The organism is Enterobacter cloacae complex sp. FDA-CDC-AR_0132, from assembly GCF_003010695.1.
Lineage (GTDB): Bacteria > Pseudomonadota > Gammaproteobacteria > Enterobacterales > Enterobacteriaceae > Enterobacter > Enterobacter ludwigii.
This window is the reverse complement of the sequence record NZ_CP027618.1, coordinates 3,956,072-4,013,742: the sequence shown is the minus strand read 5'-3', so window position 1 is coordinate 4,013,742 and position 57,671 is coordinate 3,956,072. Positions and strand designations below refer to the sequence as shown.

The window sequence follows — 57,671 nt, the reverse complement described above, 5'->3', positions numbered from 1 at the left end:
GCAGAAATCGCGCAAACCAGACACGCACTTTCGGTAATTAATTACCCTTACGCTTCGGCAGGGTTTTCATTAAATCGTCCGGGCTCACGGAGGCCACAACGCTACCCGGTGACGGCATTTTGAAAATATGATTTTTCATCTTGCCAATCACATGCATTTCGCACGGACGGCAGTCAAATTTCAGGGTCAGCACTTCGTCGCCATTCACCAGCTGCATCGGTGTGGCCTTCCAGCTTTTAATATTCCCTTTCGCCTGTTTCGGGCAGAGGTTGAAGGCGAAGCGCAGACAGTGCTTGGTGATCATCACCGGCACATCGCCCTTCTCTTCATGGGCTTCATAGGCTGCGTCAATCAGCTGTACGCCGTGACGGTGATAGAATTCACGCGCTTTGTGGTTATAGACATTCGCCAGGAAGGACAAGTGCGTGTCGGGGTAAACCGGCGCAGGAACGGTTTCGGCCTTGCGGCTGCCGCGTGGATAGTTAGCCAGGCGGGCGGCATCCAGCATTTCTGCCGTCTCGCGGCGGAACTGATTCAGCAGGCTGTTCGGAACAAACAGGGCATCCGGCAGGTTAACGTCGATATGACGCGCGTAGTAAAGGGTCTGCCCCAGCTTCGCCACGCCATCCTTCAGGTTGTTAAGGGCTTTTTCCGCGTTGTTTGCCACCTCGAACAGACCATCAAGCGTGTGCGTCACGCTGATACCGTCTTCACAGGTCATGGTCAGGATCAGCTGCTCTTCCCAGCCGCCCAGTTCAATGTCCACCGCGATACGGCGTTCGCTCGAGGTTTTCAGCAGCGCCTGCTGCCAGTTGTGGTCAAGGTTACGGTTCAGTGCCGCGTTAGGGCGCGCTTTGTAGAGATCCGCAGGCATCTCGTTTGGCCATACGCGATAGCGATTTTCACCAGTTTTTTCCACCGTATTCGCACGGAAGCCCACCACTTCACGCTTGATCATCACGTTCAGGCCATCGCCATTGGCCAGCGGCTCGGTCACTTCCACGTCGAGGTGATCTTTTGCCACTTTCAGCACTTCACCCACCGGTAAACCGATAAACTTCGGTGAATCAAACGCACCGATATCCCCTTTACGGGCATTCACAAAGTAGTCAGTGCTGCCGCGGTGGAAAGTTTTGTCCGTTGACGGAATAAAGAAATGCTCGGTACGACCGGCCGACGCACGCGCCAGGTCACCGCGATCTTCAATGATGGCATCCAGCATCTGACGATAGTGAGCGGTGATATTCTTCACGTAGCTCATGTCTTTATAACGCCCTTCAATTTTGAAGGAGCGCACGCCGGCGTCAATCAGCGCACCCAGGTTGGCGGTCTGATCGTTATCTTTCATCGAGAGCAGGTGTTTTTCGAACGCCACAACGCGGCCCTGATCGTCTTTCAGGGTATACGGCAGACGGCAGGCCTGAGAGCAGTCGCCGCGGTTGGCGCTGCGCCCCGTCTGGGCGTGGGAAATATTGCACTGACCAGAATAGGCGACGCACAGCGCGCCGTGGATAAAGAATTCAATGGTTGCGTCGGTCGCCTGGTGAATATCGCGGATCTGGTTCAGGTTCAGCTCACGCGCCAGCACGATCTGGGAAAAACCCACATCAGAAAGAAACTTCGCCTTCTCTACCGTGCGGATATCGCACTGGGTACTGGCATGCAGTTCAATGGGGGGAATATCCAGCTCCAGCACGCCCATATCCTGCACAATCAGGGCATCGACGCCGGTCTGGTAGAGATCGGTAATTAAACGTTGCGCAGGCTCCAGCTCATCATCATGCAGAATGGTGTTCAGGGTCACGAACACTTTCGCCCCAAAGCGATGGGCGAACGGCACCAGTTCAGCAATATCGCTCAGGCTGTTGCTGGCGTTATGGCGGGCACCAAAGCCAGGCCCACCAATGTAGACGGCATCAGCACCATGAAGGATCGCTTCACGGGCGATAGAGGCGTCGCGGGCCGGGCTTAAGAGTTCGAGATGATGGGATTGCAGGCGCATACTTCGTCGTTATCCGTTATGGTCAAAATGGCGGCTATTGTAGTCAGAAGTATGCGGCAGCGAAACAGTTTTGCGTCGCTTCAGCGGGGATAATGGATCAGGGAGTGAAAATGCACCGGCCGGTCGCTGCTGTTGCGATAGGCGTGCGGTTTATCCCCGGCAAAACGCACCCCCGAATCGGCAGTAATGGTCTGCCACTCGCCATCGATGTTCATCTCCAGTTCGCCGCTGATCACCACCACGTGTTCAATCACGCCAGCCTCGTGGGGCGTGGATTCGCTCAGGGCACCGGCAGCGAGGGTTATCGAAAAGTGGTCGAATTTTAGCGTCTCATCCCACGGGAATAACGGTTTCACCACCATCGCCTGCTGCTCCGGGTCGAATACCGCCTGCCTGTCAGCTGCCGGCGTGATGAAGGCAGAAAAAGGGATGTTCAGCCCCGTGGCGATTTTCCACAACGTGGATACCGTCGGGCTGGATTCATTGCGCTCGATTTGCCCGAGCATGGCCTTTGAAACGCCGGTCTCTTCCGCCAGTCTGGCGAGGCTCCAGCCACGCGCCTGACGCTCGGTTTTCAGTGTGTAAGCAAGATGTTGTGTGATGTCCATGTTCCCTCCTGATGCGACCGATCATACCACTTGTACGCTATAACGCACAGTGTTACCTTAAAGTGGACGTTATAACGCACAACGGAGTTTTCATGCGCCCTTCATCCTCGCTCTTTCCTGCCGTTCTCGCCGGTTTTGTCGCCGTTCTGGTGGGATATGCCAGTTCCGCCGCCATTATCTGGCAAGCCGCTGCCGCCGCAGGCGCAAACGCGCAGCAGATCGCTGGCTGGATGACGGCCCTGGGGATAGGTATGGGGGTCAGCACGCTGGCGCTTTCCTGGTGGTATAAAGCCCCGGTGCTTACCGCCTGGTCTACACCCGGCGCGGCGCTGTTAGCCACCAGCCTGCACGGGGTAACGCTTGCCGAGACCATCGGGATTTTTATCTTTGCCAACGCGCTCATTCTGCTGTGCGGCGTAACCGGGTTGTTTGCTCGCCTGATGAAGCTTATCCCGCATTCCCTTGCCGCTGCTATGCTCGCCGGGGTGTTGCTCAGGTTTGGACTGCAGGCGTTCAGCAATCTTGAGGGGCATTTTTTACTGTGCGGCAGCATGCTGGCGGCATGGCTGTTCGCCAAAGCGCTGGCACCCCGCTACGCCATTGTCGCCACGTTGCTGGTGGGCAGTATGGTGGCCTGGGCGGGAGGTGACATTGTCACAAAAGAGTTAACCCTTTCCGTGGTGATGCCCACGTTTATCGCGCCAACCTTTACGTTAACCAGTCTGATAAGCATTGGTGTGCCCTTCTTCCTGGTCACCATGGCGTCCCAGAATGCGCCGGGCTTCGCCACGATGCAGGCTTCCGGCTATCCTCTGGCCGTATCTCCGCTGATGATCGTCACCGGAGGGCTGGCACTGGTGTTATCCCCGTTCGGCGTCTTTTCCATCTGTATCGCCGCGATCACCGCTGCGATTTGCCAGAGCCCGGATGCGCACCCGGATGCCAGCAAACGCTGGCTTGCCGCCATGGCCGCAGGCGGGTTTTATCTGCTGGCGGGCATTTTTGGCGGATCCATTTCCGGGCTGATGGCCTCCCTTCCCCTGAGCTGGATCCAGATGCTCGCCGGCCTGGCGCTGCTGGGCACCATCAGCGGGAGCTTATATCAGGCATTGAACAATGAAACGGAGCGCGACGCGGCAATAGTCACCTTTCTGATGACCGCCAGCGGCGTCACGATCCTGGGTATTGGCTCTGCGTTCTGGGGGCTGGTGTTGGGCGGCGTATGTTATACGGTCTTTTCACACCTTCGCCGCGCGTAGCTGCGAGGGCGTTATGCCCATCATGCTGCGAAAGCGGTTACTGAAATGGCTGGCGGAGTTAAACCCGCAGGCCAGCGCGATATCGGTGAGCGGTGTGGTTGTGTGCTGCACCAGCGCTTTGGCTTTCTCCATCCGACGCTGCATCACGTACTGATGCGGTGCCAGCCCCATGGACTGACGGAACATTCTGGCGAAATGATACTCGCTCAGCGCGGCCTGTTCGGCCAGTTCCGCCAGCGTCAGCGGCTGGGAAAGGTTCTCTTCGATAAACGCCAGCACGTTACGCAGCACAAACGGCGACAACCCGCCGGTCACCACCGGCAGCTTCCACTGCACGCTGGAGTAATGCTGTAACAGGTGGGTCATCAACAGCGTAGACGCGGTACTCAGGGTGAGCTGGTTAGCTTTTTGCTGCCAGTCGCAGCCGAGCAAAAACTGACGGTAAAGCGCGGTAATTTTCGGGTCGCTGCCGAAAATCTTTTCATCCAGCGTCAGGGACAGCGGGCGCTTGTCCCAGATTTTTTCCCCGACATCACGCAGATGCTCATCGGTGCAGTAGAGATGGACAAACGACAGGTCATCGCGAATATCCCACGTCGATTCACTCTCTTTTGGCATCAGACAGAAACGGTCCGGGCCGCCGCCGTTTTTCCAGCCGCCCGGCGTTTTTTGATAGCTCTCATAACCGTCCGCCACGTACAGGCTGAGGGTATGGTGATTACTTTTTACGGTTATCGTGTCGTGCTTGTTGTACCAGGCTGCCAGTTGAATACCGGAATTCAGCGCAACGGTTTCCCGCAGCACGGCGTTCTGCTGGCGTAGCGTTTCAAAGGTATCGTAAGCGCGAGACATAGCTATTAACGGGTGAGTAATCAGACTCTCAGTCTATGAAGTGTTGCGCCACGATGCCAGATCTGCAGCCACAAAAAAGCGCAAGAATATGCAAGTCCACCGCAAATCGGTGAAAGCAATGTCATGCCACTCGCGCCAGACTGCACTTTTCAGTATGTGAGAAGAGAGCAACAATGAACGCATTACTCTATGGACTGGTGGTGGTGATATGGGGAACAACCTGGATTGCCATTTTCCTGCAACAGGGGCCAGTCGCAGCCCCGGTGTCAATTTTCTGGCGCTTTGCCGTGGCCTGCGCCACGATCATGATCGTCTTAATTGCCCTGCGTCGGCTTCGTAAGCTGGCCTTGCGGGATCATCTCTTTTGCATGCTGCAGGGATGCTGCGTTTTTTGCTTCAACTTCTGGTGTTTTTATACCGCCGCCGCGCACATCAATACCGGACTGGAGTCGGTGATTTTCTCGATGGCCGTACTGTATAACGCCATCAACAGCTTTATTTTCTTCGGTCAGCGCCCACCCGCACGCTTCTGGACGGCGGCGGCCCTGGGGCTTATCGGGATCATCACCCTCTTCTGGGACGACCTGCTGGCGAGTGGCTGGAGTGCCTCCCTGCTGACGGGGGTTGGCCTTTCAGCACTGGGGACCTACGGGTTCTCGCTGGGCAATATGATCAGCATGCGCCACCAGCGAAAAGGGCTGGAGACCATGACCACCAACGCCTGGGCGATGTTTTACGGTACGGTCATTATGGGCTGCATTGCCCTGTTCCGGGGTGACAGTTTTATCCCCGAATGGACGGTGAGTTACATTGGTGCGCTGCTTTATCTCGCCATTTTTGGTTCGGTCATCGCTTTTGGCGCCTACTTCACGCTGGTGGGACGCATTGGCCCGGGCAAAGCGGCATACAGTACGCTGCTCTTCCCGCTGGTGGCGCTGTCCATCTCCACGGTCTATGAAGGTTACGTGTGGCATCTCAACGGCATCATTGGATTACTGCTGATTCTGGGCGGGAATATGGTGATGTTTACGAAACCGGAAACCTGGTTCAGACGTTTGCGTATGGCATAAAAAAAGGCCTGCATTGCTGCAGGCCGTTTTGATTATTTCGCGGTTTTCTTAACATCAAACATGGTGGCATCCGTCGCCATGTCATCCACAACCTGTTTTAACGTTGCGAAGCCCATTGGCGTGTTTTCGTTCGCCAGCTCTTTACCTTCGCCTTTACGCACGACCTTCATGACCGGCTTATTCGTCGCCGAATCAATCAGCTCGCCTTCGAAGAAGAGATGGGTATCCATGGTGCGGTGCCCCGTTGCCATCTGCGTACCTGCAACCACTAACGCGACGGGCACTACTTCATAGAACTGCAGACCTTCTTTCTGTGAACTCACACCGGTAATCGCACCGCGGAAGATCAGGCTGTGTTTACCTGGTGTCGTAACAACAGGTTTACGCTGGCTGATTGCCGCTTTCATTTTGGTGTTGGTATAAGCCAGAAGCTCATCAAGCGTTTTTTGACCAATTTGGGTCGTTGGTTTTGGCGCTGGATAATAGGTGATTGGCGTCCATAAAATACTGTCGTAATTTGCCTCGTTATACGACGGGTCGACCCAACGCAGCGTCGGTTTACCCGTTGCGGACGTTGTTTGCTGCAATCCAGAATAATCTTTTAAAAAGCCTGAATATTGTTCGGGGGCGGCGACTTTAGACGAACAGCCCGCTAACGCCAACAGACCAGAAAGCACTGCAACTTTAAAAAAAGTGTGAGTACGCATGATGGTATTCCATGTTATCTGCAAGTATGCATTTGAAGTTATAGCAAAAGTCTGGCGGGTTTGTTGTGACAAAAAATGATGTAAGCAGCACAAATTGCGAAAAGATTGCCCGACTGAACGCCGGGCAGTGAAAAACTACTGATTAATATCAACCTGCCAGAACAAATGCTTGCCGAACGGATCGATTTCATAGCCCGTGACTTCCTTGCGCACCGGTTCAAAAATCGTCGAATGGGCAATCATTACTGCCGGTATCTGGTCATGCATCATCTGCTGGGCCTCTTTATACAGCGCCACGCGTTTATCATGATCGGTTATCGATTTCGCTTCAGCGATAATTTTATCAAATGGTTTGTAGCACCATTTGGCGGAATTAGATCCACCGTTAGCCGATGTACAGGTAAATAACGGACCAAAGAAGTTATCCGGGTCGCCGGTTGCGGTCGTCCAGCCCATCAGCGCGGCCTGGTGTTCACCGCCCTTCACCCGCTTAAGATACTCACCCCATTCATAGGTGACGATTTTTGTCTGGACGCCAACCTTCGCCCAGTCGGCCTGAATCATCTCCGCCATCCGTTTTGCGTTCGGATTGTAGGGGCGCTGAACCGGCATCGCCCATAAATCGATGCTGATGCCGTTTGCAAAACCAGCCTCCTTTAACAACGCTTTCGCTTTTTCCGGATCGTAGTCGTAATCCTTCAGTTCGCTGTCGGCGCTCCAGACGCCGGGTGGCAGTAGGTTTTTCGCCGCCGTGCCGGTGCCGTGGAATACCGCGTCAATAATGGCCGGCTTATTGATGGCCATTGCCAGCGCCTGGCGGACCTTCACGTTATCCAGCGGAGGTTTTTGCGTATTGAAGGCCAGAAAACCGGTATTCAGCCCGGCTTTACTCATCAGATTAATGTCTTTATTAGCCTTCATGCGCGGCAGGTCCGCCGGGTTTGGAAACGGCATCACCTGACATTCATTCTTCTCGATTTTGGCAAAACGCACCGAGGCATCGGGCGTGATGCTAAACACCAGTCGATCCAGCTTCGATTTGCCCTGCCAGTACTCCGGAAACGCAGTGAACAGGATGCGCGAATCTTTCTGGTACTGCGCCAGCTTAAACGGCCCGGTGCCAATCGGGTCCATATCCACCTTTTCCGGCGTGCCGGCTTTCAGCATCGCGTCGGCATACTCCGCCGACAGGATCGAGGCGAAATACCACGCCAGATCGGCGACAAACGGCGCTTCCGGATGGGCGAGCGTAAAGCGCACGGTGTGGTCATCAACTTTATCAATGGCAGTGATCAGGCTACCGAACTCAAGGCTCTCGAAGTTGGAATAGCTGCCGTTAGAGACGTTGTGATAGGGATGATTCACATCCTTCTGGCGCATAAACGAGAAAATCACGTCGTCGGCGTTAAAGTCGCGCGTCGGCCTGAACGATTTATTACTCTGGAATTTCACCCCTTTACGCAGATGGAAGGTATAAACCTTGCCATCATCGCTCACCTCCCAGCGTTCCGCGAGGCTCGGGACCAGTTCCGTTGTACCCGCCCTGAAATCGACCAGCCGGTTATAGACCGGCACGGCACTGGCATCCACGCTGGTTCCCGACGTGTATAACTGAGGATTAAAATTTTCCGGCGATCCTTCAGAGCAATACACCAGCGTTTTTGCCGCGACGGTGGAATTGACCGTGAGCGCAGCAAGTGCCAGCGTTAACATTGTGAGTTTGCTTTTCATCATTTATTCCTGTCTTTTTAATTCGACGGCTAATTAATTCTTTTGCCATTTCATAAATATCATTAAAGTGATGTAGCAAACACCTGAAAAATAAATACAGAAGGAATCACTATGGGCTCGGCACTCTCCAGACATTTAACGCACCGCTTCTTCCGCTATCTCGCCATCACCAGCCAGAGCGATCCCAGAGTGAACACCCTTCCCTCTACGCCGGGCCAGCACGACATGGCGCGTGAGCTAGCCCAGGAGCTGGCGCAGCTGGGTTTAGACGATATTGTGATTGATGAATACGCGACGGTTACTGCGGTTAAAAAAGGTAATGTAGCCGGGGCGCCACGCATCGGTTTTATTACCCATATTGATACCGTCGATGTCGGTTTATCACCGGATATTCATCCACAAATATTAAAATTTACGGGTGAAGACCTCTGTTTGAATAAAGAGAAATCAATCTGGTTACGCGTAAAAGAGCATCCGGAAATTCTGGCTTACCCGGGTGAAGAGATTATTTTCAGCGACGGGACCAGCGTATTAGGTGCAGATAATAAAGCCGCCGTCACCGTGGTCATGACGCTGCTGGAAAACCTGACGCCAGAACACCAGCATGGCGACATTGTGGTCGCGTTTGTGCCGGATGAGGAGATCGGCCTGTGTGGCGCGAAGGCGCTGGATCTAAACCGTTTTGACGTTGATTTTGCCTGGACCATCGACTGCTGTGAGCTGGGTGAGATTGTTTACGAGAACTTCAACGCCGCGGCGGCAGAAATTCGCTTTACCGGCGTAACGGCTCACCCCATGTCCGCCAAAGGCGTGCTGGTTAACCCACTGCTGATGGCGACAGACTTCATCAGCCATTTTGACCGCCAGCAAACCCCGGAATGCACCGAGGGGCGTGAAGGCTATATCTGGTTTAACGGCATTCAGGCGGGGCAAAACGAGGCCGTCTTAAAAGCGAATATCCGTGATTTCGATAAAGCACAGTTTGCCGCCCGCAAGCAGCAGATTGCCGATGTCGCGGCGTTGATTGCCGGGCAGCATCCTACGGCAAAGGTGGAGTATCGCATTGAAGATACCTACAGCAATATCAGCAATGCGATTGGTGAGGATCGTCGCGCTATCGACCTGATGTTTGAAGCCATGGAATCCCTTGGGATCACGCCCAAACCGACGCCAATGCGCGGCGGTACTGACGGCGCGGCGCTCTCGGCAAAAGGCCTGCTCACGCCAAACTTCTTCACCGGCGCGCATAACTTCCACTCGAAGTTTGAGTTTTTGCCGCTGTCGTCGTTCGAGGCCTCATACAACACGGCCCTGCAGCTCTGCCTGCTGGCCGCCCGTTAAGCGGGCTTGCGCGCCAGCAGCGTGGCAAAACGCAGTTTGATGCGGTTACCGTTCTCGTCGGTGCGGTGCAGTTCGCCCACCTCTTCGTTGTACTTGAGCAACGCCCAGCCCTCGTAGTAGTTGCTCAGTTCACCGCTTTTGAACGCAAACGGGAAGCCGACGGTGCACGGGTAATCCGCCGTGTCCATCGCGGCAACAATCAGGTTATAACCGCCGGGTCTGGTGCAGCGCTGCATATTGTCGATCAGGCCCGGAATGGTTTTCGCTTCCAGGAACATCAGCACCACGGTAGAGAGAATAAAATCGTATTCGCCCTCAAAGCTCAGGTTGTTCAGATCTTTGATTGCCGTCTGCAGGTTTACGATGCCTTCTTCCGCTTTGATACGCTCAATATTATCGATACTCAGGGGATTTTTATCCCACGCGGTCACGTCGTAACCGTTGGCTGCCAGATAGAGGCTGTTACGCCCGTTACCACAGCCCAGATCCAGCGTTTTACCCGGTTTCACAATGCCCGCGCTGTACAGCACTTCTGAGTGCGTACGGGTTAAGCCATATTTCTCTGTGAAGTAATTTTCATCAACAGCCATTATTTTTCCTCAGATTGCATAAGCAGCGCTTTATCAGTGCGCACCAGAAGTTTGCCCTGTATCAGCAAGATAAACGTTCGTACCAGCAGCATCCCGATGATGACATTGGTAAAGATAAACAGTGGGACGGCAATGGCGTGGAAAAAGCCCGACGGACTGCTCTGCCCAAGATGAAGCCCCGTGGTGGCCAGGGCCGACACGCCAAACGAGAAGCTCCAGAACGAGGCGTTAAACGGCTGGGACAAATACCATGGCATCAGCCGTAACATAAACAGCAGTTGCAACAGGCCGTAGCCGAACAGCATTTTGGCAAATGTATCCGCCTCACCGCCATTGACGCTAAACCAGGCGCTGCAGGCCACCAGCGCGGGGGCCAGCTGAATACCCAGCGAGGTTCGCAGCGCGGAAGGCAACTCCCCGGCGCTACGAAGTCGTTGCAAAATTACCGGCTCAAGGCTGAGCCAGGAAAAAACGCCCGCCCCGAGAAACACCAACCCGGCATCGTTAAACCCCAGCGCGCCGCACGCCATGGCGCTGATAAAGTTGTTTGCTACCGTGGGCAGATATAACCCCGGCGTGGTGGCCTCTTGCGGATGGTTACCGCGCCATAATCCGGCGCTTTGCCAGGCAGCATAGGCCAGCTGTATCACCACCCCGACGCCAAATAACACCAGTGACACCGGGCGCAGCCAGGGCACAAAACCGATGGCGACCAGCATCGTTGTGGCGGGAAAAAGGCTGACAAAACTGCTCATCACCGGGTGGCGCATCTCGGCCAGCACACTTCGCGGGAAACGGATCGCCCGGGCGATAAACGCCACCGTCAGCAAAAACCAAATCACAATCGCAAGGGCCACCAGGCTCTCACCCGGCCAGCGCGTCACGGGCCAGAGCGTGCTGGCGTATCGCCAGGCGAACCCCATCCCAATGATGCCAAGCACCATACCGAAGTAACCCGCGGGCAGGTTAAGCACTTGTTGAGCGTTGTTATTTTTATTCATTAATTTGAATTTTTAAAATGTATTTTAAATGCCATTTTAAGGGGTTTCCGCGACGGATGCCAGCACTACGAAACGCCGAAAGTTTGCTACGTTTAGTGGAGACGCTTACCCGAGACTCCATGATGAAAAAGTACAGGCTCAGCGAGGACACCCGCCTCTGGCAATGGAAAAACGGCGAGACAACGCACACGACGTCGTTACGACAGATTATTGCCACGGCGAATTTTAACGACATCGTGAGCGGCACGAAAGGCGGCTGGGTTGAAGATGAGAGCGCCCTCGCGCACGAAGGCGACTGCTGGATCTACGATGAAAACAGCGTCGTCTTTGCCGGTGCGACGGTGTCCGGCAACGCGCGCCTTACCCTGCCTTGCATCATCAGTCATGACGCGCAGATTGGCGACAACTGCTGGCTCGACGGCGCAGAGGTCAGTCACGGCGCACGCATAAGTGACAACGTCACGATACAGCAATCCTGCGTACGCGGCGAATGCCATATTTTCGGCGAGGCGCGGGTGCTTCATAACAGCGTGGTGATTGCTGCCAAAGGGCTTACGCCGGACCATGAGCAGATCCTGAAAATTTATGACAAGGCGACGGTGAGCCAGTCCCGCATTGTGCATCAGGCGCAAATTTACGGCGAGGCAATGGTTAATTATGCCTTCGTTGAACACCGGGCGGAAGTTTTCGACAGCGCCATCCTCGAAGGCAACGATCTCAATAACGTCTGGGTATGTGACTGCGCAAAAGTGTACGGTAACGCCCGCGTCATTGCCGGTTTTGACGACGATGCCATCCCTACCGTCCGTTACAGCTCTCAGGTGGCAGAGAACGCGGTGGTGGAAGGAAATTGTGTCATTAAACACCACGTCCTGATTGGCGGTCAGGCCTGGCTGCGCGGCGGCCCTATCCTGCTTGACGATAAGGTCGTGATCCAGGGACGGGCGCGTATCAGCGGGGATGTGCTTATTGAGCATCGGGTTGAAATCACCGACGATGCGGTGATTGAGGCTTTTGCCGGTGAGAACATCCACCTGCGCGGCGAAAAGGTGATTAACGGCGACCAGCGCATCACCCGTACGCCTCTGTTAGGGGCGTTATAGCGGGTAAATTTTGCCGTAGAGATTCACATCGTCAAAACGGCCATTCAGGAACTCTGCTTCCCGCAGGCACCCTTCCAGCGTAAAACCGTTGCGCAGGGCAACGTTGTTGCTGGGTTTATTCGCCACCCGACACTTAATGACAAAACGGCGGATCTCGCCTCGCTCGACGTAATAGCGCATAAATGCCTGCAGCGCCTGCGACAGAATGCCCTGTCCCTGATGCGCCTCATCCAGCCAGTAACCGATGTATCCGGCTTTGTTGGCGGGTTCAATCGCATTAAACGACAGCACGCCGACCAGGTCCTCATCCTTGAAAATCAGAAACATTTTGGCGTAGCCGCGCTGGTGCAGCATCTGATTACTCAGCACATTACGACGGGTGTCATCTTCGGTGCCCACATGCTGCGCCCAGTCAAAGGCGGTTTGCAGCCAGGCTTTGTTTCTGATGACCATGTTGTGCAAATCGGCGGTATAGCGCTCTTCGACGGCGCGAAGCTCGAGATGGTCAGTCACCTGGATTATTTCAGATTCAGTGGCGGTCATGGTCCCTTCCCGTCACCCTCTCCCCGCCGGGGAGAGGGAATAAATGGTCAACGCATGATGCGATCGTCAACGTAGTTACGTTTGTCCGGCGCAGGCGGGAAATACTGATACAGCCAGGTCTCACTGATCGCATCCCCCTGGCAGCGCAGGAACAGGCGCATGTCCACCGGTTCGGTCGAATCCGAGGTAGGATACCAGTCGAACAGAATGCGATAGCCGTCAAACGGCTCAACGTAGAGGATCTCAACCTGCTTCGCTTCACCGCTGGAGAGGGTAATGACCGGCTCAATGCCTTTTGGCGCGGCAGCCTTCAGATCGCCCCCGACGAAGTCGATAGCAAAGCGACGGGCCCACACTTTCGGGTAGTTTTCGCCCGGCGCCCAGCCTTCCGGGAACCCACCCATACCGGTGCGGGTCGCGAAGACATTCGCCAGCGGGGAACGGACCGGCGGCATGGCGCTCCAGTAAAGACGGTATTTAAAGTCCAGCTCATCGCCCGCTTTCATCGGTTTTTCTGGCTGCCAGAAGCAGACCACGTTATCCAGTGTTTCACCCGTTGTCGGGATCTCCATCAGGCCAACCGCACCTTTACCCCAGTCGTTACGCGGCTCTACCCAGAGGCCTGGGCGTTTGTTATACCAGCCCATGACGTCCTGATAATGCGAGAAATCGCGATCGAGCTGGAGCAAGCCGAATCCTTTCGGGTTTTTGTCCACAAACGCATTAAACTGCAGCTTCTGCGGGTTGTTCAGCGGACGGCAAATCCACTCCCCGTTACCGCGCCACATGGCGAGACGGTCGGAGTCATGAATTTGCGGGTGGATGGTATCGCACATGCGGCGTTCGTTTGTACCGCAGCTGAACATACTGGTCATCGGCGCAATGCCGAGCTGTTTAATGTCTTTACGCGCATAGAGATGGTTTTCCACCTCCATGATCACCTGGCTCTTCTCGCAGTGGATCACGAACTTATATGCACCGGTGATGCTTGGGCTGTCCAGCAGCGTATAGACGGTGAAGGTAGTGTCGCCCGGTTTGACGGTTTCGAACCAGAACGCGGTGAAGTCAGGGAACTCTTCCGGCGTGTCGGTAAAGGTATCCACCGCCAGACCCCGCGCGGAAAGACCATACTGATAGGTATCATCAACCGCACGGAAATAGCTCGCCCCCAGGAATGAGACGATATCGCGACGCGCCAGTTCCGGTGCCTTGAAGGCACGGAAACCGGCAAACCCAAGATCGCTTTGCCCTTCCAGCTGCTTCGTATCAACACCGGTTTCACCGTAGCTGAACAGCTCAGGACGGAAGTGGATTTCGCGCGCCTGTGACGTTGACTGATCCAGCGAGAACATGCGCACGCGGCGACGGAAACCCATGCCCATATGGAAGAACTGCACGTCCAGCTGACGGCCTTCAATGTTATTCCACAGTGACTGTTTTTCATCGTAACGGATGGCGTTATAGGCCTGCGGCGTCATGGTCGCCAGCGTGTCCGGTAACGGTCGCGGTGCTCCGCCCCATGGGGTTTTCGCCAGGTCATGGGCCATGGATTGCAGTACGGAGAAGTCAAAACGACGGCTCTGACCGTCAGCAATGTCAGAGTCAGCAGCGTAAGCCGCTTTGGAAAACAGGGAAGCAAGGCCAGTTGTGCCGCTCAGGGCTGCCATTGCCAGCGAGCCTTTTAGAAAACGTCTGCGATTCATGCCTGGAAAAACGTCCTTATGGTCGTGTGAATGTGTTTCGCACTCGGCGAAATGACGGCAAGAAAGAACGCACAGCCTAAACAAAAATGGTTAAGAATCCAATTGTTGGGCGGCGATTATCTGTACAAAGTGCGAAATATTTTCTGTCGACCAGAACGACCCGAAAAAGGTGTAAAGAAAGGTATAAAGACGTGTATAAAAATGCCCCGGCTGGACATCGTCAGTCGGGGCAAATGAGGCGGTTATTTTACGCTGACATCGATACCTGGGAAGTACTTATCAGCGAGTTTAGCGATCGTGCCATCGGCACGCACTTTATCAATTGCGGCATCAAGTTGCTTTTTGGTGGCCTCGTCCCCTTTACGCAACCCAAAGCCGATCCCACTGCCGAGGATAGTGTCGTCCGACACCGGTTTGCCGATAAAGCCAAACCCTTTCCCCTGCGGCTTGCTGAGGAAACCTGCCTGCCCGGCCGCGGACATAACCAGCGAGGCGTCGATACGGCCATTCAGCAGATCGCCCCAGGCCATATTCTGATCTTTATAAGACACCACGGTGACACCCTGCTTTTCCCAGTGCTCTTTCGCGTAGGTTTCCTGAATGGAGCCCTGCAGGACACCGATGGTTTTGCCCTTAAGCCCCGCGGGCGTTGCCTCTACCGCGGTACCGGCCTTGCCGACGAGCTGCGACGGGATGCGGTAAATCGGCTGGGTAAAATCAATACTTTTACGTCGCTGTTCGGTGATGTTCATCGCCGAGTTAATGGCATCAAATTTCTTCGCCACCAGGCCCGGTATTAACGCATCAAAAGAGGTTTCAACCCAGGTGCATTTCAGCGCTGCGGCTTTGCAGATGGCATTGCCCAGCTCAACGTCAAACCCTTCCAGTTCGCCAGCAGCATTTCGGCTTTCAAACGGCGGATATTCCGCCTCCAGCCCGTACCGCAGTTCGGTAGCCGCGAATGACGAAAACGTACACAGCAATCCCATGCCGACAACTAACGCGCGTAATTTCATCTCCAACTCCTTAGCGTGGTTTAACCCGACACAGGGCCTGGGCACCTGCCCGTAACGTCGCCTCATCTTTCGCAAAAGAGAGACGAATCAATTTATTATCCGTACCATCCGCATAAAACGCCGACAGCGGAATGGTGGCCACTCCATACTCAACGATCAGCCGTTTCACCAGTTCACTGTCGCGCTCATCGCTAAACTGGCTGTAGTCGGCCAGCAGGAAAAACGAACCGGCGCTCGGCAAGAGTCTGAACGGTGATGCTTCCAGCAAACTTTGCAGCAGATCGCGTTTGCGCTGATAAAACGCCGCCAGCGACAGCCAGGTTTGCGGGTCAATCATGTGCTCTGCAAACGCATGCTGCATTGGCGTATCGGCCGAAAACATCAGAAATTGATGGACTTTACAAATCTCATCCATCAGTACCGCCGGAGCAACACAGTAACCCACGCGCCAGCCGGTCACGTGATAGGTTTTTCCGAAGGAAGAGATAATGACGCTACGCTCCGCCAGCTGCGGATGTGTCGCCATACCGTGGTGCGGTTCACCATCAAAGACGACGTGTTCGTACACTTCGTCAGACAAAATAATGATATCTGTATTGCGGGTCACCGCCACCAGCTGCTGCAGGTCCTCTGCTGAGAAGACCTGCCCGCTCGGGTTGTGCGGGGTATTGATGATAATCATGCGCGTACGCGGGGTGATCGCCGCACGGACTTCATCCCAGTTGACGGCAAAATCCGGCACCGTCAGTTTAATGGCAACCGGCGTGGCCCCCTGCAGGCGAACAATCGGGGCGTAACTGTCAAACGACGGTTCAAAGTAGATCACTTCGTCGCCCGAGTGCACCAGCCCGCTGATCGCCGAATAGAGTCCTTCACTGGCACTGGCAGTGACCAGCACTTCGCTGGCCGGGTCATAGCGCGTGCCGTAGAGGGTGGCAATTTTATCCGCAATACGCTCTTTAAGCGGCTGCAGGCCGGTCATTGCCGCGTACTGGTTGTGCCCTGCCTCCATCGCCCGGGTCACCCCGGCGACCAGTTTGGGATCGCAGGAAAAATTGGGTGCACCCTGAGAAAGATTGATGGCGTTATGCCGGGCGGAGAGCTGGCCGATAACGGTAAAAATCGTGGTCCCCACATCGGGTAATTTGGAACGGGTGTGCACCGGAGTGTGTAACGTCATCCTCTTTCCTTTCTCATGATGAATGCATAACTATTCAAACAACAAGTCAGTTGTCGGGACAATCGAATTGTTGTCATAATAGCCATGAGAAAAACGCATACCTGAGGTGTTTAATGTCGCGCCGTTCGCTCCCGCTTAATGCCATCGATGCCTTTTTAGTCACCGCGCGTCATCTGAATCTGACCCATGCCGCAACAGAACTCTGTCTGACGCAGGGAGCCGTAAGTCGTAAAATCGCCACCCTTGAAGCGTGGTTCGGCTTTCCGCTGTTTGAGCGCCATGCGCGCGGACTGCGCCTCTCCCCACAGGGCAGCGCCCTGCTTCCGGAATTGCAATCCACTTTTGAAACGCTGCTGACCCTGGCCGATCGGGCCCGTACCCAGCAAACCGTGATCCGACTCAAAGCACCCACCTGCGCCATGCGCTGGCTGGTGCCTCGTCTGCTGGAGGTGGAGCGTGAGCAGCCGGATCTGCAGATCGCACTGACCACTACCACCGACCATAACGTCAATTTCAAAACGGAATCTTACGACGCGGCCATTGTATTTGGCACCCATATGAGCGCGGGCGATCTGCTGTTTAAAGAGGCGTTAACCCCGGTAATGAGCCCCCTGCGAGCAGGTTGCGAACTGGGTGCGTTAACCTTCCTTCACCCGACACGGGATAAGACAGACTGGTCATTGTGGCTGGCGAAGCAGGAAGGCCCGGGGGTTGTTATGCACAAAAATCAACACTTCGACACGATGGACCTTGCCATCACGGCCGCCATTCAGGGGCTGGGGGTGGCCATTGCTGACGAAACGCTGGTGGAAGAAGATGTCCGCGCCGGGAGGCTGGCGCGGCCTTTTGCGAGCAGCATTAAAACGGGTGCGAGCTACAGACTGGTTCTGCGCGAATCGCCTGGCCAGGAAAATGGGCTGGCGGCGTTTCGCGCCTGCCTGCTCAGTCGAGGCTCACATGGTGTTTCATAACGCGCTTAAAGAGGCTCATGCGCGCGCGCATAAAGCGGTTTTCAAGCCTGAAACCTGCATGTTTATTCACGCCGATACGTAGCAGCACGTCCCTTCCTTTTCGACAGGCCGGCCAGTGCGTCGGGCCAGGAAGACTTTCCCGGTGACCGGCGTCACGCGCAAAGCTCACCCAATAATCTGCAACCTGCGCTGCGAATTGCCGGTCTCGCGCATTAACGTAGTGGCAGGAAGGCTCAATCTCACCAAGGGTGTCAAACACGTACGGCACCTCATTACCGTGCCAGGCACCGTTGATATAGGTTGCGTGCTCTGCTTCCGCCACATAGTCGAACCAGTAACGCCAGCACAAGCCGCCCACGCGCTGCTGGGCCTGCATCACCACATATCCCATGGTGGTAAAAGCCATATCCCGGCACACCTGCCTGCCAAGCTCCACATCCCCTTTCACACCCGGATAGAGCAGTTTGATCAGCCCCAGTCCAAAGCGACGTTCACGGCGAAGCTTCTGGATCTGACCGGCGAGATCGATACCAAATACCGCCATCACGCTGGCTTCGTCACTGTTCGACCCAATCATTACCGGAACAGGATGCTGACGCGCGGCAAAGAACACATCGAGCATTGATTCCGGCAGAACACAGTCTCCGACGATGGGTGCCGGGGCGATGTTCAGCGGCGCGGCCAGCGGCCAGAACGCTTCGGGGGGAATGGCACGTAACTGTTCTGCTGACGCCTTCTCAAGGCCAAAATGCGCCGCCAGCGCTTCCCCTTTTTGCAAGGCCTGTTCCCGCGGCGTATCCGGCAGGGTGTATCCGCTTTGCACAATCGCCTTGTGGAAGAGTCCCTTCGCCAGCGGAGACGCCAGCAGCGACAGCACGCTGCGCGCGCCGGCGGATTCACCAAACAGGGTGACGTTGTCAGGATCGCCACCGAAAGCGGCAATATTCTCCCGAACCCATTCAAGGGCAGCGATCTGATCCAGCAGCGCAAAGTTATGCACCACCCGGTCTTCTTCTCCCTCCAGCGCGGGATGGGCAAAAAAGCCAAGGTGACCAAGACGGTAATTGATCGTCACAACCACCACGCCGCGCGTTGCCAGCGCCTTACCGTTATAGGGCGGCAGGCCACCCGCGCCAATGGTAAACCCCCCGCCGTGCAGCCAGACCATGACGGGAAGCGGCGCCGGCCGCTCGACGGGTGACCAGACGTTAAGATACAGACAATCTTCTGAGAACCGGCCGGGATCGCCACCGCCTAACGCCTGGCAATACTCACTGTTCTGCCAGCTTGAGGGCGAAAAAGCGGTGGCCAGACGCAGCCCCTCCCAGCGTTCAGGCGGCCGTGGCGAACGCCAGCGCCAGTTGCCAACGGGAGGTGCCGCATAGGGAATACCACACCAGAGATGTACGTTTTCATCCGTTAAACCAGACAGTGCGCCCTGGCGCGTTTCAATCACAGGGGCGGAGGGATTTTGCATAACAACCTTCTGTTTCCATCACACCCCAGAAGAGTAACGATTTCAGAGCAAACCGCAACGCTGTTTGCTACGGATTTCAGCCTCCTGATAGAGCATGAACTCATCGTACACCGGGCAACCCAGCGCCGCTTCGAACGCGTCGCGACTGGCGTTACCGTGGCTACGCGCCTGGGTTTCATTGCCCAGATTCGACTGGAAAATCCCTGCGGCACTGACCGGGAGGAAATCTTCATAGGTAATCGGCTGAGCGACAACCCACCCGCGCTCAATTAACGGCTGTGGATCGTCTCCCGGACGAAACGCATGTCGATGCGCTTCCCCGGATGGCGTCAGGCGATAGCGGAAATAGGCCAGCTCCTGACGGCGCATCAACAATTCACTGTCCGGGAAGGCGCTGAAGATCTCGCGCAAATGGAGCTGGTGCGTCATGTTATCTTTACCGGTACCGGCCTCTGCAAGCAGGCTGTCATAAAGCGCACGACCTTTTGGCGTCAGCGCCACGCCGCGCTGTTCAATTTCGCCAAAGCGCGCGGTATGCGTTCCTGTATGCTCCCCGGCAAACAGCACCGGCTCTTCCAGCGCTTTAAAGCTGGTCTGGCGCAGTAATACGGGAACCTCGCGGCGCGGTGGTCCTTCAATCAGAATTTTAGGTTCAATCCCGTACTTCGGCATCAGCTCCTGCACCCGGTCAATATCCAGCGTACGTGGCGTGAGGTGGTTGATATGGCACCCCGGGAAACAGACCACATCCGCAATCAGTCGGTGCTCGTTATGCAATGCCAGATAGGTCTCCTGGTCGACCGTCGCATGACGATGCCAGCGGAAGGTTTCTAACGCCTCTTGCACAAACGCCTGCGCCTGCGCATCCGTAAAGTGCCCTTCTGCCTCATGCAGCGCGATAAGCTCCAGACAACGCGGGGTAAAGATATTGCGGTGAGACAGGATCTCCGCGGCACGCTCACGCAAGACGACGTTGTCAATCAATTCGAGGCGCAGCAGCGAGGTAAAGATACGAAACGGATTTCGGCACAGCGCCGCATCATCGACCGGGCGGAACGCCGTGGAGTGGACGGGCACGCCCGCCTGAGAGAGGTCATAATAGCTGACCGGGTACATCCCCATAATGGCAAACATACGACGCAAGGTCGAAAGCTCTTGCGCGGTACCCACGCGGATCGCCCCGTGACGCTCCACATTCAGGCGCGCCAGTTCATCCGCGTTCGCCAGTTGTTCATGTAATAGTGGGTTATTTTCCAGAACCGCCAGGTTTACGTCCGCAACCAGGTCGAGCAAGGTGCCGTACTGCGGAACTTCCTGCTGGTACATCGCCGACATAGCCTGCGAAAAGTGTTCCCGAATATCATCAGCCGTGATGGTGTTCGCCATGATGTCATGCCTCCAGTGAATATTACCTGGAGTGTAGAGAAACCCGTTCCCTCTGGGGGGAAGAATTTCCGATTTGTGATCTTAAGACAGGAGTGGTTAAAGCGTGTGCTGGCCTGCCCTGACACCCATATGACCTGGCAGATTCACCTTCTCTAAATGTAGATTCACCTTCTCTAAATAAAGCGTTTTCTGATCAAACTGTATTATTAATAACCTCATCGCTTAACCATTAAGAGGTAATAAATAGCATTATCTTAAGAGGTAATATCTCATTAAAAACAAATATTAGTGGCATATATCTTATTTCGTTAACGCAACAAGCGGATTTTCAATATTTCTCCTTAAGATTAGTCTGTAATTTTTAGACTGCCGCACGCGCTTCAGGCATAAACAATGCAAGAAAAACAGTTATCCCCTGCGGCTCGCGGATTAACTCTATGAAGACAGGCAGTTAACCGCAAGCCATCAAGGATATATTCATATTAACCGAAGCGTTAACCATCAGAAATATCTCAGCAACGAAGCGATGGTTTACAAAACATATTTGACGAATATGAAACACCGACTAAAGTTATTATTCGAACGACGAGTGATACGGAATATTTTCGTATCTTAACTGACATAACCAATATATGAGGTTTAATATGGCAGAGCATCGTGGTGGTTCCGGTAATTTCGCACAAGACCGTGAAAAAGCATCAGAAGCTGGACGTAAAGGTGGCCAGCACAGCGGCGGTAATTTTAAAAACGATCCGCAACGCGCATCTGAAGCAGGTAAGAAAGGAGGAGAAAACAGCCACGGTGGTGGCCGTAAAAACTCCTGATCTGATGTAAATCTCTTTTATTTAAAACAGAGAGCATGCTGCGGGCCTCCAGGCTCGCAGTACCCCTTCTTTATTTTACCGGAGCGTAATGATGAATATGAAAAGTGTCGAAGATGTGTTTATTCACCTCCTGTCCGATACCTACAGCGCTGAGAAGCAGCTGACCCGCGCGCTCGGCAAACTGGCTCGTGCTGCCTCCAGTGAAAAACTGAGCGCAGCGTTTAGTGCACACCTTGAAGAGACGCAGGGACAGATTGAGCGTATCGACCAGATTATCGAGCAAGAATCTGGCCTTAAGCTCAAGCGTATGAAGTGCGTAGCAATGGAAGGCCTGATTGAAGAGGCCAATGAGGTCATCGAGAGCACCGAGAAAAATGAGGTGCGTGACGCCGCATTAATTGCCGCAGCACAAAAAGTGGAGCATTACGAAATTGCCAGTTACGGCACCCTCGCCACATTGGCAGAACAACTGGGCTATAAAAAAGCCGTTAAACTTCTAGCCGAAACGCTGGAAGAAGAGAAAGAAACCGATCTTAAACTTACCGACCTGGCCGTAGGCAATATTAACCAAAAAGCGCAAAAATGACGCTATAGCAAAGGTTAAATAAAATGAGCATCAGTCCCAGGACTATTAAACGGTGCCATTTAACGGCAGCAATAATATGGTTCATACTCGCTATACCTTCCGTTTTATGGTGGAAGAGCAGCGTGCTATGGGTCATTATCATCAGTATCTACGCCAATATTGTCGGCCATTTATCTGGTTACAGTGCTGCGCGTGCCGATCAGGCTGCTGAGAGTGAGACCAAATAAGCGACACCATAATGAGGACATTATAATGAATCACGTAGAACACTACCATGACTGGCTACGCGATGCCCATGCGATGGAAAAGCAAGCCGAATCTATGCTGGAATCCATGGCCAGCCGTATCGATAATTATCCCGATGTTCGCGCCAGAATTGAGCAGCATATTAGTGAAACAAAGCGACAAATTACCTTACTGGAAGAGATCCTCGACCGTAATGATATTTCTCGTTCGGTTTTAAAAGATTCAATGAGTAAAATGGCGGCGCTCGGACAATCCATTGGCGGGATGTTCCCCTCTGATGAGATCGTCAAAGGGTCTATCAGCGGCTATGTTTTCGAACAGTTTGAAATAGCCTGCTACACCTCCCTGCTGGCCGCGGCCAAAAAAGCGGGCGACATGGCTTCCGTGCCCGCCATTGAGAGTATCCTGGCGGAAGAGCGCGAGATGGCCGACTGGCTGATTCGCCACATTCCACAGACCACCGAACAGTTCCTGCTGCGTTCAGACGCATCCGGTGTCGAAGCAAAAAAATAACCTCAGGAGAGAAGACATGTTTCGACACGTCAAACAATTACAATATACGGTTCGGGTTGCCGAACCGAATCCCGGCCTTGCCAATTTATTACTGGAACAATTCGGCGGCCCTCAGGGCGAGTTGGCCGCCGCCTGCCGTTACTTTACTCAGGGGCTGAGTGATGACGACCCGGGTCGTAAAGATATGCTAATGGATATCGCGACCGAAGAGTTAAGCCACCTTGAAATTATCGGTACCCTGGTGGGTATGCTTAATAAAGGGGCTAAAGGCGCACTGGCGGAGGGCGTGGAAAATGAAGCCGAGCTGTATCGGTCCATGACCGAAAACGGTAACGACAGCCATATCACCTCCCTGCTTTACGGTGGCGGTACTCCGTTGACCAACTCCGCCGGGGTGCCGTGGACGGCGGCTTATGTCGACACCATTGGCGAGCCGACCGCCGATCTGCGCTCAAATGTGGCTGCCGAGGCCCGAGCGAAGATCATCTATGAACGGCTGATTAACGTCACGGACGATCCGGGTGTGAAGGATGCGCTGGCGTTTCTGATGACGCGTGAGGCGGCGCATCAGCTCTCCTTTGAGAAGGCGCTTCAGTCCATTCGTAATAATTTCCCTCCGGGAAAACTGCCGCCAATCGAGGAATACACCAACAAGTACTACAATATGTCTGAAGGTGGAGAGGTTCGCGGAAGCTGGAACAGCGATAAACATTTCGACTACGTTGAATCCCCCCAACCTGCCGTTGACGGCGGAGACGGGAGTGCAAGCGTGACGCTGACGACCGAACAGGCCACGCTGGTCAAAGCGATGTCGGCCCGCACGAAGTCCGATCCACATTCCGACCCGCTGACCGGCGCCGAACTGGGTGCCGGGAAGAAAAAACCGTAACCGATTTTGCCAGGCAGCCCCGGACTGCCTGGCAATCCTCGTGCGCAACAGTTCCAGAGGTACGGACCATGTTCGAACTCGACGCATTTCATCTCGCCAGAATCCAGTTCGCTTTTACCGTCTCGTTTCATATTCTTTTCCCGGCGATCACCATCGGTCTTGCCAGCTATCTGGTGGTGCTCGAAGGGATGTGGCTTCGCACCAAAAATGAGGTGTGGCGCTCGCTGTACCATTTCTGGCTAAAGATATTTGCCGTTAACTTCGGTATGGGGGTCGTTTCCGGTCTGGTCATGGCCTATCAGTTCGGCACTAACTGGAGCGGATTCTCACAGTTTGCCGGCAGTATCACCGGTCCCCTCCTGACCTATGAAGTCTTAACCGCCTTCTTCCTCGAAGCCGGTTTTCTTGGCGTGATGCTGTTCGGCTGGAACAAGGTCGGCCCGGGCCTGCACTTCTTCTCGACCTGCATGGTCGCGCTGGGTACGCTGATGTCCACCTTCTGGATCCTCGCCTCCAACAGCTGGATGCACACGCCCCAGGGGTTCAGTATTCAGAATGGTCAGGTCATTCCGGAGGACTGGCTGGCCATCATTTTTAACCCCTCCTTCCCTTACCGTCTCATTCACATGGCTATCGCCGCGTTCCTGAGCAGCGCGCTGTTTGTGGGGGCGTCGGGCGCATGGCATCTGCTGCGCGGCAACGACACGCCCGCGATACGCACCATGTTTTCCATGGCGATGTGGATGGCCCTGCTGGTCGCGCCCATTCAGGCCGTCGTCGGTGATATGCATGGCCTGAATACCCTCGAACACCAGCCGGCCAAAATTGCCGCCATCGAAGGTCACTGGGAGAACCCGCCAGGCGAAGCGACACCGCTGCTGCTGTTTGGCCTGCCGGATATGGAGCAGGAGCGCACCCGCTACGCGCTGGAAATTCCTGCCCTTGGCAGTCTGATTCTGACCCACAGCCTGGATAAACAGGTCCCGGCACTGAAAGACTTCCCGAAAGAAGATCGCCCGAACTCACCGATTGTTTTCTGGTCATTCCGCATTATGGTCGGCATGGGTCTGCTGATGATCACGCTGGGTCTGGTCAGCGTCTGGCTACGCTATCGCCATCGACTCTACCAGTCGCGGCCCTTCCACTGGTTCGCGCTGTGCATGGGACCGGCGGGCCTACTGGCGCTGCTGGCTGGCTGGGTCACCACCGAAGTGGGTCGTCAGCCGTGGGTGGTGTATGGCTATCTGCGCACAATCGACGCGGTCTCGCTGCACAGCACGCTGCAGATGAGCATCAGCCTGCTGTCCTTCTTTGTGGTCTATTCGTCGGTGTTTGGCGTGGGCTACGTCTACCTGATTCGGCTTATCAAGAAAGGTCCGCAGCCCGTTGATACCTTGACGTCAAATACCTCGGGCACCCCTGCCCGTCCGCTGTCTGCCGCTGAGTCTGTTCCGGAACAGGAGAGAAACTGATGGGCGTCGATATCTCAGTTATCTGGTTTGCCATCATCGTATTCGCCACGCTGATGTATATCATCATGGATGGCTTTGATTTGGGCATCGGGCTGCTTTTTAACTTCGTGGGCGATGCCAGAGAGCGTGACGTAATGGTCAACAGCGTAGCGCCGGTGTGGGACGGCAACGAGACCTGGCTGGTGCTCGGCGGTGCGGGGTTATTCGGCGCGTTTCCGCTGGCCTATGCGGTGATTATCGATGCGCTGACCATCCCTCTTACCGCCATGTTAATTGGCCTTATCTTTCGCGGCGTGGCCTTTGAGTTCCGCTTTAAGGCAACGCCTTCGCACCGCAAATTCTGGGACTACGCCTTCGCCGGCGGCTCTTTGCTTGCCACCTTCAGCCAGGGGGTGGTGGTGGGAGCAGTGATTAACGGCTTTGACGTTGAGGGCCGGCGCTTTGTCGGCTCCGCCCTTGACTGGCTAACGCCCTTCAATCTTTTCTGCGGCATCGGGCTGGTAGTGGCCTACACCCTGCTCGGTACCACGTGGCTTATCATGAAAAGTGAAGGCGCGTTGCAAAACCGCATGCGTGAACTGACCCGGCACGTGCTGCTGGCGCTGGTGGTGGTGATCGCGGTGGTGAGTATCTGGACGCCGCTCGGCTGGCAGTACGTTGCCGACCGCTGGTTTACCTTCCCCAACTTCATCTGGTTCCTGCCGGTTCCCCTGCTGGTAGGCGTGTTTAGCCTGTGGATCTGGCGACTGACGCGCAACCCGGCCAGCCACTCGCGTCCCTTCCTGCTGACCCTTGGGCTGATCTTCCTCGGATTTAGCGGTCTGGGAATTAGCCTGTGGCCTAACATTATTCCGCCGCACATTACCCTGTGGGAGGCTGCGGCACCACCGGCCAGCCAGCTGTTTATGCTGGTCGGAACGTTACTGATTATTCCGGTGATTCTGGTGTACACCGCCTGGAGCTACTACGTTTTCCGGGGCAAAGTTTCCGACACGGAAGGTTATCACTGAGGTGAACTATGGCAGACTGGCATACCCGAGCCATTATTTATCAGATTGATACTGCACTCTTTTATGATTTAAACGGCGATGGTTGCGGGGACATCGCCGGGATTGGCGCAAAGCTGCGCTACATTCGCCGCATGGGGGCGACGGTTATCTGGATCACCCCTTTCTACCTCACCCCGTTTCTGGATGAAGGCTACGACGTCAGCGACCATCTGCAGGTTGATCCTCGCTTCGGAAAGCTGGCCGACATTATCGCCTTTATTGAACAGGCCCGGGAGCTGGGTATGCAGGTCATTATTGAGCTGTTGATTCAGCACACCTCGGACGCCCATCCCTGGTTTCAGCAGGCGCGCCGCAACCCAACTTCACCTTTTCGTGACTACTATATCTGGTCGGATAATAACGAGGACGATACCTCCCCGATGTTTCCCGGCGTGGAAGAGAGCGTCTGGACATGGGATGACGAGGCCGGGCAATACTACCGACATATGTTCTATCACCACGAGCCCGACCTGAATCTGACCTGCCCCGCGCTGCTCAACGAGATCGAAAATATTATCCTCTTCTGGCTCAAGCTCGGGGTGTCGGGATTTCGCCTTGATGCCGCAACGCACCTGACCGCGCAGGCAGGCGGCGGTGACGAGAAAAAGGGGTTATGGATCCTGGAGCATATGCGCCGCCTTATTGAAGCACGTAATCCGGAAGCGATCCTGCTCGGTGAGGTGGACGTCGACGTGGAGGCGTATAAAGACTATTTCGGCGAAAATAACCGTCTGAATCTGGTGCTGAATTTCTGGCTCAATAAGTATTTCTACGTCAGCCTTGCCAGGAAAAGCGCCCGACCGCTGCGCAATGCCATAAAGAAGATGATTGTCCCGCCTGACTCGTGCTGCTTTGCCAACTGGCTGCGCAACCACGATGAGTTGGATCTGGAAGGGATCGGTAAAAAAGAGAAACAGATTGTGGTCGACACCTTCGCCCCTGACGAAGAGATGAACGTCTACCAGCGCGGGATACGACGCCGTCTGGCACCGATGTTAAAGGGCGATCAAAAACGGCTGGCGTTCTGCCACGCGGTGCTCTTCTCACTCCCAGGCGTGCCGGTCATGCGCTACGGCGATGAGATTGGCATGGGTGATGATCTGACGCTGGAAGAGCGCTATGCCGTGCGTACGCCAATGCAGTGGGCGGGGTCAGAGGGCGGTGGCTTTTCAGCAGCGGATCCTGAGCGGTTTATCGCCCCAATCATCGATCGCGGTCCCTGGCGTTATCAGAAAATCAACGTGGCCGATTCCCTGCTGCACCGCAATTCCCTGCTGCACCGGATCATCGACATGGCCAATACGCGCTCTGAATTTCCGGAGATTGCTGTCGCACCGTTTCGTCTCATCAATATTGATGATGACGCGGTACTGGGCATTTATTACGAGGCCGAAGCGCGCAGTATCCTGACCTTCGTTAACTTTAGCGACAAGCCGGTCCAGTTTACCGCCCGCGGGATCCGTCACGCCACCTGGACCGCCTGCCTGGCGGATAAACGCTATGACGACGCGCTGATCTGTGGCAAAACCGTCCAGCTTACCCTCAGCGGCTACGGCTATCGCTGGTTCTGGACTAACCGTAGCGCGCTGCGCTGATTACCTTTTACGCCGGGTCATGAGCCGCGTCAGCACAACGCCCGCCACCGCGAGGGAGCCTAACAGGACTTTCCCGGGCACACCTGACGTGATCGCCGTGGCGCGGTTTTTCGCTTCCGGGGTAAAACGCCCATGGATTTTGTGCAGGTCGTTGACCGGCTGGTCGAGATAATCCTGGCGATCCCGGTCATTCAGATCGTCAGTCATCTGACCTTCCCAGGCCTTCTTCACCATCAGCCGGTCCAGGAAACCCGGGAAGAGGAATTGTCCGACGATCGACTGAATGGTACTGCTGCCCACCCACAGTTCGCGCACCGGTTTTTGCGCGACCTTAAAAATCGCGCTCGCGGCAACTTCAGGCTCAAACACTGGCGGAACCGGACGCATAGCCCAGGCGAATTTGTTTCTTGCCCAGTCAAACTGCGGTGTATTCAGCCCCGGCATCTGCACCATTGAAAGCTGCACCCGGCTGTTCTCATGCATCAGTTCCGTGCGCACCGCATCGGTGAATCCCCGAATCGCCGCTTTGGCGCCGCAGTAGGCCGATTGCAACGGGATCGAGCGGTAGGCCAGCGCGGACCCGACCTGAATAATCACGCCGCGATCGCGTGGCACCATCAATTCCAGCGCGGCGCGGGTTCCGTTTACGAAGCCAAGATAGGTCACGTCAGTGACGCGGCGAAATTCATCCGGCGTCAGGGTACGAAACGGTGCCAGCACCGCACCCATCGCATTGTTAACCCACACATCAATCGCGCCGAGACGATATTCAATCTCGTTTGCCGCGTCCACCACCGCCTGGCTGTCGGCGACATCCGCCTGTACCGCACAGGCTTTGACGCCAAAACGCGTTAACTCCTCCTGGGTCGAGTGCAGGCTTGTCTCATCGCGGGCAATAATCCCCACATCGTAGCCTGCCTTTGCGAAGTGCAGCGCCGTTGCCTTTCCCACACCCGCCGTACCGCCGGTAATGACAATCACAGCCATAGAACCTCCGCGTTAATTTACTCGTTATCCCAGCCGGATAATCTGGTCACTAATTCAGACAATGAATACTGCACCGCCTTCTCTACCACATCCTGGCAGTCGCCGGAAAACAGGACGGTACGGGTTTCCGTGTGTCCGCGAAGGTTCCAGGCGAAGCAAACGGTCCCTGCCGCCGTGCCATCGTCGCCCCCTTCTGGCCCGGCATAACCGCTGATGGCAATACTGACATCCGCCTGGGCAATCTCCAGGATCCGGGCGGCCATTTCGGTTACCGTCTGTTCACTTACGGCCGTATACCGTTCAAGGGTCTCAGGACGCACGCCCAGAATGCGCTCTTTTGCGCCGTCACTGAACACGACCAGGCCGACATCATAAAATTCGGCCGTGTTCTCTTCAGCACAAAGGGCGACGGAGAGTTTTCCGCCGGTGCAGGATTCTGCCGTGGTTAAGCGAAGCCCTAGGTCTGTCAATTTGCTCGCCACTTTTTTGGTCAGTTCGGCGACGGTATAATTGTTATCATGGTGAAGGTTGCTCATTTCGTGGCCTCTTACTTCTCAAAAGGAATGATTGAAATATGGCCATTGCGCTCAAGAATGGCATATTTAATTTCACTCAGCTGCGTAACACCATTATTCTGGCGTGCCGATACCAGAATATCATCACAGGAAACGTCGACTTTTTTGAGTTTATCTGCTAACGGCACGCCGTTCTCAACCAATATCACCGGAGTGCCATCAAGAATATTTTCTACCGGTGAGAAATATTTTTTCATTATCCCAAAGATAATATCCACTACCACCAGCGTGGTAATGGTAATCATTGCGCCGGTGACCGAAAAATCTTCCCCGAGCAGCGCCTGTTGCGTCGCCTCACTGATAATTAACAGGAGAATCAGATCAAAGCTGGTCATCTGCAGCAAAGCGCGCCGTCCGGCAACTTTAAATACCACGACGAGGAACAGGTAAATAGCCAGCGCACGAAAGACCATATCCATATCAGCCTCCTACGGGTAAATAAATTGCCAGAAAGGGATTTCCGGCTCGTTGTTTATGCGAACGACATTGTCCCATTTACCTGCGCGTGCAGGGGTCGTGAAAAGTAAGACAGAGAAGTTGTCGGACATTTTCAGGTTGTTATACACAAAAAAGAGCGTATTCCCGCGACTGAACATGCTGTCCGGTTGCGGCCAAACGCTTCCTGGCTCGTAAACATCGTTGCTCTCGCTGGTCACACTCAGGGTGTATTTCCCTTCTGTTCTGACCGGGAATGAAAGGTGGATCTTCGACTCCGTCTGGCGTCGGCCAAAGCGCTCGTAGTTGATGGTCAGCGACTTTGCCGAGTTTGTTCTTTGCGTATCACTCACCACTCCACTTGAAAAGAAGCCCGCTATCGCCGCAACGATAATGGCCAGCAGGACAATAAAACCCACCTGACGAAATCCATATTCAAACGTCAGCAATCGGTAATTCTCATCTATCCCAGGTAACTTATCACTTTGACGCTTCATGGCGGCTATCACCGTTTCGCTTATTAACCGATATTTTTGATTTCAAAAGCGAATGTTTTTAAGACTTATCACATTTGCCACATAAAGGAATAGCAACAATACTTAATAAGTCAAGACACACAAAATGAAGGATATCAGATGAAATTATCGCTTATTTCCGCTTTTTTGATATTTCTGGTACCGGCCGCATGGGCAGATAATAACGGCGGGTTACAAAAAGGTGAAGCACCGCCACCGCCGCACGCACTGGATAGCGGTTATCGTGGAACCGATGATGCACGAATTATGACCATCGATCATGCAAAAGAAATGCATGATGGTGCGACTATTTCATTACGCGGGAACCTTATTGACGGTAGCGGCGATAAGTTTGTATTCCAGGATAAAACCGGAAAAATAGACGTTATTATTCCCCAGGCAGTATTCGACGGCAGAACAGTAAAACCCGATCAGATGATCAGTATCAACGGATCGCTTGATAAGAAATCATCGCCGCCTGTCGTGCGCGTCGATCATTTGCAGAAATAATTCAGCGAAGCGTTAACGCTGCAACTATCCATCAAATCTCACCCCTTGGCTTAAGGAGTCAGCTATGAGTGATACTACACAACGTCAGAACGCTTACCCGCAACCCCCTTTCCCGGAGCAACCGCAAACGCCGCCGGGACTGGCATCAGAAATGCAACCCGTACCCGACCACGGGGAAACGAGCTATAAAGGGCATGGCCGCCTTGCCGGCAAGAAAGCATTGATCACCGGAGGTGACTCCGGTATTGGTCGCGCAGTCGCGATCGCTTACGCCCGTGAAGGGGCTGACGTCGCAATTAACTATCTGCCTGAAGAAGAGAAAGACGCGGTTGACGTCATTGAGCTTATCAAAGCGGAAGGACGCATTGCCGTCGCGCTGCCGGGTGACATACGTGACGAGACGTTCTGCCAGAATCTGGTAGAAGAGGCGGTGGCCAAACTGGGGGGACTGGACATTCTGGTGAATAACGCTGGTCGTCAGCAATACCGTGAATCCCTTGAAGAGCTTACCACGGAAGATTTTGACGCGACCTTCAAAACCAATGTCTATGCGCCTTTCTGGATAACCAAAGCGGCGCTGCGCCATCTGAAACCGTCGGCCTCTATCATTAATACTTCCTCGGTCCAGGCGGTTAAGCCCAGCCCTGTGCTGCTGGATTATGCCCAGACAAAAGCCTGTCTGGCGGTATTCACCAAATCCTTAGCGAAACAGCTTGGGCCAAAAGGAATACGCGTCAACGCGGTTGCCCCGGGTCCTTACTGGACGGTGCTGCAGTCCAGCGGCGGCCAGCCGATGGAAAAAGTGAAAGAGTTTGGCGGTGATACCCCGCTGGGGCGTCCGGGTCAACCTGTTGAGATCGCACCGCTCTATGTCACGCTGGCCTCGGATGAATGTTCATTTACCTCCGGTCAGGTATGGTGCTCTGACGGCGGTGATGGCGTGATTTAACCCGGCTATACACTGACGTAACGCTCTCAATGTGCACGAAAAGAACAAGGACGTTCTTCCTCTCCCCCCTGCCAAAAAACATGTTGTAACTCAAACAGATCAAATGTTAAAAATATTTTGCTATCAAGTTATCAAAATTAAACAACTTAGCTTGTCACCCGCATCGCTCTGTTTTTAACATCGCCTATGGAAAAAAATGGTCTGTTCAGTCAGCGCATACGCTTGCGCCATTTGCATACATTTGTGGCCGTCGCTCAACAGGGAACGCTGGGGCGAGCGGCTGAAACTCTCAACCTAAGCCAGCCTGCGCTCTCCAAAACGCTGAACGAGCTGGAACAACTCACCGGAACCCGTCTCTTCGACCGCGGTCGGCTGGGGGCACAACTCACCCTCGTGGGTGAACAATTCCTGACGCACGCCGTCAAGGTTCTCGATGCGCTGAATACTGCCGGACAGTCGCTCAACCGCAAAGAGGAGCACGCCACGGAGATTGTGCGCGTGGGTGCCCTGCCAACGGCGGCGCTCGGCATTCTGCCTCCGGTCATTGGACAGTTCCACAAACATCAGCGGCATACCACTATTCAGGTTGCCACCATGAATAACACCATGCTGCTCGCCGGGCTAAAATCCGGCGAACTGGATCTCGGTATCGGGCGCATGTCCGACCCCGAGCTTATGGGCGGGCTTAACTACGAACTGTTGTTCCTGGAATCCCTGAAGCTGGTCGTGCGACCCGGTCACCCCCTTCTGCAGGATACGGTGACGTTAAGCCGCGTGATGGAGTGGCCGGTGGTAGTATCCCCAAAAGGCACCGTTCCGCGTCAGAACGCCGAGACACTGCTGCAGATGCAGGGCTGCTCACTGCCTTCAGGTTGCATCGAAACGCTGTCAGCCTCGCTTTCGCGCCAGCTTACGGTGGATTATGATTACGTCTGGTTCGTTCCCTCCGGCGCGGTGAAAGATGATCTCCGCCAGGGCACGCTTACCGCACTGCCGGTGACGTCGCCAGGTGCGGGCGAACCTATCGGTATATTAACCCGCGTGGATACCCCGCTCTCCCCGGGTGCGCAGACGCTGCTCAGCGCCATCCGCAAATCCATGCCTGCCTGAGACGCCTTTACAACCTCAACCACTAACCCGTCCTGTCGACGGGTTTTTTGTTTCTGTGGTCAAAAAATGCGAAATCATCCATTAACAATTGCGTAAAACAATTTAACAGTTTTATCATAGCCGCGAATTCACCAAATGGTTCGCATACTATTTGTTAAACAGGAATTCAACCGCACATAATGCGGATAAACCGTATAAAACCTCATCCCCCTCCGCGATTATTACCCAATTGGTACATATTCGGCACCGTTCCGCAACGCGGGGGATTTAAAGGAGACAGAAATGGCATTTGGCAGCGCGCCACGTGGGATACCCCGTATCCTGCAGTGGCTCCTTGTCGGACTGATGACGCTCATCGGTCTGGCTGTTGGCGGCTTAGGTTTAAAGCTTGTTACCGTAGGCGGAAGTGGGTACTTCCTGATCATGGGCGTGGCGATGGTGATTGCCGCCGTCCTGATTTTCATCAACCGCGCCAGCGGGATCGTCCTCTATGGCATCGCGTTTATCGCCTCGCTGTTCTGGGCCGTCAGCGATGCCGGATGGGATTTCTGGCCGCTCTTCTCGCGCCTCTTTACGTTTGCCGTGCTGGCCTTCCTCTGTGCCATCGTCTGGCCGTTTATGCGCGCCGCAAACCACAACGCCCCGAACAAAGCACCGGCGTTTGGCGTCGCGGCCGTTCTGGCGGTCGTGATGCTGGTGAGCCTCGGCTGGATGTTCAAGCCGCAAACGCTGGTGGTGGCGAATGAGCCGGTACCGGTAAAACCGGTCGCACCGGGTCAGGAGCAGAAAAACTGGGCGCACTGGGGCAATACCACCCACGGTGACCGCTTCGCCGCCCTCGATCAAATTAACAAACAAAACGTGAAAGATCTGAAGGTGGCCTGGGTTGCCCACACGGGGGATATTCCTCAGAGCAACGGCTCCGGTGCGGAAGATCAGAACACCCCATTGCAAATTGGCGACACGCTGTATGTCTGTACGCCGTACAGTAAAGTCCTGGCGCTGGACGTCGACTCCGGTAAAGAGAAATGGCGTTACGACGCGAAAGCCTCGGCACCGAACTGGCAGCGTTGCCGCGGTCTGGGTTATTTTGAAGACCACAGCAGCGTGACAACGTCACAGGCAGATGCACAGCCTGCGGCCTGCCCTCGTCGTCTGTTCCTGCCGACCACCGATGCGCGACTGATTGCTATCAATGCGGATAACGGCAAGGTCTGTGAAGACTTTGGCGATCGTGGCACCGTTGACCTGAGCATCGGGATGGGGGAAATCAAGCCGGGTTACTATCAGCAGACCTCCACACCGCTGGTCGCGGGGAATGTGGTGGTGGTCGGCGGTCGTATCGCGGATAACTTCTCCACCGGCGAACCGCCGGGCGTCGTGCGTGCATATGACGTTCATACCGGTAAGCTGGCATGGGCATGGGATCCGGGTAATCCGCAACTGACCGGCCTCCCACCGGAAGGACAGACCTATACACGCGGCACGCCGAACGTCTGGTCTGCCATGTCTTACGATGCAAAACTGAACCTGATCTATCTGCCAACCGGCAACGCCACGCCAGATTTTTGGGCGGGTGAGCGTACGGCGCTGGATGACAAGTACAGCTCCTCCATCGTGGCGGTGGACGCCGCCACCGGTCAGGTGCGCTGGCATTTCCAGACCACCCACCACGACCTGTGGGACTTTGATCTCCCTTCCCAGCCGCTGCTGTACGATTTACCCGACGGTAAAGGTGGCACCACGCCGGTGCTGGTGCAGACCAGCAAGCAGGGCATGATCTTTATGCTCAACCGCGAAACCGGCAAGCCCGTGGCGAAAGTGGAAGAGCGCCCGGTACCGGCCGGTAACGTTGAAGGTGAACGTTACTCCCCGACCCAACCGTACTCTGTTGGCATGCCGATGATTGGCAACCAGACGCTGACCGAATCGGATATGTGGGGGGCGACGCCAGTAGACCTGCTGCTGTGCCGCATTCAGTTTAAAGAGATGCGTCACCAGGGCGTCTTCACCCCACCGGGTCTCGACCGTTCCCTGCAGTTCCCGGGCTCCCTTGGCGGGATGAACTGGGGCAGCGTCTCAATCGACCCGAACAACAGCCTGATGTTCGTGAACGATATGCGCCTGGGCCTGGCTAACTACATGGTACCGCGTGCCAACGTGGCGAAAAACGCCAGCGGCATTGAGATGGGTATTGTGCCTATGGACGGTACGCCGTTCGGGGCTATGCGTGAACGCTTCCTGTCGCCGTTGGGCATTCCGTGTCAGAAGCCACCGTTTGGCACCATGTCAGCCGTTGACCTGAAATCAGGCAAGCTGGTGTGGCAGGTTCCGGTCGGTACGGTGGAAGATACTGGCCCGCTTGGCATTCGTATGCATATGCCGATCCCAATCGGTATGCCGACCCTGGGCGCGTCACTCGCTACCCAGTCCGGTTTGCTGTTCTTTGCCGGCACCCAGGATTTCTACCTGCGCGCGTTTGATACCGCCACCGGGAAAGAGATCTGGAAAGACCGTCTGCCGGTCGGTAGCCAGTCCGGACCGATGACCTATGTTTCACCGAAAACCGGTAAACAGTACATCATCATTAACGCGGGTGGTGCCCGTCAGTCGCCGGATCGCGGTGATTACGTGATTGCCTACGCGCTGCCGGATAAGCAGTAACGCCATAAAAAAGGGACCTGACGGTCCCTTTTTTTTCACCCGTTTACCCCGGATGACTCAGAACGTTTCCCAGTTATCACCCGACACCGCAGGCGCAGGACGTAAAGGTGCGTTTTTCGCCGCCGGCGCAGACGAGACCGGTCGGCCAGGCTTTGCGCCACTCAGACGAAATGCCCCGACTGCCTCGGTCAGACGCGCGCCCTGTTCTTCCAGGGAGGCCGCCGCCGCAGAGGCTTCCTCCACCAGCGAGGCGTTCTGCTGCGTCACTTTGTCCATCTCCGAAATCGCCTGGCTGACCTGCTCGATGCCGCGGCTCTGTTCGTCGGAGGCGGCGGCAATTTCCAGCATAATATCGGTGACGCGTTTCACCGCATCGACGATGTCGTTCATGGTGTTGCCCGCGGCGACCACTTCACCGGAACCCTGATCGATCAGGGAAACCGACTCGTTGATCAGGCTTTCAATCTCTTTCGCGGCATTTGCACTTCGGCTCGCCAGGGTACGCACTTCGCTCGCCACCACCGCAAAGCCGCGTCCTTGTTCACCCGCACGCGCTGCTTCTACTGCCGCATTGAGCGCCAGGATATTGGTCTGGAACGCAATGCTGTTAATTACCGCAGTAATCTCAGAGATCTTCTTCGAACTGGTGGAGATATTGCTCATCGTTTTCACCACGCCGGAGACCATCTGGCCGCCACGGCTGGCTTTACCGGAGGCATCTTCCGCCAGCTTGCTGGCATGGTGCGCGTTATCGGCATTTTGTTTCACCGTCGCGGTCAGCTGTTCCATACTTGCGGCAGTCTGCTCAATGGCGGCCGCCTGCTGTTCGGTACGGGATGAGAGATCGGTGTTGCCAGCCGAGATTTCACTGGTTCCGCGATAGATCTCTTCCGCCCCCTGGCGTACGGTGCCAACCGTGGTCTCCAGCGAGTGCTGCATGGTTTGCAGGTCGCGCGTCAGTCGGCCAATTTCGCTGCGCCCGGCGACATCATCCGGCATCGTCAGGTCGCCTTTCGCAATGTTCTCGATTCGCGTGGCAGCACGCTGAAGCGGATTGATGACCGTGCGGCGCAGCACGATAAAGGTCAGCGCGGTCAACACCAGCGCCAGGGCAAACGCCCCGACCATAAACATCAGGCCCAACTGCGTGCGGCTGTGCGCCTGCGCCGTCAGGGCATTGGCCCGGTCGGTACGGATCTTAATCGCCTTCAGCAGGACGGCGTTATAGGCGTCATCCAGCGGGCGGGCGGATTCGTTTTCATGGTTAATGATCGCTTCAAACATGCCGTTTTTGGCAAATTTAACCATCGGCTGAAGGCCCGCGATATAGGCGTCAAAGCGTGTTTTCAGTTCGGCATCCAGCGCTTCATCCTCCGCCGTACGAACGGGGCGGTTCATGTACGCGTTAAAGCCATCCTGAGACTGCTTAATACGTTTTTCCGCCTCGCTGATGTTCTGCTTCATTGCATCCATCTCGGCGATACGGCTGGCCGCGCCAGCGTGGATCATATTGATACGCGCGGTGCGAAGATGGTTAGAACTGTTCGACAGCCCCATACGCACCTGAATTTCTGATGTGACATCCTGCTGATCGGCGTCTGCCTGCAGCAGGAAATAGCCCGCCAGACCTGAGCTCAAGGCGAACAGCAAAATAATGCCACCGAGAATGGAGGAAAACAGCGGAACCAGCCTGATATGATGCAAAAAGCTCAGCGTGCGCTGCGCCTGCATCGTTGTTGTGTTGTCCATGACCGTCGACTCTCTTGTAGGTAAGATGCGTAAAAACACGCCTGTAAAATAGTCATCGGCACGGCTGGAGATTAGCTTACGGCTAAAAGCGCAAGGCAGGTCACACTTTAGAGAAGATTATGCAGGAAACGCCAGCGGCAAAAAAACCGCTGGCAGAAGAGTTACTTGTCGCCGAAGTGAATCACGGTACGGATGGACTTACCTTCGTGCATCAAATCGAACGCGTCGTTGATTTGCTCCAGCGGCAGGCGATGGGTAATGAACGGGTCGAGCTGAATTTTCCCGACCATTGCATCTTCCACCATGCCCGGAAGCTGGGTGCGCCCTTTCACGCCGCCAAACGCTGAACCACGCCACACACGGCCGGTCACCAGCTGGAATGGACGGGTTTTGATCTCCTGGCCCGCACCGGCAACGCCAATGATGATGCTCTCACCCCAGCCTTTGTGGCAGCATTCAAGCGCGGAACGCATCACGTTAACGTTACCGATACATTCGAAGCTGAAGTCAACGCCGCCATCGGTCATCTCAACGATCACATCCTGAACCGGCTTATCGTAGTCTTTCGGGTTCACGAAATCAGTGGCACCCATTTCGCCTGCCAGTGTGAATTTCTCCGGGTTAGTATCGACAGCGATAATACGACCCGCCTTCGCCTGCACCGCCCCCTGGATAACCGCCAGACCGATACCGCCCAGACCGAACACCGCAACGGTGTCGCCCTCTTTCACTTTTGCGGTGTTATGCACCGCGCCAATCCCGGTGGTTACGCCGCAGCCCAGCAGGCAAACTTTATCCAGCGGCGCCTGTGGGTTCACTTTCGCCAGCGAAATTTCCGCGCACACGGTGTATTCGCTGAAGGTACTGGTGCCCATGTAGTGATAGATCGGCTCACCGTTATAGGAGAAGCGAGTGGTACCGTCTGGCATCAGACCTTTACCCTGAGTAGCGCGAACCGCCTGGCAGAGGTTAGTTTTGCCGGATTTACAGAACTTACACTCACCACATTCTGCCGTGTACAGCGGAATCACATGGTCACCCGGTTTCAGGCTGGTCACGCCCTCGCCGACTTCCACCACAATCCCGCCGCCTTCGTGGCCGAGTACCGCCGGGAACACGCCTTCAGGATCGTCACCCGAAAGGGTAAACGCATCGGTATGACACACGCCGGTATGGGTAATTTTGATCAGGACTTCGCCTTTCTTCGGCGGAGCCACGTCGATTTCAACGATTTTGAGCGGCTGGCCGGGGCCAAATGCGACAGCAGCGCGAGATTTCATAATGTCTCTTCCCTTATTGTGAGGTCTGTGGGTTTATTTTAGATAAGAGCGCAGCAAATGGCCGACTTCTGCCATGCGAACGGCCCGCTGGTCCGGCGTTGTTTCCCCGGTCACCAGCTCATCTTTGAGGTGAATTTCAACCATTTCGCCCATCAGCCCATTCGCAGCACCGCGCACGGCGGCAATTTGCTGCAGGATGGCCAGACAGGGGTCGCCCGATTCCAGTGCACGCTCAAGAGCATCAACCTGCCCTCGAATGCGGCGGACGCGCGTCAGAATACGTTTTTTATCTGCGGGTGAATGCGGCATACGCCCTCCTGATACTATAGGGGGGTATTGTATCTTTGAAAGCAGCTTTATGTAAACATTAGGTTTGACGTGGTTATCGTGTAGTTAGCTGAGGGGGTCATCAGCCAGAATTGCTGCTCAGGGTTAGTTCATCTCCTGCGATTTGCTCATAACCACGACCAAAGGATGCAGAACGAATCGTGTGGCTAAACTTCCCTTCCCTTTCTGCCCGTATCTGGGTTCACCAGGTTAATATATCTGTCACCACGTTTCCTCCGGACGTAAAAAAACCCGCCTAAGCGGGTCATTTTTTAGCTAAAAATCACGGGTATTTTTAACTTGATTCAGTTGCATTCCACACGTCTGGTGATTATCAACGCCAGGCGCAGGGACGTTTTCACCATGCCTTCTGCGTTTTGGCTGCGGCCATCACATCCCGCGCATTCATCACAATAAAAAAAGGCCACCGAATGGCAGCCCTGGTCGTTAGGTATTTATCAATATCGTTTCATGGTGCCGACTGGCGTCCTTTCTGACCAATCAGGCCTCTCGCCAGCCATGATCGCACGCTGTTGGGATGGCGTCACAGACTGGGTTATCTCTGGCATAGCCTTGTATTCAGGTTTTTGAGGTGGGCTGAGAACCAGATCGGAACTACAACCTGTCAGCAAAAAAATCGCAAGAAGAGAGGAATTAAACTTGTGCACTCTATACCCTTCCAATGGGATAAAAAATTAAAGAAAGAATCGTGGTGTCGGGTGCATCCCAGTAACTCTCCCCTGGTAAGCAAAGACGCGTGCATACCTGCGGACAGCAGTAGTCCGGAACGCCCTCTCTTCAGAGAGGATTCACCACAGAAATAAATTATGTCGAATTTATTCCTTCGGTCAATGCATGATTGCTGCGAGTCGTCGCAGGATCAGGGGAATACGAGGTGACTTGATGGGAGCCTTAGAATACCCCTCAAGGCAGTGTATCTATAATCACTCGGTGTGTTGAAGAGACTACGCTTTGCACACTAGAACACTTTTTGCGTAACGCACTAATTTTTCTTATTATCGAGGAATATCTTCATCGGAGTATGGGTATGAGTGAAGGATTACAGGTAGTTATGTCACCGGTTCAGATGGCTGCAGTGTTGTCTGATAAAACAGTAACTGAAGCAGAGACACTGCAGAATCGGTTGTTGGGCGGACTCGGTGTGGCAATGAGTACTGTTGAACTGGCCGGCGCGACAATTTTGTGCGCAGCACCAGACCCAACTACGCTGACTAAAGCAGCCTGCATTGTTGTTGGTGCGCATGGGCTCGATAGCCTCAATGCAGCTATTGACCAGACTATTTCTGGTCGAGATACCCGAACAGCAGCATACCAGTTAGCTGTTGATACAGCTCGCCGTCTTGGTGCTGATGAAAAGACCGCAATTAATATAGGTCTGACCGTCGATATTGCCGTTCCCGTAGCTTTTGGCCTTGCTCTCGGAGCTGTCCGTGTCGCATCAGTGCGCGTCGGAAGAATTAGGCTTATTGAGCATGAATCTGCATCTGGATATAAACCCGGTGGGCATACACTCTCTCGCCATGTAGGTTTAAGTGAAGCAGATCTCAGAACACGTATGGCTAACAGACCCACGCTATCTGGAAGCAGCACTTTTTATAACAGACGCATAGCTGAAGATGCCATTTCCCAGGCACTGAAATTCAATTCCTCTTATATAAATAACTGGGCCAAAACTGCGAGAACTGGCTCAAAATTGAACCTCGATTTTTTTGCAGGCAAAGAAGTTGGCTTCGGCATAGAGTCTGCGACTGGCCCCATAATCAAGTCATATAAAATGCGTGTCGTTCTTGAGTGCCAGTTGTATAACAACAAGCCGTACTACGTACTGACTGCATTCCCGGTACTGAGATAAATCATGATTAATAAATTTTTAGATCATCTAATGGGTGCTTACTTTAACCAGGATTACGACCTGTTCGGCGAGACGATCGAAGAGGTGATGGAAGAGTATTTGAAATCCGAAGGACCTGAATATGCAAAGGGACTAATTGAGGATTGCCATAATTTCATCAACAAAAATGATGATGTGGAACTGGAATTTCTTAACTTGTATAGGTTCGATTTTGACCCATCTTTATGGGGTATTACCGCAAAGCAGTTTCTCACAATGATATCGACGCAGGCTTCCCATTATCTTGATGTTAAAAAGTAGGGGCCTTTTCAGGCCCTTTCAGAGTTAATTATCCATCTCAAGTTAAATCCAGCATCGCCAAACACCCTGCGATAAAACCTTCTACCATCTAATACTCAGTTCGAACCATTCCTTCAGGCAACCAGAGCCTGCGTGCTTATGCGCGTTTGGGTATGTCTCTGACATAGGGGTCAAAAAGAAGATGCTATCCGCCGACGTACACCTCACCAGTCATGGCACACTTAGACATGTTGGGCACTGACCGCTCTTTCATCACAAGCCAGGTCGGGGTATACCAGGTATCTATACGGCATAAAAATGTTTGATGAGGAACATGCAGAGTTGCTGAACCAAAGGTTGGGGTTTGCCCTGAACGTTCACTTTCTTCGATTACGGGACTACAATTCAATAAATTTCATTCACATAGAGTTGATACGATGAGTACAACCCCCTTTATCCGCCCTCAACTTACCCTGCCAGACGGTGCCGACAAACTGCTGCTGCACTCCTGCTGCGCACCCTGCTCGGGAGAAGTGATGGAAGCCATCCAGGCCTCGGGAATTGATTACACCATATTTTTCTATAACCCCAATATTCATCCACAAAAGGAATACCTCATCCGTAAGGAGGAGAATATTCGCTTTGCGGAAAAACACGGCGTGCCGTTTGTCGATGCCGATTACGACACCGATAACTGGTTTGAACGCGCTAAGGGCATGGAATGGGAACCCGAGCGCGGCATCCGCTGCACCATGTGCTTCGATATGCGTTTCGAACGCACAGCGTTGTATGCGGCAGAAAATGGTTTTCGCGTCATCAGTAGTTCATTAGGGATCTCCCGCTGGAAGAATATGCAGCAGATAAATGACTGCGGCCAGCGTGCGGCAGCGCGCTATCCGGGGATGGTCTACTGGGACTACAACTGGCGCAAACAGGGCGGTTCCTCGCGCATGATTGAGATAAGCAAGCGGGAACAGTTTTACCAGCAGGAATATTGCGGGTGCGTGTATTCGCTCAGGGACAGTAACCTGCACCGCAAGTCTCAGGGCCGCCCGCTTATCCGGATTGGGAAACTGTATTACGGTCAGGATGAGAATGAGAAATAAAGGGTTTATGGCATAGAGATATATCCGAAAACAGGAGGATTTTGTGCCAATTTCCGCCCTGCGTCCCTTAAAACGCAAAAGAGAGGCTATCCTTATACTATCAACACAAGGAGGCAAAAATGACTGATTTCAATACTGATAAAAATACACAGTTTGCAGAAGACAAAGCGAAAAATAAACTCGATGAACTGGCAGGCTCAGCCCAGCAGCAGTTTGGCGATTTCGTTGACTCCCCTAAGCATCAGGTTAAAGGTGCTGCCAAGAAATATGCCGCACAGGCCAGCGACGCCGTTTCCGATGTCACTGAAGCGGTGAGAAACAATCCCCTGACGGGTTTAATTGCTGCGGGGGCGGTAGGTATTGTTCTCGGCCTGTTACTGGGTCGAAAATAAATAAAGGCCCTTCGGGGCTTTATTTTTGCGCTTTAGCTAAACAATCTGACCATGCGATCTAATTCGTCTTCTTTCACCGCCCGCGACAGATAATAGCCCTGAAAGCTTTTAACCCCAAGGGCGACTAATTTCTCAAACTTCTCTTCGCTATCCACCCCTTCAGCAATACAATCCGTACCGGTCATATCGCTGTATATCTGTATCGCTTTAATAAGATTATAATCATTATCATTCGCCACAAAATGCTCGACGATATCCCGGTCAAGCTTTAATCCATCAAAATGCACCTGCCTTACCGGGAACATGGTTTGATGGTTGGAAAAGCAGTCATCGAGAAACAGCCGGCACCCGGTATTGCGTAAACGCCGCATGGTTTCTGGGATCGTTCTATCCTTGGTCACATCAATATCTTCCGCAAATTCAAAGACCAGTTTGTCGGCCCACTGCGGATTGAGCAGCATCGCCACAGCCTTTTTGGCCATGTCGGGAAGTGCATTACCCGAGGCAAGTCGCGGGGGGATATTGACGGAAAAATAATATTTACCGTTATATTTATTAATACCTGACACCGCAGCATGAATCACTAGCGCAGTAATTTTTAGCCATATTTCCTGGCTTGAAATATCAGTAAGAAAATTAACTGGCTTGATAATTTTACCATTATTATTCCAGCGAATGAGTATCTCAAACCCCACCCCCTTCTTATAACGATCGGTTATGATCTGATACGCAGGGAATATCTCTCTTTTTAGCAATGCATTATAAATCGCCGTCTCTTTGGCAGAGAGACTTTCTTTTTGCGTTAACCGTTCCGTGCTTCCTTCCATTCTTAAGGCATGCGGATCTTTCAGCCAGCGTCGGATCTGGTGCAATTTTTTCACCCCTTCCTTACGATGAGTATAAACCGTTTTATTAGACAGCCCCATTTTTTCACACTGCTCTTTCACTGACATTCCGCGATAAAAATTTAATAAAACGCTTACCTCTCTTTCGGTTAAACCTTTTACGTTTTCCTGATAAGACAACCCCCAGTATTGGTCACGCAATGAACGTGAGTTATCCTTAAATACGTCATTATGCATACGAAAACAGGTCATAACATCAGACACGCTGGCTATACGAATCAATGAAAGCTGGAAAGTATTATTTAAAAGATTCCCCAGAGTTCGATACAGCCAGCCATCCGGCATTTCCCCGTACAGGGTTACCTTTCGAATAACAGGAAGTTTATTTAGCACGCAAGCGAGTCGCTTCAGGCTCTCCAGCAGAGAGACCACACCTTTTCCGAGAAACACCGAGATTTGAGCGTTTTGACTGCTAAGGATATTTTCCAGATCCTGCCGGGAAGGTTCATCCCCCTCAAAACGAACGTGCGAAGCGTCTATACCGTACTGTTTGAGTAACAGACTGTACCCCTGAAATGTGAAATGGCAGGTTGAGATGACAAATTTTTGCTCATAAAAAGCAGCATTTCTGAAAGAAATATTTTGGGTCATAACCTGCTCCTGGGCACAAGAACACATATCCCATTTGTGAATGTAACAAAATATAAAAAAACCCTGTTGTTGATAATAATTTTACAGTACACCATCAGGTTAAGAAACCGTTATCAACGTGACTAACGAGAACATCTTTGTGTTAATCACCGCCTGTATCCATATGCAGTATAAATATAAAATTCGCATCAAATAATAACGGTAAATATGTCAATCTCAAGGTATAATGAAAAATCCGAAAGAAGACTGGATACTTCATCTATCGGCTCATTCATATAAGAGACAAACGCTATGGATAATCATATCTCATCCAGGGCCTTGCTACATCGAAGGGATGTCATTAAAAACAATCCGCGATTCAGTGAGGCAATAACAGAGCACTACACCATTAATGACGCCATCTACAAAAAACAACCTTTGTTCTACAAAACGATGCTTCAGGAATCACGGTTCAACATTATTCTTTCCATGTGTTGTTTTATCTTTGGAAATCAGGCTGAGTCAGTATCAGAAATTAAAGAATTATGTTCCCGTTATAAAATAGCCAGCCCCAACAGTGTGATTGCGATCATCACCTTGCTCAGAACCACCGGGCGCATCAAGACCTGGCGCTGCAGTGAAGACAGACGCAAAACGAGAATCGCACCGACTGAAAAGGGACTTAATGAACTTAAACGCTACATGTCCGGCGCATTTTTGCCGGTAAGTATTCTTTTCCCAAAGTTTAATATCAACGTTAATCTGCTGGATAACGACATCCTGCGAAATAACTTTTTCCGTCGCGCAGCGGAATACCTTTTCAGGGGATTAACGTTCAGGAAGGTTTTGCCTGAAGTGGGATTGTTTATTGATAAAGACGGAGGGCGAATGATAATGTTATATCTTTACCTGCAGGCTATAAAAAATAAAACCGTACATGGCGCAGTCATACCTTATTCAGCCAACTTACTGGCTAAAGAATTTTTTGTTTCACGGATCCACGTCAACCGTATTATCAAATCGGCGCAAGAGGCGGGTTATCTTAAAGATCAGGGTGATGGCCAGATGTCGATTTACCCGGCGTTTATAGAACTGGTCGAAAACTATGCCGGATTATACTTCGCCTATGTGACTCACTATATCAACGTCGTTCCTAAAGAACGACGCCACGTTGTTAACGTAACGTCGACGGTATAATGTTTCTGGCGTTCGGTTTCCCGAACGCCCTTTGCTTACCGTTCCCGCAGTGCCTCTTTCGCCTTATTAAGCGGTTTCAACAGATAATCCAGAATCGTTTTATTGCCTGTTTTAATATCAACGGTCGCAATCATCCCCGGAAACACCGGGAAGGCTTTGCCTTGTTTATTGGTCAGATGGTTACTGTCAGTGCGAATATAGACCCGATAGTAATACACATCCCTTTTCACCTCATCCTGAAGCGTATCCGGCGAAATCATGGTCACCTCGCCCTCCAGCCCACCGTAAATGGAGTAGTCATAGGCGGTCACTTTCACCAGCGCTTTTTGTCCCGGATGAATAAAGGCGACATCGCGCGGCGAGATTTTCGCTTCAATCACCATCTGGTCATCAAGCGGAACCAGGCTCATCAGCTTGCCGTTTGGCGGAATCACCCCTCCCACGGTTGTCACGTCGATATCCTTAACGATCCCGCGCACCGGCGCATTGAAGGTCAGTCTGGTCAACGAATCTTCACGCCCTTTCATCACCGAACGTTGCGCTTCAATCTCCGCGTTCGCTTTCGCCAGCTCTTCACGGGCGCGAACGTAATACTGGTTTTTCATCTCGGTGATTTTGTTCTCAAGCTCATTTTTTTGACGCTCAAGACGTAACACCTCCACCTTACTGGCTGCCCCCTGCGTCACCAGCGGACGGGTCAGCGACAGCTCACGCTGCACCAGTTCGGCCCCCTGCCGTAACCCCGCCAGCCCTTTCTCAAGACTTTCGCGACGAGACTGATACAGCGCCGTTTCCTGTTTGACCAGCTCAACGTCATCATCCAGCTCTGCCGGAAAAGCCAGTGCCGTGTCGTTCACTTCGGCCTTTAGACGCGAGGCAGTTGCCAGCGCGGCATTCAGGCGCGATTCACTTTCCAGCACGCTTGATTCGGTTTTCGTCCGGTCAAGCTGTGCAAGCTGCTGACCACGCTCAACGATGTCGCCTTCACGCACCAGCAAACTGTGAATAATGCCCCCTTCGAGGGACTGGATCACCTGCTCGTGCGAAGAGGGGATCACCTTGCCGCTACCGGTGGTGACCTCATCAAGGCTGAACAGGCTTGCCCAGGTGATAAATACCGCCAGCAGGGCGAACAGCGACCAGGCGACCCAGGTTGACCGCGGCAAGCGTGGCTCCTTCAGGCGGCTGTTGACGCGAGAGAAATCAGTCATGCTACGCCCTCCTCTGCTACTGGTGTCGGTTTCATGGTCACGGTACGCTGTGAGGCTTTTTGCGGCGCCATACCGTGCTGGCGAAGAATTGCGTCGCGCGGGCCATCCATGATCACCTTGCCGTTTTCCAGCACGATGATACGGTCAACCAGTTCCAGAATAGGCAGACGATGGGTCGCGACCACCAGCGTCCGGCGCTTGCCCAACCACGGTTTAAGGTGCTGGATAAACTGCTTCTCACTCATCTCGTCAAGCCAGGCGGTAGGTTCATCCAGCAACAAAATGTTCGGAGAGGTGATCAGGGCGCGAGCCAGTAATAACGCCTGACGCTGCCCGCCGGACAGGCCCGCACCGCCTTCGTTGATAATGTAGTTGAGCCCCATTTTCTGTTTGCGGACAAACTCCAGCGCACCACTGTTCACCAGCGCCTGATGGATCTCATCGTCGGTGGCCAGCGGGTTGCCCATCAGAATGTTGTCCCGCACGGAGCCAAAGAACAGCCGCGCCTGCTGGCTCAGCAGCTGCATGTCGCGGCGCACGTCAGCCGGGTCCAGATGGTTCAACGCGATATTATCCAGCAGAATGCTGCCCTGCTGAGGCTCCTGCATCCCTGCCAGCAGCTGCAGCAGCGTGCTTTTGCCGGAGCCGTTGCGTCCGAGCACCGCCACACGCTCACCGGCGCGAATCTGCAGTTTGCTGATGTTCAGAACGGTGAGTTTTTCTTCATCGTCGTACCAGAACCCCACCTCTTCCAGCGCATAATCCCCCCGCAGATGGGCTTTATGCACCTTCTTGCCCTGCTGAGGATCGTCAATCGGGCGCTGCATCAGATCGTCGAGTCCTTTACGCGCCACTTTCGCCGACTGCCAGCGGGAGAGCACGCCTGAAATTTGCGACAGCGGCGCGATGGTCCGCGACGCGAGAATAGAGGTCCCCACCAGCGCACCGGTGGTCATGTCCCCGCTGATAACCAGGTAGCACCCCACCAGCAGCACCACGGCATACACAATCGACTGCACCTCCTGCGTCCAGGTCAGCAACAGCCCGGTCAGCCAGCGCTGCTTCATGCCGACGTTAGCGGCAACATCATTGGTGTTATTCCACTGATTCTGGAAGCGCTGTTCAGCGCGCATCAGCTTGATGTCTTCAATGCCCTGAACCGCTTCCACCAGCGTGGCGTTACGAATGGCAGACTCGCGCATCCCTTCGCTGGACAGTTTGCCCAGCGGGCGCTGGACCAGCAGGCCCGGGATAAGCAGCAGCGGCACGGCAAGCAGGACAACCAGTACCAGCGGTCCGCCAATCATCCACAAAATGAACACAAACAGCAGGAAGAATGGCAGATCGGAGATGGCCGCAATGGTGGTGGACGTGATCAGTTCACGAACCGACTCCAGCTCGCGGATCTGGGCAATAAACGACCCGGTTGACTTAGAGCGGGCTCCGTTTTTAATCCGCAGCGCGTGTGCAAAAACGCGTTCAGAAATACGCAGGTCGGCGCGTTTACCCACCACATCCGAAATGTGCACGCGCAGCATGCGCATGATGAATTCGAAAACAATGGCGATCATCACGCCGCCAAACAGTACCCACAGCGTGGCTTCCGATTGCGAGGGCACCACCCTGTCATACACCTGCATGGAAAAGACCATGCCGGAAAGGGCCAGGACGTTAGCGACCAGCGCCACCAGCATAATATCGCTGTAGCGTCGCCAGTCCTTCAGGGCCAGCTGCCAGAACCAGTTTTTCTCATACGGTTTGATGTAATCATCCACTCGGGCATCCGGCGTGGACTCGAGCGGGCGCAGCACCAGCAGTCCTGTTAACCGTGAGCACAGCGCCTCACGCGTCAGCGTCGTCTCCAGGCCGCCGTCACCGCTGAACTGCAGGCTCACGTTGCCCTCGCTGTCCATGCGGTTAATGACCGCGATTTGCCCGCCGGTAAATTCCGCAAGCAGAGGTAAACGCCACGGGTCGAGGGAGACCGCGTCGGCCGCCACCATACGCATCCCTAACCCAAGCTGGCGTGCCATCTCTTCCAGCACCAACTGGCGTGGAGACTGGCTTTCATGGTTAATCGTGACCCGAACATGCTCTGCCGAGAAGTCCAGCCGATAGTGCTTCGCGATGATGAGCATGCCCTGCAACCAGGGTTCGTACTGTGGATGTGTCTTCATAATGTTGTGAAATCTTTTATCGCTCTTCGTTATAGCTACGCAAAAGGCCGCGAGGATCGCTCCTCGCGGCATAGTTTTACGCAATTAACAGTTGATGATTTGCCAGCAGCGTAGCCAGATCGGTCTGCACGCCGTTCAGCGTGACCAGCGTTGTGGGTGAGAACTGGCCGCCGCTACCGTCCAGGTCAACCTGGATTTCGGTATTGCTGCCGTTTTGCACCACGCGGATGTAATCGGTGATATTCCCCGCACTGCCGTCCAGCGTGGCGACCCCGTTCACATAGCTCGCTGAGCCCGTACCGGTGTAGCCGCTGCCTGAAAGCAGGTCGCGCAGGTCAATACGGTCCGTATCCGCCGTGCCTTCCCAGGTGCCTACCGTAAAGCCGTTCACCACATCACTGCCGTTACCGCCTGTGGCATTGGAGGCGTTGATCAACGTGTAGAGCAGCGTATCGTGACCGCCGCTGCCAATATTGAACGTGTCGTTACCGCCACGGCCTTCGAACTGGTTGTTACCGCTGTTACCGGTAATGACATCGTCAAAGTCCGAGCCGTTAATGCCCTCAATGTTCAGCAGGCGTGAGGTACCAAACCCGGTGTCCTGCGCGGTAGAAAGACGCAGGTCGACGGTCACGCCGGACGTCGCATTGCGGTAGTCCACCACGTCCATACCCCCGGTGTTGCTCCAGGTGTCGTGATCCGAGTGGGTCGTCCAGCCGCCGGAACCGTTATAGGTATACGTGCCGTCCTCGGCGATAAAGGTATCGTTATACCCGGTACCGGTAAGCGTCCCGCTGTGCCCTCCGGTTGCTGCTTCGGCAGTGAGGACGTAGCCCTCTTTACCGTTGCCGGCTTCCAGACCGCTCCAGGTGACGTTATCCGACACGCCATTGGTGATTTTCAGGATCTCGGCCGAGTAAGTTTCATTCGGATCCAGACCGTAGAAACTCACCAGTGCAGAGGTATCGTTCGAACCGATACCGGACTGGGCGTTGATGATCTGCGAGGCCACCAGTACGCCCGCCGCGTTATACAGATTGACCGTATTACCGTAGTAGGCGTTGATACCCTCACTGTCGACAATGTGCAGATGCATCGCCGTGCCGTCGGCAACGGTTTTGCTGTTTTGCACCAGCACCACTTTGCCGTTCTGCTGCGACACCAGCAGATCCTGCGCGCCGTCCCAGTTGTAATCCACGGCGGCCACACCGGTGACGTTCGCCAGTCCGGAAGCCAGCTGACTTGATGTCCAGCTTGAACCGTAACCGTTGTTGGTAAACAGGGTTGCGGTCTGCGATCCGCTGTAGGTACTGAGCTTGATGACGTCCATCTGGCCGTCAGCGTTCCAGTCCACCGCCACCGACAGATACCCTGCTGACGCGTTAGAGGCCTCAACCGCGCTCTTGGTGGTGGAGAGTTTCCCGGTACCGTCGTTGTAGTAGATCACCCCGCCGTTGTTGTTATAGCTGCTGCCCAGGTACAGATCCATGTAGCCATCGCCGTTGAAATCCGCCCACGTCATCGACGCCGCCGTGGTGGTATTCGCCACGTTTGCCACAAACACGTTAGTCAGGTTCTGACCGAGGGATAACGTCCCGTTACCGTTGTTGTTAATCACGGTAAGCGAGTACGCGCCGCTGCGGTTGGTGTGCTGAACCACATCCACGGTGCCGTCGTTATTCAGGTCAACGCCGGAGATTTCACGCATGGTGGTGAATTGTCCCCAGAATCCGGCGCCGCCATAGCTCCCATCCGGCGTGAGTACCCCCTTGTTGTTAATAAGGTAGGTAATGGAGTCCGCACCGGCATCGCCATACGCAAGGTCCAGATACCCGTCACCGGTTTTATCGTAGGCAATGACACCGCCGTACCAGATAGTGGTTCCCATACCCAGTTGGCTGGCGTTGTAAGTGCTGCCATCGTAGGTCCACATCACCTGTGTAGACCCGCCGTAGGTGGTTTCAGTCGCAAAGATGTCCTGCGTGCCGTTACGGTCAAAATCGGCAGCGGTCTGGCTAACGGCAGGGTAGCCACGCGTATTGGTCAGCGCGTTCGCCGCGTAGGTTGAATCATCACTGCTGGAATAGGACTGTCCGTTAGCAATGATATTCCACAGGCCGCTGCTGTTCATGCCGACGGTCATGGTCGAGTTTTCGCTGTTACCCGCCGTGGTGGCCCAACTGGTATTCACCGTGGTGGTGTCAATCACCAGGCTGCCGCTCGCCGTCCCGGTGGTATTGCCGTTACCCGCGCTGCTCTTCACCTGTGCCGTTACGTTATAGCTGGCAACGCTCAGTGCATCGCTGTCCGGGATCTGCAGATACCAGGTGTTGTGATCCGGGTCGACCACCACCGCGCCGCCCGTCTGCGAGGTGTAGGTTTTACCGTTCACATTCACCACCAGGTACTCGCCGTTCACCAGATCCGCGGAGACCGTTCCGCTGACAATCGGCGTGGTATCCGATGTTGTCTGCGCGGTAATTGCCGCCGTGGTGGTCGGGATACTGGTATCGACGTTCAGTACAAACCCGTCCGATTCCGTATAGTTACCGGCTTTATCGGTTACCCGCAGGATATACGTATGATTGCCATCGCTCAGGCCGTTATCCTGGAAGGACCAGCTTGCGCTACCGTTCATCGTGACCTGGCCCAGCAGGATCCCGTCACGATAAAGCTGCACAATCTCACCGTCATCCGGTGCGCGGTTCAGCGTTCCGTTGATCAGCGGCGAGCTGTCATCCGTCGCCATCGCGCTGCCAAAGGAGCCCAGACGCTCACCTTCGTCATCGGTATAGCTCACCACGGTTCCCACGGTGGTTGGCGGCGTGGTATCCACCGTCACCACCTGCGATGAGGTTGAGCCCACGTTGCCCGCCTGGTCGATAATCCGCACCTGATAGGTGTAATCACCGTCAGCCAGATCGCGGGTATCGGTGTAGCTCCAGCGCTGGTTGGTTACCGTTGCATCTGTCCAGGTATTCCCGCCGTCCAGGCTAATCTGCACGCGTTCATCATTGGCCAGCGCGCTGCCAAGCGAGCCGTTGAGCGTAAGCGTGGTGTCCATGGTGATGAAATCAGTGCCGGACTGCCCGGTATCTTCACTGATGCTGTCAATGGTGATGCCGTACTGAGGCGCGTGGGTATCAACCGTGACCGTCTGCGACGTGGTTGCCCCGACGTTACCGGCCAGATCGACCACCCGCACCTGATAGTTGTAGCTACCGTCGGCCAGGGTACGCGTGTCGTTATAGCTCCACTGTGTGCCATTCACCGTCGCGTTAACCCAGGTGGTGCCGCCATCCATACTGACCTGAACATACTCGCCCGCACCGGGTTGCGCCCCCAGCGTCCCGTTCAGGGTGTATGACGTTGAACTGGTCAGGAAGTCGTTGTGGTCGAAGCCGGTATCCACGGTGATGTTATCCACGGTCACCGTAATCGCCGCATCCGGGGCGACCGTATCGACAGTCACCTGCTGATGGGCACTGGATCCCACGTTACCTGCGGCATCCACCACGCGCACATAATAGTCATAGGTGGCATTACCCAGCGTGCGGCCGTCCACGTAGTACCAGCTGTTACCGGTGACAATCACGTTCTGCCAGGTCACGCCACCGTCGATGCTGATTTGCGCATATTCGCCGTCAGCCAGCGTCGCGCCGAGCGAGCCATGCAGCGTTAGCGAGGTATCATGGGTGATAAAGTCGCTGCTGCTCAGGCCAGTGTCATCGCTGATGCTGTCAATGGCGATGGTTTTACTGGCATCGGGTGCCACGGTATCAATGGTGACCACCTGGCTGGTGGTGGCGCTGATATTGCCCGCATCGTCAATCACGCGAAGCTGATAGTTATAATCGCCGTCCGCCAGCGTGCGGGTATCAACCCAGGTCCAGCTCAGTCCGCTGACGCTGACATCCGTCCAGGTTACACCGCCATCGAGGCTGATCTGCGCGTGATCGCCACTCCCCAGCGCCGCACCGAGCGTCCCTTTCAGGCTGATCTGGTTATCGCTGGTGATAAAGTCGCTGCCAGACAAACCGGTATCCTGACTGACGGAATCGACCGTAATGGTCGTCGCCGCAGGCGCGGTGAGATCCACCACCACGTTCTGGCTGTCCGTTGCCCCTACGTTACCCGCGTTATCAATCACGCGGACCTGGTACTGATACGTACCGTCCGTCAGGGTGCGGCCATCGGTGTAGCGCCAGGTGGTGCCCGTGACGGCCAGGTCAATCCAGCTCGCCCCGCCGTCCACGCTGATCTGCGCTTTCTCGTTATTGCCGAGCTGCGCGGTCAATGAACCGTTAACAATAATCTGGCTGTCGTTGGTGATGAAATCACTCGCGCTCAGCCCGGTATCGTTTTGCAGGGCGTCGATACTGATCCCCATTGACGGCGCGGTCAGATCCACGGTCACGGTGTGATCGTCGCTGGCAGTGTTACCGATGGTGTTACTCACCTGGGCATGGATCACATACGATCCTCCATCTGCCAGCGCGGTCACGTCTGCACTGCCTACGGTGTAGTTCCAGCTACCGTCAGCCTGCACGGTTGTGGTGTAGGTTTTGCCGTTCAGGGTGATGGTCACCGTCTGGCCCGCAGGCGCGTCGGTGGTACCACCGACCACCAGAGGGATACCATGTTCAGCGGCGCTGACGATATCGTCCTGCGCAAAGGAGTGGATAGTTATGGTCGGGACATCACCGTTCAGCGTCACGTCGTGCGTCGCGCTGCCCGGGTTACCGGCCTTATCGTTCACCGTCGCCGTTAGGGTGTAATTTCCGTCGCTCAGGCCGAGGAAATCATGCCCCGGCACAAAGACCGACCACGAGCCGTCCGCCCCCACGGTCGCCTGATAGTTGTGATCGTTGAAGGAAACCGTCACCGTCTGGCCCTGCTCCGCCGTGGTGGTGCCGCTGATGGTCTGGCCTGCCAGCTGCTCAGCGTTATTGATAATATCGTCATCCGCCACAGTGCCGATGGTTACGGTTGGCGCCACGGTATCCACCGTCAGGGTGTGAGTGGTCTGTCCGCTGTTACCCGCTTTATCGTTGACTGAAGCGGTCAGCGTCAGCGCCCCTTCATTCAGGGCCGCCAGGTCGGCGGCTGGCACATCCAGCGTCCACGTACCATCGTTCGCCACCGTTGCGCTGTAGGTTTTACCCCCCAGCGTTACGGTAACGGTCTGCCCGGCTTCCGCGCTGGTAGAACCATGCACGGTCAGCGGCTGCTGTGCTTCTGCTGCATTTAACACGTCGTCGCCAGAGAGCGTATTCACACCGATCACCGGCGCGGTGGTATCCACGCTGATGCTGTGCGTTGCCGACGCGCTGTTGCCCGCGCTGTCCTGGGCAGCAACGGAGACAGGATAATGTCCGCCATCGGTCAGTGCGCCCACATCAGCAGCCGGCACGGTAGTCGTCCAGGAGCCGTCGCTCTGAATGGTGGCGGTGTAGCTTTTACCGTTCAGGGTTACCGTGACCTGCGTCCCGCTGGCAAACTGCGCGCTCGAGCCGTTAATCACCAGCGAGGTGCCTGCTTCTGCCGCGTTGATCACGTCGTCGCCGGCAATGGTATTCACGGTCAGCGCCACCGAGGCCGTGTTGACCACCACATCATGGGTCTTCGTGCTGCTGTTGCCCGCACTGTCGGTAATGGTTGCGCTGAGGGTCGCGGTGCCGTCAGCCAGCGAGGAAATGACGCTGGCCGGTACGCCCACACTCCAGTTGCCGCTCGCATCTACCGTTGTCGTGTACTGATGAGACCCGACGGTAATCACCAGCCTGTCGCCGACGTTTGCACCGGTTGCACTACCGCTGACGATCTGCGCCTGCGCATGCTCCACGCTGTTGATCACATCATCAACGGCGACCGCGTTAAAGCTGATAACCGGTGGCGTGGTGTCAAGGGTAATGGCTTTATCCGCGCTGCCTGGGTTACCGGCCGCATCGCTCACGCTAACCTGTACGGTGTAGCCGTTGTCGGCCATCGCGGTCAGGTCGGCCCCGGGCACATTCACACTCCACGTGCCGCCTGCCTGAACCTGCGCAGTGTACTGCTTATTGCCGAGCGTTACGGTGACCGTCTGACCCGCTTCTGCCGTGGTGGTGCCGGTGATGGCCACACCTGCAGACGCTTCGCTGGCGTTGATCACGTTGTCGCCGGCAACCGTATCAATCGTCATGGCAGGCGCGGTCGCATCGACGCTGTATTCGCGCCCTGCTGAGGCGCTGTTGCCGTTCACGTTGGTGACGCTCACCTGTACGCTGGCATCGCCGTCTTTCAGACCGGCCAGGTCAGCAGACGGTACCGTCGCCGTCCAGTTACCGCTGGCATCAACGGTGGCCGTGTAGTGCTTGCCGCCAAAGGTGATGCTGACGGTCTGGTTGGCTTCCACGTTGCTGGTGGTGCCGGAAAGCAGCAGATCTGCCCCTTTCTCCGCCGCGTTAATCACATCGTCAACGGCAATGGTATCAATGCTGATGGCGACGGTCGCCAGATCAACAGTGACGTCATGGCTGATGGTCACCGGATTGCCCGTGGTGCTTTGGCCTGCAACGGTAACGGTTACCGTTCCTGCCGGCAGCGCGCTTACATCCGCCGCCGGAATAGCCGCGTTCCAGGTCCCGTCCGCCAGTACGGACGCCGCATAGGTTTTGCCGTTCACCGTTACCGTAAGCATGGTCCCCGCTGCCAGCCCATCGCTGGAGCCGCTGACAATCAGGTTCTGACCCTGCTCAATGCTGTTGATCACATCGTCGCCTGCCACGGTATCGACACGCAGGCCCGGCAGGCTGGCATCGATGGAGATATCACGCTCGCCGGAACCGGTATTGCCGTGTCCGTTGGTAACCGTTGCGGTGACGGTCAGGTCGCCATTACCCAGCGCGGTCAGCACGGACTGCGGGACGTCTACAGACCAGCTCAGATCGCTCTGTACCGTTGTGGTGTAGGTATTGCCACCGACAGAGACCGTCACGGTATTACCCGCTTCGGCGTTCACCACTTTCCCGCCGATCGTCTGGCCTGCCGCCACTTCCGCTGCATTGATGACGTTGTCACCGGCCACGGTGTTGATGATGACGGTCGGCAGCGCGGTGTCGACCTGCAGGTTCGCCGTATTGCTGACGCTGTTACCCACGGTGTTCGTCGCGGTTGCGCTCAGGGTGTAGTTCGCCTCACCCAGCGCGGCCAGATCCGCTGCCGGTACCGTCAGGCTCCAGCCGCCGTCCGCCGCGGTTGTTGCGGTGTATTGTTTGCCGTTCAGGGTCACGGTGACCAGGGTACCTTCCGCAAGGTTGGCGCTGGTACCGCTGACGCTCAGATCCTGACCTTTCTCCACCGCGTTCAGCACATTGTCGCCGCTCAGGGTACTGAAGCCCACGGAAGGCAGCCCGGTATCGACGGCCACGTTATGGGTGCCGGATCCGGTATTGCCCGCGGCATCGGTGACGCTGACGCTGACCGTCACGGTGCCATCCTGCAGCGCGGAAATCACGTTCGCCGGAACGCCCACGCTCCAGTTGCCCGCGGCGTCCAGCACGGTGGTGTAGGTCTGGCTGCCAAGGGTCACGGTGACTTTATCGCCCGCCGCCGCGCCGGTGGCAGAGCCGCTGACGATCTGCGCCTGCGCATGCTCAGCCACGTTAATCACGTCGTCGCCCGCCACGGTGTTGATGGTCACGACCGGCACCGTCACGTCAACAGCCAGGTTATGATCCACCGAGACCGGGTTACCCGCCTTGTCACTGACGGCGGCCGTCACGGTCACGCTGCCGTCCGTGAGCGCCGCCAGGTCGGCTGCCGGAACGTCCAGCGTCCAGTTGCCGTCTGCCCCCACGGTGGTGGTGTAGTTCTTCCCGTTCAGGCTCACGGTGACCGTCTGGCCCGCTTCGGCGGTGCTGGTACCGGACACCGTCAGGTCAGCTTTCGCTTCGGTCGCATTCAGGATGTCGTCAGCCGCCAGGGTGTTAATCGTTACGGACGGCGCGGTGGTGTCCACGCTGTACTCGCGGCCCGCAGACGCGCTGTTGCCGTTGACGTTGGTGACGCTCACCTGCACGCTGGCATCGCCCTCTTTCAGACCGGTCAGGTCGGCAGACGGTACGGTATAAGTCCAGTTACCGCTGGCATCGACAGTGGTGGTATAGATTTTACCGCCCATGGCGAGGGTGACGGTCTGTCCGGCTTCCACGTTGGTGGTCGCACCTGACAGCACCAGATCGGTCCCTTTTTCCGCCGCGTTAATCACGTCGTCGGTAGCGATGGCGTTAATGCTGATCGCCACGGTCGCCAGATCCACCGTCACGTCGTGGCTGATGGTCATCGGGTTGCCTGTCGGGCTATCGCCGGTAACGGTAATTTTCACGGTGCCTTCCGGCCACGCGCTGACGTCTGCGGCCGGCACGGCTGCGTTCCAGGTCCCGTCCGCCAGTACGGACGCCGCATAGGTTTTGCCGTTCACGGTGACGGTCAGTGCCGTGCCCGCTGCCAGCCCATCGCTGGAGCCGCTGACAATCAGGTTCTGGCCATGCTCGATGCTGTTAATCACATCGTCGCCTGCCACGGTATCGACACGCAGGCCCGGCAGGCTGGCGTCAATGGTGATATCGCGTTCGCCGGAACCGGTATTGCCGTGTCCGTTGGTGACGGTGGCCGTCACGCTCAGTCCGCCGTTACCCAGCGCCGTCAGCACCTCTGAAGGCACGTTGACGGACCAGGTCAGGTCATCCTGCACCGTCGCCGTCCAGCTGTTACCGCCCATCGTAACGGTGACGGTATTGCCCGCTTCGGCGTGGGCAACGGTACCGCTCAGGGTTTGACCGGCAGCCACTTCCGCCGCATTGATCACGTTGTCACCGGCCACGGTGTTGATGATAACGGTCGGCAGCGCGGTATCGACCTGCAGGTTCGCCGTATTGCTGACGCTGTTCCCCACGGTGTTCGTCGCGGTTGCGCTCAGGGTGTAGTTCGCCTCACCCAGCGCGGCCAGATCCGCTGCCGGTACCGTCAGGCTCCAGCCGCCGTCCGCCGCGGTTGTTGCGGTGTACTGTTTACCGTTCAGGGTCACGGTGACCAGGGTGCCTTCCGCAAGGTTGGCGCTGGTACCGCTGACGCTCAGATCCTGACCTTTCTCCACCGCGTTC

At 55.0% G+C, this 57,671-nt stretch carries 47 protein-coding genes (2 of these 47 running past the window's edge); 23 read left to right on the top strand and 24 right to left on the bottom strand.

Annotation, left to right across the window (positions count from 1 at the left end; translation table 11 throughout):
• Positions 1 to 37 carry the 3' portion of a DUF2554 family protein gene (locus AM379_RS19430; RefSeq protein ID WP_025204219.1) on the top strand. 194 nt of this gene lie to the left of the window's left edge, so 37 of the gene's 231 nt are visible here — the last part of the coding sequence; the start codon falls outside the window, past its left edge; it ends in the stop codon at positions 35 to 37.
• Here AM379_RS19430 and AM379_RS19425 read toward each other — a convergent pair whose 3' ends face one another.
• Together AM379_RS19425 and AM379_RS19420 are read right to left on the bottom strand one after the other, a co-directional pair.
• On the bottom strand, positions 38 to 2,002 hold the full coding sequence (locus tag AM379_RS19425; RefSeq protein WP_014170027.1) for a peptidase U32 family protein: 1,965 nt from the start codon (positions 2,000 to 2,002) through the stop codon (positions 38 to 40).
• An 80-nt stretch (positions 2,003 to 2,082) separates the two neighbouring features.
• Complete coding sequence (locus AM379_RS19420; RefSeq protein WP_014170026.1) at positions 2,083 to 2,610, bottom strand: helix-turn-helix domain-containing protein; 528 nt, start codon at positions 2,608 to 2,610, stop codon at positions 2,083 to 2,085.
• 92 nt (positions 2,611 to 2,702) lie between these two features.
• Here AM379_RS19420 and AM379_RS19415 point away from each other — a divergent pair, with 92 nt between their 5' ends.
• On the top strand, positions 2,703 to 3,869 hold the full coding sequence (locus AM379_RS19415; RefSeq protein ID WP_106504102.1) for a benzoate/H(+) symporter BenE family transporter: 1,167 nt from the start codon (positions 2,703 to 2,705) through the stop codon (positions 3,867 to 3,869).
• Here AM379_RS19415 and AM379_RS19410 read toward each other — a convergent pair.
• Entirely contained in the window at positions 3,849 to 4,721 is an 873-nt protein-coding gene (locus AM379_RS19410) for a helix-turn-helix domain-containing protein (protein ID WP_032681026.1), read from the bottom strand. The genes AM379_RS19415 and AM379_RS19410 overlap by 21 nt on opposite strands.
• Positions 4,722 to 4,894: 173 nt before the next feature.
• Here AM379_RS19410 and AM379_RS19405 point away from each other — a divergent pair, with 173 nt between their 5' ends.
• Complete coding sequence (locus tag AM379_RS19405; protein ID WP_106504101.1) at positions 4,895 to 5,791, top strand: DMT family transporter; 897 nt, start codon at positions 4,895 to 4,897, stop codon at positions 5,789 to 5,791.
• Between the two features lie 32 nt (positions 5,792 to 5,823).
• On the opposite strand, the gene AM379_RS19400 is transcribed toward AM379_RS19405, so the two are convergent.
• Together AM379_RS19400 and AM379_RS19395 are read right to left on the bottom strand one after the other, a co-directional pair.
• Positions 5,824 to 6,498, bottom strand: a complete 675-nt coding sequence (locus tag AM379_RS19400) for a DUF3313 domain-containing protein (protein ID WP_020884175.1) — start codon at positions 6,496 to 6,498, stop codon at positions 5,824 to 5,826.
• A 135-nt stretch (positions 6,499 to 6,633) separates the two neighbouring features.
• Positions 6,634 to 8,229, bottom strand: coding sequence for an ABC transporter substrate-binding protein (locus tag AM379_RS19395; protein WP_063156395.1), 1,596 nt, complete (start codon positions 8,227 to 8,229; stop codon positions 6,634 to 6,636).
• Between the two features lie 111 nt (positions 8,230 to 8,340).
• Between AM379_RS19395 and pepT the strand changes: the two genes are divergently transcribed.
• Positions 8,341 to 9,570 (top strand): peptidase T, encoded by a 1,230-nt coding sequence (pepT, locus tag AM379_RS19390; RefSeq protein WP_106504100.1) that lies wholly within the window; start codon positions 8,341 to 8,343, stop codon positions 9,568 to 9,570.
• Here the strand turns inward: pepT and tehB are convergent.
• Together tehB and tehA are read right to left on the bottom strand one after the other, a co-directional pair.
• Entirely contained in the window at positions 9,567 to 10,160 is a 594-nt protein-coding gene (tehB, locus tag AM379_RS19385) for a tellurite resistance methyltransferase TehB (RefSeq protein WP_020884178.1), read from the bottom strand. The genes pepT and tehB overlap by 4 nt on opposite strands.
• Positions 10,160 to 11,161 carry a dicarboxylate transporter/tellurite-resistance protein TehA gene (gene tehA / locus AM379_RS19380; RefSeq protein ID WP_047744633.1) on the bottom strand — a complete coding sequence of 334 codons (1,002 nt, stop codon included), beginning with the start codon at positions 11,159 to 11,161 and terminating at the stop codon, positions 10,160 to 10,162. Before tehA ends, tehB begins: the two co-directional genes overlap by 1 nt.
• Positions 11,162 to 11,283: 122 nt before the next feature.
• On the opposite strand from tehA, the gene ydcK reads away from it, so the two are divergent.
• Positions 11,284 to 12,264, top strand: a complete 981-nt coding sequence (gene ydcK / locus AM379_RS19375; RefSeq protein WP_106504369.1) for a YdcK family protein — start codon at positions 11,284 to 11,286, stop codon at positions 12,262 to 12,264.
• On the opposite strand, the gene rimL is transcribed toward ydcK, so the two are convergent.
• From rimL to AM379_RS19350, 4 genes are all read right to left on the bottom strand, one after another.
• On the bottom strand, positions 12,259 to 12,807 hold the full coding sequence (gene rimL, locus AM379_RS19370; RefSeq protein WP_044867110.1) for a 50S ribosomal protein L7/L12-serine acetyltransferase: 549 nt from the start codon (positions 12,805 to 12,807) through the stop codon (positions 12,259 to 12,261). The genes ydcK and rimL overlap by 6 nt on opposite strands.
• A 47-nt stretch (positions 12,808 to 12,854) precedes the next feature.
• On the bottom strand, positions 12,855 to 14,510 hold the full coding sequence (locus AM379_RS19365; RefSeq protein WP_106504099.1) for a glucan biosynthesis protein D: 1,656 nt from the start codon (positions 14,508 to 14,510) through the stop codon (positions 12,855 to 12,857).
• A gap of 242 nt (positions 14,511 to 14,752) precedes the next feature.
• Positions 14,753 to 15,526, bottom strand: a complete 774-nt coding sequence (locus AM379_RS19355) for a transporter substrate-binding domain-containing protein (RefSeq protein ID WP_025204230.1) — start codon at positions 15,524 to 15,526, stop codon at positions 14,753 to 14,755.
• Between the two features lie 10 nt (positions 15,527 to 15,536).
• Positions 15,537 to 16,706, bottom strand: a complete 1,170-nt coding sequence (locus AM379_RS19350; protein WP_106504098.1) for a pyridoxal phosphate-dependent aminotransferase — start codon at positions 16,704 to 16,706, stop codon at positions 15,537 to 15,539.
• Positions 16,707 to 16,819: 113 nt separating this feature from the next.
• Between AM379_RS19350 and AM379_RS19345 the strand changes: the two genes are divergently transcribed.
• Complete coding sequence (locus tag AM379_RS19345) at positions 16,820 to 17,677, top strand: LysR family transcriptional regulator (RefSeq protein ID WP_106504097.1); 858 nt, start codon at positions 16,820 to 16,822, stop codon at positions 17,675 to 17,677.
• Here AM379_RS19345 and AM379_RS19340 read toward each other — a convergent pair.
• Positions 17,649 to 19,154 carry a carboxylesterase/lipase family protein gene (locus AM379_RS19340; RefSeq protein ID WP_025204232.1) on the bottom strand — a complete coding sequence of 502 codons (1,506 nt, stop codon included), beginning with the start codon at positions 19,152 to 19,154 and terminating at the stop codon, positions 17,649 to 17,651. The two genes, AM379_RS19345 and AM379_RS19340, sit on opposite strands and share 29 nt — an antisense overlap.
• Before the next feature lie 42 nt (positions 19,155 to 19,196).
• Positions 19,197 to 20,540 carry a 2-oxoadipate dioxygenase/decarboxylase HglS gene (gene hglS, locus AM379_RS19335; RefSeq protein WP_014170009.1) on the bottom strand — a complete coding sequence of 448 codons (1,344 nt, stop codon included), beginning with the start codon at positions 20,538 to 20,540 and terminating at the stop codon, positions 19,197 to 19,199.
• Positions 20,541 to 21,184: 644 nt separating this feature from the next.
• Between hglS and AM379_RS19330 the strand changes: the two genes are divergently transcribed.
• From AM379_RS19330 to AM379_RS19295, 8 genes are all read left to right on the top strand, one after another.
• Entirely contained in the window at positions 21,185 to 21,364 is a 180-nt protein-coding gene (locus AM379_RS19330; RefSeq protein WP_020884187.1) for a general stress protein, read from the top strand.
• A 91-nt stretch (positions 21,365 to 21,455) separates the two neighbouring features.
• Entirely contained in the window at positions 21,456 to 21,950 is a 495-nt protein-coding gene (locus AM379_RS19325) for a YciE/YciF ferroxidase family protein (protein WP_020884188.1), read from the top strand.
• Between the two features lie 23 nt (positions 21,951 to 21,973).
• The gene (locus AM379_RS19320; RefSeq protein WP_020884189.1) at positions 21,974 to 22,177 is read left to right on the top strand and encodes a hypothetical protein; all 204 of its coding nucleotides are present in this window, start codon (positions 21,974 to 21,976) and stop codon (positions 22,175 to 22,177) included.
• 25 nt (positions 22,178 to 22,202) lie between these two features.
• The gene (locus tag AM379_RS19315) at positions 22,203 to 22,709 is read left to right on the top strand and encodes a ferritin-like domain-containing protein (protein ID WP_014170004.1); all 507 of its coding nucleotides are present in this window, start codon (positions 22,203 to 22,205) and stop codon (positions 22,707 to 22,709) included.
• 16 nt (positions 22,710 to 22,725) lie between these two features.
• Complete coding sequence (locus AM379_RS19310; RefSeq protein WP_020884190.1) at positions 22,726 to 23,598, top strand: manganese catalase family protein; 873 nt, start codon at positions 22,726 to 22,728, stop codon at positions 23,596 to 23,598.
• 68 nt (positions 23,599 to 23,666) lie between these two features.
• On the top strand, positions 23,667 to 25,070 hold the full coding sequence (locus AM379_RS19305) for a cytochrome ubiquinol oxidase subunit I (protein ID WP_106504096.1): 1,404 nt from the start codon (positions 23,667 to 23,669) through the stop codon (positions 25,068 to 25,070).
• On the top strand, positions 25,070 to 26,080 hold the full coding sequence (gene cydB, locus AM379_RS19300) for a cytochrome d ubiquinol oxidase subunit II (protein WP_014170001.1): 1,011 nt from the start codon (positions 25,070 to 25,072) through the stop codon (positions 26,078 to 26,080). The genes AM379_RS19305 and cydB overlap by 1 nt, the downstream gene beginning before the upstream one ends.
• An 8-nt stretch (positions 26,081 to 26,088) precedes the next feature.
• Positions 26,089 to 27,714, top strand: coding sequence for an alpha-amylase family protein (locus tag AM379_RS19295; RefSeq protein WP_020884193.1), 1,626 nt, complete (start codon positions 26,089 to 26,091; stop codon positions 27,712 to 27,714).
• On the opposite strand, the gene AM379_RS19290 is transcribed toward AM379_RS19295, so the two are convergent.
• Genes AM379_RS19290 through AM379_RS19275 form a run of 4 tightly spaced genes read right to left on the bottom strand, consistent with a single transcriptional unit; the run spans position 27,715 to position 30,208 of the window.
• Positions 27,715 to 28,701 (bottom strand): SDR family oxidoreductase, encoded by a 987-nt coding sequence (locus tag AM379_RS19290; protein ID WP_025204235.1) that lies wholly within the window; start codon positions 28,699 to 28,701, stop codon positions 27,715 to 27,717. It abuts the gene before it with no gap.
• Between the two features lie 17 nt (positions 28,702 to 28,718).
• Positions 28,719 to 29,237, bottom strand: coding sequence for a 2-oxo-tetronate isomerase (locus AM379_RS19285; RefSeq protein WP_014169998.1), 519 nt, complete (start codon positions 29,235 to 29,237; stop codon positions 28,719 to 28,721).
• Positions 29,238 to 29,248: 11 nt separating this feature from the next.
• A complete protein-coding gene (locus tag AM379_RS19280) occupies positions 29,249 to 29,695 on the bottom strand; it encodes a DUF421 domain-containing protein (RefSeq protein WP_020884195.1) in 447 nt (148 codons plus the stop codon).
• A gap of 9 nt (positions 29,696 to 29,704) precedes the next feature.
• Positions 29,705 to 30,208 (bottom strand): hypothetical protein, encoded by a 504-nt coding sequence (locus AM379_RS19275; RefSeq protein WP_032678124.1) that lies wholly within the window; start codon positions 30,206 to 30,208, stop codon positions 29,705 to 29,707.
• 138 nt (positions 30,209 to 30,346) lie between these two features.
• On the opposite strand from AM379_RS19275, the gene AM379_RS19270 reads away from it, so the two are divergent.
• The 4 genes from AM379_RS19270 to AM379_RS19255 all read left to right on the top strand — a co-directional run bounded on the left by AM379_RS19270 (position 30,347) and on the right by AM379_RS19255 (position 35,459).
• Entirely contained in the window at positions 30,347 to 30,736 is a 390-nt protein-coding gene (locus tag AM379_RS19270) for a YdeI family stress tolerance OB fold protein (protein WP_020884197.1), read from the top strand.
• A 64-nt stretch (positions 30,737 to 30,800) separates the two neighbouring features.
• A complete protein-coding gene (locus AM379_RS19265) occupies positions 30,801 to 31,685 on the top strand; it encodes an SDR family oxidoreductase (protein WP_014169994.1) in 885 nt (294 codons plus the stop codon).
• 186 nt (positions 31,686 to 31,871) lie between these two features.
• Positions 31,872 to 32,795, top strand: coding sequence for a LysR substrate-binding domain-containing protein (locus tag AM379_RS19260; RefSeq protein ID WP_014169993.1), 924 nt, complete (start codon positions 31,872 to 31,874; stop codon positions 32,793 to 32,795).
• A 282-nt stretch (positions 32,796 to 33,077) separates the two neighbouring features.
• Complete coding sequence (locus tag AM379_RS19255) at positions 33,078 to 35,459, top strand: glucose/quinate/shikimate family membrane-bound PQQ-dependent dehydrogenase (protein ID WP_106504095.1); 2,382 nt, start codon at positions 33,078 to 33,080, stop codon at positions 35,457 to 35,459.
• Positions 35,460 to 35,516: 57 nt separating this feature from the next.
• On the opposite strand, the gene AM379_RS19250 is transcribed toward AM379_RS19255, so the two are convergent.
• From AM379_RS19250 to AM379_RS19240, 3 genes are all read right to left on the bottom strand, one after another.
• Positions 35,517 to 37,208: a methyl-accepting chemotaxis protein gene (locus AM379_RS19250; protein WP_106504094.1), complete on the bottom strand. Its 1,692-nt coding sequence runs from the start codon at positions 37,206 to 37,208 to the stop codon at positions 35,517 to 35,519.
• A gap of 161 nt (positions 37,209 to 37,369) precedes the next feature.
• A complete protein-coding gene (locus AM379_RS19245; protein WP_014169990.1) occupies positions 37,370 to 38,488 on the bottom strand; it encodes an S-(hydroxymethyl)glutathione dehydrogenase/class III alcohol dehydrogenase in 1,119 nt (372 codons plus the stop codon).
• 33 nt (positions 38,489 to 38,521) lie between these two features.
• Positions 38,522 to 38,797 (bottom strand): metal/formaldehyde-sensitive transcriptional repressor, encoded by a 276-nt coding sequence (locus AM379_RS19240; RefSeq protein WP_014169989.1) that lies wholly within the window; start codon positions 38,795 to 38,797, stop codon positions 38,522 to 38,524.
• Positions 38,798 to 39,863: 1,066 nt separating this feature from the next.
• On the opposite strand from AM379_RS19240, the gene AM379_RS19235 reads away from it, so the two are divergent.
• The 4 genes from AM379_RS19235 to AM379_RS19220 all read left to right on the top strand — a co-directional run bounded on the left by AM379_RS19235 (position 39,864) and on the right by AM379_RS19220 (position 42,465).
• Entirely contained in the window at positions 39,864 to 40,688 is an 825-nt protein-coding gene (locus AM379_RS19235) for an RNase A-like domain-containing protein (RefSeq protein WP_032679680.1), read from the top strand.
• 3 nt (positions 40,689 to 40,691) lie between these two features.
• Positions 40,692 to 40,988 (top strand): contact-dependent growth inhibition system immunity protein, encoded by a 297-nt coding sequence (locus AM379_RS19230; protein WP_050595736.1) that lies wholly within the window; start codon positions 40,692 to 40,694, stop codon positions 40,986 to 40,988.
• 416 nt (positions 40,989 to 41,404) lie between these two features.
• Positions 41,405 to 42,073, top strand: coding sequence for an epoxyqueuosine reductase QueH (locus tag AM379_RS19225; protein ID WP_020884202.1), 669 nt, complete (start codon positions 41,405 to 41,407; stop codon positions 42,071 to 42,073).
• 119 nt (positions 42,074 to 42,192) lie between these two features.
• Positions 42,193 to 42,465 carry a DUF883 family protein gene (locus tag AM379_RS19220; RefSeq protein WP_014169987.1) on the top strand — a complete coding sequence of 91 codons (273 nt, stop codon included), beginning with the start codon at positions 42,193 to 42,195 and terminating at the stop codon, positions 42,463 to 42,465.
• A 32-nt stretch (positions 42,466 to 42,497) separates the two neighbouring features.
• On the opposite strand, the gene AM379_RS19215 is transcribed toward AM379_RS19220, so the two are convergent.
• A complete protein-coding gene (locus AM379_RS19215; RefSeq protein WP_032678121.1) occupies positions 42,498 to 43,961 on the bottom strand; it encodes an EAL domain-containing protein in 1,464 nt (487 codons plus the stop codon).
• Positions 43,962 to 44,252: 291 nt separating this feature from the next.
• Here AM379_RS19215 and AM379_RS19210 point away from each other — a divergent pair, with 291 nt between their 5' ends.
• Entirely contained in the window at positions 44,253 to 45,137 is an 885-nt protein-coding gene (locus AM379_RS19210; RefSeq protein WP_032678120.1) for a MarR family transcriptional regulator, read from the top strand.
• A gap of 35 nt (positions 45,138 to 45,172) precedes the next feature.
• Here the strand turns inward: AM379_RS19210 and AM379_RS19205 are convergent, their stop codons facing one another.
• The 3 genes from AM379_RS19205 to AM379_RS19195 all read right to left on the bottom strand — a co-directional run.
• Positions 45,173 to 46,348, bottom strand: coding sequence for an HlyD family type I secretion periplasmic adaptor subunit (locus tag AM379_RS19205; RefSeq protein WP_032678119.1), 1,176 nt, complete (start codon positions 46,346 to 46,348; stop codon positions 45,173 to 45,175).
• A complete protein-coding gene (locus AM379_RS19200) occupies positions 46,345 to 48,525 on the bottom strand; it encodes a type I secretion system permease/ATPase (protein ID WP_047955582.1) in 2,181 nt (726 codons plus the stop codon). The genes AM379_RS19205 and AM379_RS19200 overlap by 4 nt, the downstream gene beginning before the upstream one ends.
• A gap of 76 nt (positions 48,526 to 48,601) precedes the next feature.
• Positions 48,602 to 57,671 carry the 3' portion of an Ig-like domain-containing protein gene (locus AM379_RS19195; protein WP_106504093.1) on the bottom strand. The gene runs 8,936 nt beyond the window's last position, so 9,070 of the gene's 18,006 nt are visible here — the last part of the coding sequence; the start codon falls outside the window, past its right edge; it ends in the stop codon at positions 48,602 to 48,604.

Excerpts from the sequence above, each read along its gene's own strand:
- AM379_RS19285 (WP_014169998.1), bottom strand. The coding sequence starts at position 29,237 with ATGAGCAACCTTCACCATGATAACAATTATACCGTCGCCGAACTGACC.
- AM379_RS19415 (WP_106504102.1), top strand. The coding sequence starts at position 2,703 with ATGCGCCCTTCATCCTCGCTCTTTCCTGCCGTTCTCGCCGGTTTTGTC.
- AM379_RS19290 (WP_025204235.1), bottom strand. The coding sequence starts at position 28,701 with ATGGCTGTGATTGTCATTACCGGCGGTACGGCGGGTGTGGGAAAGGCA.
- pepT (WP_106504100.1), top strand. The coding sequence starts at position 8,341 with ATGGGCTCGGCACTCTCCAGACATTTAACGCACCGCTTCTTCCGCTAT.
- AM379_RS19400 (WP_020884175.1), bottom strand. The coding sequence starts at position 6,498 with ATGCGTACTCACACTTTTTTTAAAGTTGCAGTGCTTTCTGGTCTGTTG.
- AM379_RS19235 (WP_032679680.1), top strand. The coding sequence starts at position 39,864 with ATGAGTGAAGGATTACAGGTAGTTATGTCACCGGTTCAGATGGCTGCA.
- AM379_RS19345 (WP_106504097.1), top strand. The coding sequence starts at position 16,820 with ATGTCGCGCCGTTCGCTCCCGCTTAATGCCATCGATGCCTTTTTAGTC.
- AM379_RS19310 (WP_020884190.1), top strand. The coding sequence starts at position 22,726 with ATGTTTCGACACGTCAAACAATTACAATATACGGTTCGGGTTGCCGAA.
- AM379_RS19220 (WP_014169987.1), top strand. The coding sequence starts at position 42,193 with ATGACTGATTTCAATACTGATAAAAATACACAGTTTGCAGAAGACAAA.
- AM379_RS19395 (WP_063156395.1), bottom strand. The coding sequence starts at position 8,229 with ATGAAAAGCAAACTCACAATGTTAACGCTGGCACTTGCTGCGCTCACG.
- AM379_RS19365 (WP_106504099.1), bottom strand. The coding sequence starts at position 14,510 with ATGAATCGCAGACGTTTTCTAAAAGGCTCGCTGGCAATGGCAGCCCTG.
- AM379_RS19210 (WP_032678120.1), top strand. The coding sequence starts at position 44,253 with ATGGATAATCATATCTCATCCAGGGCCTTGCTACATCGAAGGGATGTC.
- AM379_RS19305 (WP_106504096.1), top strand. The coding sequence starts at position 23,667 with ATGTTCGAACTCGACGCATTTCATCTCGCCAGAATCCAGTTCGCTTTT.
- tehB (WP_020884178.1), bottom strand. The coding sequence starts at position 10,160 with ATGGCTGTTGATGAAAATTACTTCACAGAGAAATATGGCTTAACCCGT.
- AM379_RS19240 (WP_014169989.1), bottom strand. The coding sequence starts at position 38,797 with ATGCCGCATTCACCCGCAGATAAAAAACGTATTCTGACGCGCGTCCGC.
- hglS (WP_014170009.1), bottom strand. The coding sequence starts at position 20,540 with ATGGCGAACACCATCACGGCTGATGATATTCGGGAACACTTTTCGCAG.
- cydB (WP_014170001.1), top strand. The coding sequence starts at position 25,070 with ATGGGCGTCGATATCTCAGTTATCTGGTTTGCCATCATCGTATTCGCC.
- AM379_RS19270 (WP_020884197.1), top strand. The coding sequence starts at position 30,347 with ATGAAATTATCGCTTATTTCCGCTTTTTTGATATTTCTGGTACCGGCC.
- AM379_RS19260 (WP_014169993.1), top strand. The coding sequence starts at position 31,872 with ATGGAAAAAAATGGTCTGTTCAGTCAGCGCATACGCTTGCGCCATTTG.
- AM379_RS19295 (WP_020884193.1), top strand. The coding sequence starts at position 26,089 with ATGGCAGACTGGCATACCCGAGCCATTATTTATCAGATTGATACTGCA.
- AM379_RS19230 (WP_050595736.1), top strand. The coding sequence starts at position 40,692 with ATGATTAATAAATTTTTAGATCATCTAATGGGTGCTTACTTTAACCAG.
- AM379_RS19205 (WP_032678119.1), bottom strand. The coding sequence starts at position 46,348 with ATGACTGATTTCTCTCGCGTCAACAGCCGCCTGAAGGAGCCACGCTTG.
- ydcK (WP_106504369.1), top strand. The coding sequence starts at position 11,284 with ATGAAAAAGTACAGGCTCAGCGAGGACACCCGCCTCTGGCAATGGAAA.
- AM379_RS19405 (WP_106504101.1), top strand. The coding sequence starts at position 4,895 with ATGAACGCATTACTCTATGGACTGGTGGTGGTGATATGGGGAACAACC.
- AM379_RS19325 (WP_020884188.1), top strand. The coding sequence starts at position 21,456 with ATGAATATGAAAAGTGTCGAAGATGTGTTTATTCACCTCCTGTCCGAT.
- AM379_RS19350 (WP_106504098.1), bottom strand. The coding sequence starts at position 16,706 with ATGACGTTACACACTCCGGTGCACACCCGTTCCAAATTACCCGATGTG.
- tehA (WP_047744633.1), bottom strand. The coding sequence starts at position 11,161 with ATGAATAAAAATAACAACGCTCAACAAGTGCTTAACCTGCCCGCGGGT.
- AM379_RS19265 (WP_014169994.1), top strand. The coding sequence starts at position 30,801 with ATGAGTGATACTACACAACGTCAGAACGCTTACCCGCAACCCCCTTTC.
- AM379_RS19340 (WP_025204232.1), bottom strand. The coding sequence starts at position 19,154 with ATGCAAAATCCCTCCGCCCCTGTGATTGAAACGCGCCAGGGCGCACTG.
- AM379_RS19245 (WP_014169990.1), bottom strand. The coding sequence starts at position 38,488 with ATGAAATCTCGCGCTGCTGTCGCATTTGGCCCCGGCCAGCCGCTCAAA.
- AM379_RS19355 (WP_025204230.1), bottom strand. The coding sequence starts at position 15,526 with ATGAAATTACGCGCGTTAGTTGTCGGCATGGGATTGCTGTGTACGTTT.
- AM379_RS19255 (WP_106504095.1), top strand. The coding sequence starts at position 33,078 with ATGGCATTTGGCAGCGCGCCACGTGGGATACCCCGTATCCTGCAGTGG.
- AM379_RS19320 (WP_020884189.1), top strand. The coding sequence starts at position 21,974 with ATGAGCATCAGTCCCAGGACTATTAAACGGTGCCATTTAACGGCAGCA.
- AM379_RS19315 (WP_014170004.1), top strand. The coding sequence starts at position 22,203 with ATGAATCACGTAGAACACTACCATGACTGGCTACGCGATGCCCATGCG.
- AM379_RS19280 (WP_020884195.1), bottom strand. The coding sequence starts at position 29,695 with ATGGATATGGTCTTTCGTGCGCTGGCTATTTACCTGTTCCTCGTCGTG.
- AM379_RS19275 (WP_032678124.1), bottom strand. The coding sequence starts at position 30,208 with ATGAAGCGTCAAAGTGATAAGTTACCTGGGATAGATGAGAATTACCGA.
- AM379_RS19425 (WP_014170027.1), bottom strand. The coding sequence starts at position 2,002 with ATGCGCCTGCAATCCCATCATCTCGAACTCTTAAGCCCGGCCCGCGAC.
- rimL (WP_044867110.1), bottom strand. The coding sequence starts at position 12,807 with ATGACCGCCACTGAATCTGAAATAATCCAGGTGACTGACCATCTCGAG.
- AM379_RS19410 (WP_032681026.1), bottom strand. The coding sequence starts at position 4,721 with ATGTCTCGCGCTTACGATACCTTTGAAACGCTACGCCAGCAGAACGCC.
- AM379_RS19215 (WP_032678121.1), bottom strand. The coding sequence starts at position 43,961 with ATGACCCAAAATATTTCTTTCAGAAATGCTGCTTTTTATGAGCAAAAA.
- AM379_RS19420 (WP_014170026.1), bottom strand. The coding sequence starts at position 2,610 with ATGGACATCACACAACATCTTGCTTACACACTGAAAACCGAGCGTCAG.
- AM379_RS19250 (WP_106504094.1), bottom strand. The coding sequence starts at position 37,208 with ATGGACAACACAACAACGATGCAGGCGCAGCGCACGCTGAGCTTTTTG.
- AM379_RS19225 (WP_020884202.1), top strand. The coding sequence starts at position 41,405 with ATGAGTACAACCCCCTTTATCCGCCCTCAACTTACCCTGCCAGACGGT.
- AM379_RS19330 (WP_020884187.1), top strand. The coding sequence starts at position 21,185 with ATGGCAGAGCATCGTGGTGGTTCCGGTAATTTCGCACAAGACCGTGAA.
- AM379_RS19200 (WP_047955582.1), bottom strand. The coding sequence starts at position 48,525 with ATGAAGACACATCCACAGTACGAACCCTGGTTGCAGGGCATGCTCATC.